Below are 57,268 nucleotides of genomic sequence, written 5' to 3' on the forward strand. Positions count from 1 at the left end.
GGTTTCCCCCGACTGGTCGGTAACTACACCGCGGTGTCCTGAATCAGACATATTTTCTCGCCGAATCGGCCATTTCGGTGCTATTTGTCGTAACTGTGTGGACATGCAACGACTCCAGTGGGCGGGGTTCCGAAGGTACGGGGCCCGGTGCCGCTCAGGCACCCCTCGTGTTCGGATCGCAACGCGTCGGTGTCCGTTCCGGGGCGAACGGGGTGCCGGCGAGCGATCGTCGGCCGCCGTGTCGGACGGCCCGCGTCACGGGCGGTTGATCATGATTCGTGATGTTTGGCGTAGCGTGTCGTTTTCCGCTTCTCTGGACCTCAAATCTTGGACATCAGCGAACGATTCTGCTTTCAATGTGCTTGAACGTCTCGACTGTTCGGCTGTATCTAGCGGAACCGTCCAGTCGTGCGGAGAATCGAGGGCAGGAACGTGACCACCCCGAGCCCGGTGGCGTGCCACCGCGCGCCCAAAGGCCATGTTGGGAGCCGCTCGCCATGCCACCCCGAGAGTCGACGGGCCAGGACTCCATCACAGTGGAACACCTGTCACCCGAACTCACCCGCGGTCTCTATCGCGACATGCGCACCGCGAGAGACCTGGACACCGAGGCCATCGCCCTGCAACGCCAGGGCGTCTTCCCCGCCTATGTCTCCGTCCGAGGACAGGAGGCCGCACAGGTCGGCGGGGCCACCGCGCTCGATCCCACCCGCGACTTCGTCTTCCCCACCTACCGAGAGATGGCCGCCGCCCTCGCCTACGGAGTCGAGATGGTCGGCTACATGGCCACCCACCGAGCCCTGTGGCACGGCGGCCTATACGACGTCATGGACTCCCGATTCGGCGCCGTCAACGCGGTCGTGGGCGGACCGGTGCCGCACGCCGTCGGCTGGGCGGTCGGCGAAAGACTCCGAGGTGGCGAGGGCGTTGCCATGGCTTACTTCGGCGACGGCGCCAGCTCCGAAGGCGACGTCCACGAGGCCATGAACTTCGCGGGGGTCTTCACGGCGCCCGTCATCTTCTTCTGCCAGAACAACCAGTGGGCGCTGTCGGTGCCCAACCACCGCCAGGTCGCCGGTGGTTCCATCGCGGCGCGCGCCCAGGGCTACGGCATCGAGGGCGTCCTGGTGGACGGCAACGACGTCGGCGCGGTCTACACCGCGACCGCCAAGGCCGTCCAGCGGGCCAGGGAGGGCGGCGGCCCCACCGTCATCGAGGCCCTCACCTACCGGGTCGAACCGCACTCCACCTCCGACGACCCCGGCCGCTACCGGGACGAGGGGGAGGCCGCCCGCTGGCGCGAACGCGATCCCCTCACACTGCTGCGCGCCGCGTTGGTCGAGGCCGGTCACGCCGACGAGGCCGACCTGGACCGGATCGACGCCGAGTCCGCCGAACGGGCCGAGGAGATCCGCGACGGTGTCGCCGAGGCCCCCGAGCCCCACGGCTCCGAACTGTTCACCCACGTGTTCCGGGAGACCACGGAGGAACTCACCCGGCAGCACCGAACCTGGCAGGAAGAGGTCGAGCTGTGACCGAGCTGATCGAGCGCGCCGCCGCCCCGGATCCGCGGGGCGAGGCGGTCGAACTGTCCATGCAGCAGGCCATCAACCGGGCCCTGCGCGTCCTGCTCGCCGAGGACCCGAAGGTGCTCGTCTTCGGTGAGGACGTCGGCGCCCTGGGCGGTGTCTTCCGCGTCACCGACGGGCTTCAGAAGGAGTTCGGGGAGCAGCGTGTCTTCGACACCCCCTTGGCCGAGTCCGCCATCATGGGCATGGCGGTCGGCCTGGCCATGAACGGACTGCGGCCCGTCCCCGAGCTCCAGTTCGACGGTTTCGCCTACCCCGCCATCGACCAGATCGTGAACCAGGTGGCGCGCATGAACTACCGCACCCGCGGCGCCACGCCCATGCCGATCACCCTGCGGCTGCCCTCCTTCGGTGGCATCCAGGCCCCCGAACACCACGGGGAGAGCCTGGAGGCGCTCTTCGCGCACACCCCCGGCCTGAAGGTCGTGGCCCCCTCCGACCCGGGCGAGGCCTACAGCCTGCTGTTGCAGTCGGTGCGCTCCGACGACCCGGTCGTGTACATGGAACCCAAGGCCCGCTACTGGGACCGCCGACCGGTCCGGCTCAGCGAGCCCACCGACCCCATCGGAACCAGTCGGATCGTCCGCCCGGGCCGACACGCCACCCTCGTCGCCTGGGGCGCCATGGTGCACAAGTGCGTGCGGGTGGCCGAACTGGCGGCCGAGGACGGTGTGGAGTTGGAGGTCCTGGACCTTCGCTGGCTCAAGCCCATCGACGCCGCCGGGCTCGTGGCCTCGGTCTCGCGCACCAAGCGCGCCGTGGTCGTCCACGAGGCACCGCTCACCGCGGGGCTCGGAGCGGAGGTCGCCACCCTGATCACCGACGGCTGCTTCCGCGAACTGGCCGCCCCGGTCCAGCGGGTCACCGGCTTCGACGTCCCCTACCCGGCCGGCCCCCTGGAGTCCCAGTACCTGCCGACGATCGACCGCGTCCTGCTCGCGGTCCAGCGAACCCTGGAGTACTAGCCCACATGGCACAAGAGAACATCACCTTCACCCTTCCCGACCTCGGGGAGGGACTGGTCGAGGCGACCGTACTGGAGTGGCAGGTGGCGGTCGGCGACGTGATCGGCCGCAACGACCCGCTGGTCGAGGTGGAGACCACCAAGTCCGCCGTGGTGATCCCCTCGCCCAAGGCCGGACGCGTGGTGGAGCTGCACGCGGAGGAGGAAGGGATCGTTCCCGTCGGCGACCCACTGGTGACCTTCGCGGTGGAGGTGGAGGAGGCACCGCGGGCCGGCATCGTCGGCAAGGTGCCCACCGAGGAGGCGGCACCGCGACGAAGGGTCCGCCTCAAGCCCCCGACGGACTGACCGACCCATCGGTCCCAAGCCCCATCCTCATCGGAGACCCGTTCGGATGTCGACACGAGTGAGAGCCCTTGTCTCGACCATTCACTCAGAGGAACATCTGAATGGGTCTCCGTTCTCTTTGGTGAAATACCCGAACCGGGAAAGGTGCGGAACGATTCATGACAGCGAATCTCGTCGGAGACGTGACAATAAGCTATGCGGATTTGTCGCCGCAGGCACCGAGTGACTCCGTTCCGGTGCTTCTGTTGCACGGTTTCGGAAGCTCCTTCGACATGAATTGGCGGGCCACCGGTTGGCTCCGAACACTGGAGACCGAGGGGCGCCGGGTGATCGGCCCGGACCTGCGCGGCCACGGGGGCAGTGACAAACCCACCGAAAGCGGGCTTTATCTGCCCGAACACTTCGTCGCCGACCTTCTGCGGCTCCTCGACGAGCTCGGCCTGCCGAGCGTCGACGTGGTCGGCTACTCCATGGGGTCCAGGCTTGCCTGGGCGCTCGCGCTCACCGCCCCCGAGCGCGTACGCCGCCTGGTGTTGGGCGGGTTCGGCCCGGTCGACGCGCTGGCCGGCCTGGGCGAGGGCGAACCCGGAACGGGGGACGCCCCCTTCGATCACGTCTTCCGCGCGGTCGGCGGGCTACCCGGCAACGACCCCGAAGCGCTCGCCGCCTGTGCGCGGGGTCAGGCCGCCGATCCCTTCACCGTCGAACCCCGCCCCGAGGGCGTGCCGATCCTGCTGGTGGCCGGGGTCAAGGACACGGTGGCCGAGGGTGTCACCGACCTGGCCGCCTCCTGCGAGGGCGTCTTCGTGGAGATCCCCGGGCGCGACCACGCCAACGCGGTCTCCTCCCGGGTGTTCAAGCAGGCCGCGGTGGACTTCCTCGCCGGCTGAGCGGTCGGGCCCGATATATTGGGTCAGGCCGGTCTAGACCGGCCGGCTTCCACGTGGGTGTGTGACCAAAGGTGAGGGGTGCGGTACAACCGGTCGTAATCTCGTGTTCTGCCAGGGAAGAGGGGGGTCGAAAACCGAGAAAGGCCGAACGGGCGGCCCCTCCCGGAGCGCCCTCGGCAACTTTCGAGTAAGGCCCCGTGTCACTTGGCTCTCGCCTTCATAACAACTCCGACCCTGGGTTAGGTGTACTTTCCGCAACGGGATATCGTCCGGCTGCAGAACTCAGGCCGGTCCCGCGCGGAATGCGGCACCGCTGAGAGGGCGAAGGGGAGAGTTACCCAAGTGAAGCGTAGTAACGCAGCCAAGTTCGCCGCGGTCGCCGCGGCGGGCATGCTGGCACTCACCGCGTGCGACAGCGCGGTCGAAGACGGCGACAACGGCGGTGCCGAAGGCGGAGACGAGACCTCCGAAGTACGCGTGGGCCTGGCCTACGACGTCGGTGGTCGCGGCGACCGTTCCTTCAATGACTCCGCGTTCCGAGGCCTGGAGCAGGCGGCCGAGGAGCTGGGTGTGGAGACCCAGGACTTCGAGCCGTCCGACGGCGAGCCGGACTCCGCCAAGGAGGAGCGTCTGGCCACCATGGCCGATGAGGGCTATGACGTCGTCATCGCGGTCGGGTTCGCCTATGACGCCGCCATCCAGGCGGTCGCGCCCGAGTACCCGGAGGTCCACTTCGCGATCGTGGACTCCGAGATCGATGGGATCGACAACGTCACCAGCCTGGTCTTCGCCGAGGAGCAGGCCTCCTTCCTGGCCGGCGCCGCCGCGGCGTTGACCACCGAGGAGGACCACGTCGGTTTCGTCGGCGGTGTCGAGACCCCGCTGATCCACAAGTTCGAGGCGGGCTTCAGCGCGGGCGTCGAGCACGTGAACGAGGACGTCAACGTCGAGATCGACTACCTGAGCCAGCCGCCGGACATGAGCGGCTTCAGCGACCCGGCCCGTGGCCGTGAGGTCGCCCAGGCCCAGTACGACCGTGGCGCGGACGTCATCTACCACGCCGCCGGCGCCTCCGGCAACGGTGTCCTGGAGTCGGCCGTGGACAACGACTTCACCTTCATCGGTGTCGACAGCGACCAGTACGAGAACGCCGACGACGAGCAGAAGCCGCACGTGCTGACCTCCGCCATCAAGCAGGTCGACCTCTCGGTGTTCGAGCTCATCAAGGCCGCCACCGAGGACAGCGTCGAGGGCGGTATCCAGCGCTTCGACCTCAGTGAGGGCGGTGTGGACTACACCACCACCAACGAAGAGGCGATCGCTCCGCTGCAGGAGGAGCTCGACGAGCTCAAGGAGCAGATCATCGCCGGTGACATCGAGGTTCCCACCGAGCCCTGATGGGCACGGAACCCACCACTGAGCGGGCACCGGGCCCGCGCCGTGATCCACACCGGTCACGAGGAACGGAGCCGGAGGGGGCGCAGACCCCCTTCGGCTCCGCCCGGTAGCCGCACCGCGACGAAGGTGTCCGGACGTGGCCGTACCCCGGCCCGCCCGCGCCCCGCCGCAAGTTCCCCAAGAGGAGTCTGATGAGCAGCACGCCATCGGGCGGCGGGTCGAATGGACCCGCCGCCGTTGAGCTGCGCGGGATCACCAAGCGTTTTCCCGGCGTCGTGGCCAACCACGACATCGACATCACCGTGGCTCCCGGTACCGTGCACGCCATCGTCGGCGAGAACGGGGCGGGTAAGTCCACGTTGATGAAGACCCTGTACGGCATGCACAAGCCGGACGAGGGCACCATCCACGTCAAGGGTCGAGAGGTGCGGTTCCACTCGCCCTCCGACGCGATCAAGAACGGCATCGGCATGGTGCACCAGCACTTCATGCTCGCCGACAACCTGACCGTCCTGGAGAACGTGGTCCTGGGCGCCGAACGCCGTCATGGCATCGGCAACAAGGCCCGTGAACAGATCCGTGCCCTGTCCGGCCAGTACGGTCTCGGGGTCGAACCCGACCGCCTGATGGAGGACCTGGGCGTCGGCGACCGCCAGCGCGTGGAGATCCTCAAGGTCCTCTACCGAGGCGCCGAGACCATCATCCTGGACGAGCCCACCGCGGTCCTGGTCCCGCAGGAGGTCGACGAACTCTTCGACAACCTGCGCGAACTCAAGCGCGAGGGCCTGACCGTCATCTTCATCTCGCACAAGCTCGACGAGGTCCTGTCGGTCGCCGACGAGATCACCGTCATCCGACGCGGCACCACCGTCGCCACCGCGGACCCGCGCACCACCACCGCGCGGGAACTGGCCACACTGATGGTCGGTGGCGAACTGCCCGTCCCCGAGTTGCGCGAGTCCACCGTCACCGATCACGTGGTCCTGTCCCTGGACGGGATCACCGTGACCTCCGCCGACGGCCGCAAGGTCGTGGACGACGTCTCCGTGGACATCCACAAGGGTGAGATCGTCGGCATCGCGGGCGTCGAGGGCAACGGCCAGTCGGAGCTCATCGAGGCCATCATGGGCATGCGTCGGGTCTCCTCCGGCCACATCCGCCTGGAGGAGGACGACGTCACCTCGTGGTCCACGCTGCGCATCCGTGAGGCGGGCGTCGGCTACATCCCCGAGGACCGACACCGCCACGGTGTGCTGTTGGAGTCCCCGCTGTGGGAGAACCGCGTCCTCGGTCACCAGACCCGCGAACCCAGCGTCCGCGGACCCTGGATCAACAGGGCCGGTGCCAGGCAGGACTCCGAGCGCATCGTCGCCGAGTACGACGTGCGCACCCCCGGCATCGACGTCATCGCGGACGCGCTCTCCGGCGGTAACCAGCAGAAGTTCATCATCGGTCGGGAGATGAGCGGGGAACCGCGCTTCCTGGTCGCCGCGCACCCCACCCGGGGCGTGGACGTGGGCGCCCAGTCCGCGATCTGGGAGCAGCTGCGCGAGGCCCGGGCCGACGGCCTGGCCGTGCTGCTGATCTCGGCGGACCTGGACGAGCTGATCGGCATGTCCGACACGCTGCACGTCATCCTGCGGGGCCGTCTGGTGGCCGAGGCCGACCCGACCGACGTCACCCCCGAACAGCTCGGCTCCGCCATGACCGGCGCCGGCCTGCCGGGCGACCGGGAAAGCGATTCCGGTGCGGGCGACCGTACCGGCGAAGAAGAGAACGAGGGCGGCGCATGAGTAAGCTTCCCCGCCCCGACATGACCATGTCCGGGCCCGTGGCCGCCGCGATCGCGGTCGTCCTGGGCGCCGGGGTCACCGCGGGGCTCGACCTGGCGCTGCTGTGGTGGGTGGCGATCATCATCGGCGTGGTGGTGGCCTTCGGCTTCGTGGCCTGGTCCGCCCCACTGGTTTCCAACGCGCGAGACGCCGGATCCGGCGGCGCAGAGGAGGAGGGGACCGCCCTCCACAAGACCCTGGTGGTGCCCACGGCGCTGCTCTTGGCCGTGGTGTCGGGCCTGCTGTCCGCCTGGCTGCTGGACCTGCAACTCCAGGAGTGGGCCGCGGCCCTGATCGGTGCCGCCATCGGCGCGGCGCTGGCGTTCCTGCTGTTCCACCGCCTGTCCACCATGTTGGCGCTGTCCTTCGCCGCGGTGTTCGCCGCGGGGATCCTCGCCATCGCGGTGACCGCGGCGGTGCTGTACTTCAGCGGCATCACGCCGCTGGCCACCTTCGAGCGGATGCTGGAGTACGGCACCAGGCCCAACAGCATGGTGCAGATCATCAACGACGGTGTCACCTACTACCTGGCCGCCGTGGCCGTGGCGATCGGCTTCAAGATGAAGCTGTTCAACATCGGCGTCGACGGTCAGTACCGACTGGCGGCGCTGCTGGCGGCCGCGGTCGGCGGTTACCTGGTCCTGCCGCCGGTGATCAGCCAGTTCGTCGTCATCGTCACCGCGGTCGCGGTCGGTGGCGTGTGGGCGGGCATCGCCGGTTACCTCAAGGTCGCCCGTGGCGTGTCCGAGGTGATCTCCACGATCATGCTCAACTCGATCGCCACCGGCATCACCGCCTACCTCTTGACCGAGGGGCGTCTCGCGGTCGAGATCAGCACCAACAACATCGGTACCCCGCCCATCCCCGAGTCCGGTTGGGTCCCCGGTATCCCGGCGACCTTCCTCGGTTCGGAGCGGGAGATCTTCGGTCTGATCTTCCTCGCCGTCGCGGTCGGCATCGGTTACTGGATCATGCTCAACCGCACCCGGTTCGGCTTCGAGCTGCGGGCCACCGGCCAGTCCAAGACGGCGGCCGAGGCCAGTGGTGTCGACGTCAAGAAGATGGTCTTCCTGTCCATGCTCTTCTCCGGCATGGTCGCGGGACTGGTGGGCCTGCCGCAGCTGCTCGGCAGCTCCCACTACTACGCCCTGGACTTCCCGACCGGGATCGGCTTCATCGGCATCGCCATCGCGCTGCTGGGCCGCAACCACCCGGTGGGCATCGTCTTCGCCTCCCTGTTCTGGGCCTTCCTGAACCAGGCGGCGGGCATCCTGCCCTTCGACGGCATCCCCCAGGAGATCGCGGTCATCGCGCAGGCCACTATCGTCCTCACGGTCGTCGTGGTCTACGAGGTGGTCCACCGCTGGGGCCGTCGCTACGAGCAACAGCAGATCGGCAGGCAGCTCGGTCAGACGATCGAGACCACACCGGAGCCCGCGGCCGTGTCCCACGGCCCGGAGAACGGTTCCGACGAGGGTGACGACAGCGTCCCCGGCCGCTCCAAGGAAGACGGCACCGACGACAAGAGCGGTGGGGAGGCACAGTGAGCCAGGAACTCAACGTGATGGAGTCGGTGACCAAGCGCCGGCCCAAGGGGTGGGCGCGCTGGCGCGTCCTCACCCTGCTGATGGCGGTCTTCGTGTCCCTGGCGGGCCTGCGGGTCATCACCGGCCAGGACATGCTGACCGACGCGGGCACCGTCCGCACCACGCTGACCTTCGCGGTCCCGATCGGTCTGGCCGCCCTCGGTGGTCTGTGGGCCGAACGCGCGGGCATCATCAACATCGGTCTCGAAGGCATGATGATCTTCGGGACCTGGTTCGGGGCCTACTTCGCGTGGAGCTTCGACAACCCGTGGATCGGCCTGCTCGCGGGGACCATGGGCGGCATGCTCGGTGGTCTGATGCACGCGGTGGCCACGGTGACCTTCGCCGTGGACCACATCGTGTCCGGTGTGGCCATCAACATCCTGGCCCTGGGCGCCATGCGCTACATGTCGATCCTGATCTACTCCGACATCCCCGGCGCGGGCGCGGCCCAGTCCCCGGTGGCGCCGTCGTTCCCCACCCTGAACGTTCCGTGGCTGCCCGAGGCCCTCGCCCCCGTCGCCCAGAGTGGGATCTTCCTGGTCAGCGACCTGGCGTCGCTGGTCATCGGGCTCACCACCCGCATGTCCGCGCTCACCCTCATCGCCATCCTGCTGATCCCGATCACCTACCTGGTGCTGTGGAAGACCACCTTCGGTCTGCGGTTGCGGTCGGTGGGCGAGAACCCCGACGCCGCGGAGTCCCTCGGCGTGCCGGTGTACACCCTCAAGTACATCGCCGTGGTCGTCTCCGGTGGCCTGGCCGGTATGGGCGGGGTGTTCCTGGCGATCGTCGCCTCGCAGATCTACCAGGAGGGGCAGACCGGCGGCCGCGGCTACATCGGTCTGGCCGCGATGATCTTCGGTAACTGGCGTCCGGGTGGTCTGGCCATGGGCGCGGGCCTGTTCGGCTACACCGACGCCCTCCAGGTGCGCGGCGGCGGCGCGGCCATCCACGCCCTGTTGCTGCTCCTGGCCGTGGTGCTGCTGGTGGTGGCCGTCTGGCAGGTGCGCAAGGACCGCAAGGGCATCGCCATCGCCGGTTTCCTCACCGCGGTCGTGCTGCTGCTGTGGTACTTCAGCACCGACTCGCTGCCGCGCGAGCTGGCCACCTACAGCCCGCACATCGCCACCCTGTTGGTGTTGTCCCTGGCCTCGCAACGGCTGCGGGCACCCGCCGGGGTGGGCAAGCAATGGAGGGCGAGCCGATCATGAGCGGATCCGAGACGAGCGTGGACTGGGCGGCGCTGAGAGAGATCGCCCGGGAGGCCATGACGCGCGCCTACGCGCCCTACTCGAAGTACCCGGTGGGCGCGGCCGCGCTGGTCGACGACGGCCGGGTCGTGAGCGGCTGCAACGTGGAGAACGCCTCCTACGGCGTGGGCCTGTGCGCCGAATGCGGGCTCGTCAGCGCCCTGCACGCCGGCGGGGGAGGCCGGCTGGTCGCCTTCGCGTGCGTGGACGGACAGGGCGAGGCCCTGATGCCGTGCGGGCGCTGCCGCCAGTTGCTGTACGAACACGGCGGTCCCGAGATGCTCCTGGACACCCCCGAGGGGATCCTCCCCATGGAGCGGGTGCTGCCCCAGGCGTTCGGACCGCACAACCTCACCTGATCAGTCGATCGCAAGGCGTCTCCCCGGCCCCGCCCCGCGTGGCCGGGGAGACGTCATTGGAAGGGACATGACATGGACGTCATCGAGATCATCCGGGCCAAGCGCGACGGGGTGGAGCTCACCCCCGAACAGATCGACTGGGTGATCGCGGCCTACACCCGTGGCGAGATCGCCGAGGAACAGATGTCGGCGCTTGCCATGGCGATCTTCCTCAAGGGGATGAACCGCGCCGAGGTGGCGCGCTGGACCGAGGCCATGTTGGGCTCGGGGGAACGCCTGGACTTCTCCGACCTGGCCCGACCCACCACCGACAAGCACTCCACCGGTGGGGTGGGCGACAAGATCACCCTGCCGCTGACCCCGACCGTGGCGGCCTGTGGGGCGGCCGTGCCTCAGCTCTCCGGACGTGGGCTCGGCCACACCGGCGGCACCCTCGACAAGCTGGAGTCGATCTCGGGGTGGAAGGCGTCGCTGTCCACCGAGGAGATGCGGCGGGTCATCGTCGACACCGGCGGGGTGATCTGCGCGGCCGGTGCCGGACTGGCGCCCGCCGACCGCAAGCTCTACGCCCTGCGCGACGTCACCGGCACCGTCGAGTCCATCCCGCTCATCTCCGCCTCCATCATGAGCAAGAAGCTGGCGGAGGGCACCGGCTCGCTGGTGCTCGACGTCAAGGTGGGATCGGGCGCGTTCATGAAGGACCTGACCGCCGCCACCGAGCTGGCCCGCACCATGGTGGACATCGGTAACGACCACGGGGTGCGTACCGTGGCGCTGCTGACCGACATGGAGAGCCCGCTGGGCCGCCAGGTCGGTAACGCCCTGGAGGTGGCCGAGGCGGTGGAGGTGCTCTCCGGTGGCGGACCGGCCGACGTGGTGGAGCTGACCGTGGCCCTGGCCCGGGAGATGCTCGCCGCCGCGGGGCTCACCCCTGGCGAGAACGGGATCAAGGACCCGGCCGAGGCCCTGCGCGACGGCAGCGCCCTGGAGTCCTGGAAGGACCTGATCCGGGCCCAGGGCGGCGACCCGGACGCGCCCTTGCCCGAGGCCGCGGAGAGCCGCGTGATGCTCGCCCCGGCCACGGGCACGGTCACCCGCCTGGACGCCTACCAGGTCGGCCTGGCCGCCTGGCGACTGGGCGCGGGGCGGGCGCGCAAGGAGGACGCGGTGTCCTTCGGCGCCGGAGTGACCCTGCACGCCAAGCCGGGCGAGGAAGTCGTCGCGGGCGAACCGCTGTTCACCCTGCACACCGACGAGGCCGAGCGCTTCGAGTGGGCCGCCCAGGCGCTGGAGGGCGCCTGCGACATCGGTGGCGCCGACGAGTGGACCCCGAGGCCGCTGGTCATCGACCGCGCGGCCTGAGTCCGGAGCCCGGCCGGGGCCCATGGCGGGCCCCGGCGGATCGGGTGGTCAATCCATGATCGGCGGCATCATCTGCTGCTCGGCCGCCTCGGGGACCATGTAGAAGGCCACCGCCGCGATGATCACGAACAGCAGTCCCACGATCACGGTGGCGGTCGCGCCCCACTTGGCCCACGGGCGGGTTCCCGGGTTGACCAGCGCCAGCGACAGGCCCGCGAAGAGCACCGCGAGCAGTGCCACCGCGCCGCCCATCATCAGCTGGAGCTCGATGTGGCCGATCTGCTCGGGCGCTATGGGTTGGCCGCTCACCAGGATCATGCTGGTGAGCATCTCCAGGAGCTGCCCGGACATGATGGTCACGCCGAGCAGGACCAGGCCGATGATGCCGAAGGTCTCCGCCGAGAAGGCGCCCCCGGGACGCGGATCGGACGTCGCCGCGACGCCGTGCTCCGCGTCGTCGACGTTCGGGTCCCCTTCCTGCTCGGGGTCGTGTCCCTCGACCGTCTCGTAGGGCGTTTCCTCGTCCGTCGCGGTCGTGGCCCCGGCCGGTTCGAAGTTCGGCCGGGCGGACTCGTCCGTCTCGGTCGTGGTGTTCTCGGATGCTGTGTTGTCTTCCGGTGCGGTACTCACGCGGCCAACGTACCCGTGGGTGCGTATAAGCAGTGCCTAAGAATCGCCTGGTGGGCGTAGGGATCCGGGCCGGAGGGGCCTCCGGCCCGGGGATGGAGGGGTCAGGGGGAGAGCAGGACGTAGGAGGTCACGGTCAGCAGGACCAGCAGCAGACCGACGATGACCGTGGCCGCGGCCAGGTGGCGTGCCCACGGGCGGGTGGTGGGCGCGGCGCGCAGCAATGCCACGGCGGCGCTCACCACGGCCAGGGCGGAGAACAGGCCGGCGCCGGTCAGCTGCCCCTGGACCGCCGCGCTCAGGGTGCCCTGCGCACCGGTCAGGGTGTGCTGGTTGAAGATCGCCACCAGCTCGGTGGACAAGAGGGTGGTGGCCAGTAGCAGGAGCCCGGCCACGCTGAAGGTCTCGGGTCCGAACAGGCCGGCCGGTCGGGGTTCGGGGACACCGGCGACGAAGGCTTCGCCCGCGCCGTCCTCGGCGGCTTCGGAGGTGGGGGTGGTGTCCTTGGTGTCTTCTGAGGAGGTGCTCACCCGCGTCAAAATACCGGCCCCATGTCCCGGAAGACGCCCTCCGTAACGGGATGATCGCGTCCGGTTCCGGCCATTTCATCGGATAGGGGTTCTGAACCGGGCGAATCAGAAACAAGCACAGATGCTTGTTTTTTCCTGTGTCCGGTGTCACCCTCGTTTCCATGACCGCTACAGCAGCCCCCTCCCTGCGGGTCGGCAACGCCTCCGGGTTCTACGGAGACCGCCTCGGCGCGGTGCGCGAGATGCTCACCGAAGGCACGGTGGACGTCCTCACCGGTGACTACCTGGCCGAACTCACCATGGCCATCCTCGGCCGCGACCAACTGACCGACCCCGCCCGGGGCTACGCCAGGACCTTCCTCGAACAGATGAAGGAGTGCCTGGGGCTGATCATGGAGCGCCGGGTCCGGGTCGTCACCAACGCCGGAGGACTCAACCCCCGAGGTTTGGCCGACAAGCTCACCGAACTCGCCGACGGACTGGGCTTCGAGCCCCGGATCGCCTGCGTCACCGGCGATGACGTCCTGCATCGTGCCGAGGAATTCGAGTTCGGGCACCCGCTCACCGCCAACGCCTACCTCGGCGCGTTCGGCATCGCCCGCTGCCTGGACCTGGGCGCCGACATCGTCGTCACCGGGCGGGTCACCGACGCGTCCCTCGTGGTGGGCCCGGCCGTCTCGCACTTCGGTTGGACCCGTGAGGACCTCGACGCCCTGGCCGGCGCGACCGTGGCCGGACACGTCATCGAGTGCGGCACCCAGGCCACCGGCGGCAACTACGCGCTGATCGACGAGCTCGCCGGCCGCGACCTGGACCACCCCGGCTTCCCCATCGCCGAGATCGCCGCCGACGGCGGCAGCGTCATCACCAAGCACGAGGGTTCGGGTGGCGCGGTCACGGTGGGCACCGTCACCGCCCAACTGGTCTACGAGATCGACGGCGCCCGCTACGCCGGGCCCGACGTCACCACTCGACTCGACACCGTCCGCCTCACCCAGGAAGGACCCGACCGGGTGCGGATCGACGGGGTGGTGGGGGAGGACCCGCCGCCCGACGTCAAGGTCGGCCTGACCCGGCTCACGGGCTTTTGCAACGAGGTCGAGTTCCTCATCACCGGACTGGACGCCCGGGCCAAGGCCGCGCGGGCCGAGCGGCAGATGCGCGCCGCCCTCGAACACCGTCCGCCCGCGGAGCTGCGCTTCGAGTTCACCCCCGCCGTCGACCCCCACGGCCGCACCCAGGACGACGCGACCGCACGCCTGAAGGTCGTGGTCCGTGACGGTGATCCGGCCGTCATCGGACGCCGTTTCGGCGCCGCCGCCGTCGAACTCGCCCTCGGCAGCTACGCCGGGTTCCACATCACCGCGCCACCGCGTGACGCGCGCCCCGACGGGGTCACCGCCACGCACGCCCTCGTCCCCGCCACGGAGATCGAGCACACCGTGATCACCCCCGACGGTGATCGGGAATCGGTCGCGCCGCCCGAACGCACCCGCGGGCTCGCCCCCGTACCGGAACCGGACCCGCCCGCGCCGCCGCCCGAGGGCCCCACCCGCACCGTCCCCCTCGGCCTGGTGTTGGGCGCCCGCAGCGGCGACAAGGGCGCCCACGCCAACCTGGGCGTGTGGGCCACCACCGAGGAGGGCTGGCGCTGGCTCGCCCACACCCTCACCGTGGACGTCCTGCGCGAGCTGCTGCCCGAGATCGCGGAGCTGACCGTCACCCGCCACCCGTTGCCGAACCTGCGCGCCGTCGACTTCTGGATCGAGGGGATCCTCGCCCCCGGCACCGCCCGCCGCGAGGGCCTGGACCCCCAGGCCAAGGGGCTCGGCGAATGGCTGCGCGCGCGCCGCCTCCCCGTTCCGGTGGCCCTGCTGGAACACCTCCCGACCTCGAAGACCGAGGAGAACCCGTGAGCGTCCTGACCTCCAGACTCGACATCCGTGGCCCGGCCTACGCTGAGGCGCGGGAGGAGATGCTCGGCAGGCTCGCCGAGATCGACGCCGAACACGCCAAGGCCCTGGCCGGCGGTGGTGAGAGCTACGTCGAACGCCATCGTTCCCGAGGTGGTCTGCTCGCCCGCGAACGCGTCGAACTCCTCCTCGACGAGGGCAGCCCCTTCCTTGAGCTGTCCACCCTCGCCGCCTGGGGCAGCGACTTCCAGGTGGGAGCGAGCGTCGTCACCGGCGTCGGCGTGGTCTCCGGGGTCGAGTGCGTGATCGTCGCCAACGACCCCACCGTGCGGGGCGGCGCCACCAACCCCTGGTCCCTCAAGAAGTCCGTGCGCGCCGGGGAGATCGCCGAACGCAACCGGATGCCGATGATCAGCCTGGTGGAGTCGGGCGGTGCCGACCTGCCCACCCAGAAGGAGATCTTCATCCCCGGCGGCGGCACCTTCCGCCACCTCACACGCCTGTCGAGGGCCGGTATCCCCACCATCGCCCTGGTGTTCGGCAACTCCACCGCCGGCGGCGCCTACGTCCCCGGGATGAGCGACCACGTGGTCATGGTGCGCGACCGGGCCAAGGTGTTCCTGGGCGGGCCGCCGCTGGTCAAGGCCGCCACCGGTGAGGAGAGCGACGACGAGTCCCTGGGCGGGGCACGCATGCACGCCGAGGTGTCCGGGCTCGCCGACCACCTGGCCGAGGACGAACACGACGCCATCCGGATCGGGCGGCGCATCGTCGCCCGGCTCGACCACACCAAGGCCGGCCCCGCCCCGAGTGCCACCGCACCCGAACCCCTCCACCCGGCCGAGGAACTCCTGGGCGTCATGCCGCCCGACCTCAAGGTCCCCGTCGACCCCCGCGAGGTCATCGCCCGCGTCGTCGACGGCTCCGAGTTCGACGAGTTCAAGCCCTCCTACGGCGCCGGGCTGGTCACCGGTTGGGCACGCCTGCACGGCTACCCCGTGGGCGTCCTGGCCAACGAGAACGGCGTGCTGTTCAGCGAGGAGTCACAGAAGGCCGCCCAGTTCATCCAGCTGGCCAACCGCTCCGACACCCCGCTGATCTTCCTGCACAACACCACCGGCTACATGGTCGGCGCCGAGTACGAGCAGGGCGGCATCATCAAGCACGGATCGATGATGATCAACGCCGTCTCCAACAGCACCGTCCCGCACTTCTCGGTGCTCATCGGCGCCTCCTTCGGGGCCGGGCACTACGGGATGTGCGGTCGCGCCTACGACCCGCGCTTCCTCTTCGCCTGGCCCAGCGCCCGCTCGGCGGTGATGGGCCCCGGACAGCTCGCCGAGGTCATCTCCATCGTCTCTCGGGCCTCGGCCGCCAAGAAGGGGCTGCCCTACGACGAGGAACAGGACCGCGCCATGCGGGAGATGGTCGAGAACCAGATCGAGGCCGAGTCCCTGCCGATGTTCCTGTCCGGCCGGGTCTACGACGACGGGGTCATCGACCCCCGCGACACCCGCACGGTCCTGGGACTGTGCCTGTCCTTCGCGCACAACGCGCCCGTCGCCGGCACCGACGCCTTCGGCGTCTTCCGCATGTAGAGGAGGCCAGGACATGACAAGGATCGACCCCACCACCGCCGGAGCCGTCCGCCCCGTCACCGCCCTGCTGGTGGCCAATCGAGGCGAGATCGCCCGCAGGATCATCCGCACCTGCCGCACCCTGGGCCTGACCTGCGTGGCCGTGTACGCGCCGGGCGAGGAGGACGCGGCCCACGTGCGCGAGGCCGACGCGGCCGTCGCGCTGCCCGTCCCCGAGGGTGGCGGCCCCGTGGACGCCTACCTGGACCCCGACGCCCTGGTCGAGGCGGCCCGCACCGCCGGAGCCGACGCGATCCACCCCGGCTACGGATTCCTGTCCGAGAACGCCGGCTTCGCCCGCGCCGTCGTCGAGGCCGGACTCACCTGGGTGGGCCCCTCGGCGCAGGCCGTCGAACAGATGGGTTCCAAGACCCTCGCCAAGAAGGTCGCCCGCGACGCCGGTGTCCCGGTCGCCGACGCCCTCGACCCCACAGAGGTACGCGCCGAACACCTGCCCGTGCTGGTCAAGGCGGTCTCTGGGGGCGGTGGCCGCGGCATGCGGGTGGTCCGCGACCTGGCGGCCCTGTCCACCGAGGTCGAGGCGGCCCGCACCGAGGCGGCCTCCGCCTTCGGCGACCCCGCCGTGTTCTGCGAGCCCTACGTCGAACGCGGCCGCCACGTGGAGGTCCAGGTACTCGCCGACCTGCACGGCACCGTCTGGGCGGTCGGCGAACGCGACTGCTCGGTACAGCGCCGGCACCAGAAGGTCCTGGAGGAGACCCCCGCCCCCGGTCTGCCCGAGGACATCCGGGAACGCCTGCACCGGGCCGCCGAGGACCTGGCCACGGCCATCGGCTACACCGGGGCCGGAACCGCCGAGTTCCTCGTCCCCGTCACCGACGACGGACTGGGCGAACCCGTCTTCTTGGAGATGAACACACGCCTACAGGTGGAACACCCCGTCACCGAGTGCGTCACCGGGCTCGACCTGGTCGAGTGGCAGTTGCGCGTGGCCGAGGGGGAACCGCTCCCGAAGGAGGGACCACCCGCCCCGCGCGGGCACGCCATCGAGGCCCGCCTGTACGCGGAGGATCCCCGCGAGGACTGGCGACCGCGCACCGGCGTCCTGCACGCGTTCGACGTCCCGGCCACGGACACCTCCTTCACTCCGTTCACCGAACCCGGGGTGCGGCTGGACCACGGGGTGGAGACCGGTGACGAGGTCGGCGTCGACTTCGATCCGATGCTCGCCAAGGTCATCGCCGTGGGCCGCGACCGCCGCGACGCCCTGCGTCGTCTGTCCGCCGCCCTGGCCGGAGCCCGCCTGCACGGCGTCGGCACCAACCGGGACCTGCTGGTGCGTTCCCTGCGCCACCCCCTCATGGCCGGTGCCCAAACCCGACCGGAGGGGTTGCACACCGGGTTCCTCACCGGCGACCGGCTCACCGAACTGGCGTCACCGTTGGCCACCCCCGCCACTGAGGACCTGGCCGCCCTGGCGGCCTCACTCGCCTCGGTCGAGGCCGCCCGCTCCACGGCCACCGTGCCCGCCGGGGTCCCCTCCGCCTGGCGCAACGTGCCCTCGGCGCCGCACACCCGAAGGCACACCACCTCCGACGGTCGGGAGGTCACTACGCGGTTCCGGTCGGTGCGCGGCGCCCACCTGCCCGAACAGGAAGGGGTACGGGTGCTGTCGGCCGGGGCGGAAACGGTCGTGTTGGAGGTGCGCGGGGTGCGCCGCGCCTTCGAGATCCACCGGGTCCCCGGGCAACGGCCGGACACGACCGGCTCCGTGTACGTGGAGTCCTCGCTCGGGTCGGTCGCCCTCGTCCCCGTCGATCCGCTGCCCTCACCCGAATCCAGGGTCGACCCCGGCGCACTCCCGGCCCCCATGCCGGGCACGGTCACCGCCGTGGACGTCGAGGTCGGCGAACACGTGGCCCAAGGGCGGATCCTGCTGCGGATGGAGGCCATGAAGATGGAACACCGCGTCACCGCCCCCGCCGCCGGGACCGTCCGTGAACTGCCCGTATCGGCGGGGGAGCGGGTCGGCGCCGGCGCGCCCCTCGCGGTCCTCGACTACGACACGAACGCCGAACCGACCACAGACCCCGCCCCCACCGGCGAGGAAGGAAAGAACCCGTGACCGGTGCCATGACCTTCGACGAACCCGCCGAACGCGTCGAACTGAGGGCCGCCGTCGCGGCCCTGGCCTCCCGATACGGCCCCGAGTACACCAGGGCCAAGGCCGCTGAGGGTGCCTACATGAGCGAACTGTGGCAGGAGGCCGGCGAACTCGGCTACCTGGGCGTCAACCTCCCCCAGGAGTACGGCGGCGGCGGTGGCGGCATCGGAGACCTGGCCGCCGTCATGGAGGAGTTCGGCGCCGCCGGCTGCCCCACCCTGATGATGGTCGTCTCCCCGGCCATCTGCGGCACCGTTCTGTCCCGCTTCGGCACGCCCGAGCAGCGACGAGACCGGCTGCCCGGGTTGGCGAGTGGCGAGACCATCATGGCCTTCGCCATCACCGAACCCGACGCCGGATCCAACTCCCACCGCATCACCACCACCGCCCGGCGCGACGGTGACGAATGGGTGCTCAACGGCCGCAAGACCTTCATCTCCGGGGTCGACGTCGCCGACGCCGTGCTCGTGGTCGGCCGCGTCGAGGACTCCGACACCGGGAGACTGTCCGCCGCGCTGTTCATCGTCCCCACCGCGACCCCCGGCTTCGAGGCCCGGCGGATCGAGATGGACATCGTAAGCCCCGACCACCAGTTCCAACTGTTCATGGACGACGTGCGCCTACCCGCCGACGCCCTGGTCGGCGATCCCGAGGCCGGACTCCGACAACTGTTCGCCGGACTCAACCCCGAACGCATCATGGCTGCCGCCTTCTCCACCGGCTTCGCCCGACACGCGCTCGCCAAGGCGGTCTCCTACGCCAGGGAACGCGTGGTGTGGCGGGATCGGCCCATCGGCGCCCACCAGGGGTTGGCGCACCCGCTCGCGCAGATCAAGATCGAGATGGAGCAGGCGCGACTGATGACCCACTACGCCGCGCTCCGCTACGATGCCGGCGACGACGCGGGCGCCGGGGAGGCGGCCAACATGGCCAAGTACGCCGCCGCCGAGGTGTGCGTGCGTTCGGTGGACCAGGCCGTGCAGACCCTGGGCGGCAACGGGCTGGCGAGCGAGTACGGGCTGGGGGCGATGATCGCCGCCTCCCGGTTGTCCCGGATCGCCCCGGTGAGCCGCGAGATGATCCTCAACTACGTGGCCCAGCAGTCCCTGGGGTTGCCCAAGTCGTACTGACGTTCAAGGGAAGAGGCGCGAGTGGAGACGGCACCGGACCGTGGACCCAGACAGGAACGCAGCCGGCTCACCCGGGCCAGGTTGATGGACGCGGCCGTCGCCTGCCTGGCCGAACGCGGGGTACCCGGCGCGACGGTGAGCGCGGTCGCCGAACGCGCCGGGGTCTCCCGTGGCGCCGCCCAGCACCACTTCCCGACGAGGGAGGAACTACTGCTGGCGGCGCTGCGGCACATGGTCGACAGTCGTGGCGCCGACCTGCGTCGTCGGGCGGCGTCCGTCCAGGCGGGGCCGGGACGCACCGAGGCCGTGGTGCAGATGGTGGTGGACGCCTTCAGCGGCCCCGACTTCGACGCCGCCCTTCAGTTGTGGGCGGCCGCGGCCGGAGAGCCGGCCCTGAGCGCCCAACTCATCCCCCTGGAGGAACAGGTGGGGCGGGAGTTGCACCACGCGGTGGTGGACCTGCTCGACGCCGACGAGTCGCTCCCCGGGACCCGGGAGGCGGTCCAGGCCACCCTGGACCTGGCCCGCGGACTGGGATTGGCCAACCTCCTCACCGATGACCGGGCACGACGCCGCCGTGTCGTCGGTCAGTGGGCCCGCATGCTCGAACACGCCCTGCGCGGCGAGGACGTGCCAGAAGCGGATACCAGGCGGTAACCTCCTATCCGCTCCGGCATCGCCGGGATTATGATCGTGAAGCGGGCCGGGCCTCACCTCGGCCCGGCCATGACGGGTTCGATGGACAAGGCGGTGCGTCGGTGAGTGCGGATACGGGCAGGGACCTCCCCGGCCTGGCCAGGCGGGCGGTGGACGCGTTCGCGGAGAGCGCCGCGCGGCGTCGGGACCGTGACGCCCTGATGGACACGGCCTTCGCCCGGCTCTTCGACCTGTACCGGGCCACCGACCGGTCCGAACGCCGGTCCCAAGGCGGACAGAACCTCATCGCCACCCTCTCCGAACTCCTGGTCAGCGGCAGCAACCCCGACAGGATGGGCCTGTACGTGGTGCGGACCCAGACCGCGGCCGACAACGGCAGGCACGAGGGTTACCGCGCGGCGTGCTGGCGCCGTTCCATGCTGCAGATCCTCGGCGACGAGTTCGTTCCGTGGGAACGCTGTATGCGCCCGGGCGACCTGGAGGCGGTTCCGCGCATCGACGACGCCCTGGAGGCGGTGGCGGCCGAGGCCGCGCCGACCAGCGTCGAGGAGATCCCCACCTGGGTGCCACAGACGCACTGGTGGTGGTGGGAACCGGCCCGTCGGCGCGGCGAGGAGGTCGCCGGGCTGTCCCGGTCCGACACCGGTTCGCTGGACGCCGTCACCGAGTGAAGACCGTGCGAAGGAGCCACGCGTGTCCCCCGAACCCGCCCGACGGCCGCTGCTGAACGCGACCGGACCGGCGGTGATCTCCGCCGTCGTCCTGGTGCCGTTGCGTGCGCTGATGGGGGACACCTGGATCCAGGCGCTCGCCTACGGGGCGCTCTTCGGCGCGTTGTTCTTCGTGATCACCTACGCCTGCCTGCGCTGGGCACGTTGAGGTGGCTCAGCGGACCCCCTTGATCTTCCACACGACGGCCGCGCCGAGCAGGGAGACCAGGCCGCACACGGTGTACAGCACCGGGTATCCGCCCAGGTGCACCACGATCGGGCCGGCCAGCGCCGGGGCGATCACCTGTGGTCCGGAGCTGGCGATGTTGACGATCCCCAAGTCCTTGGCGCGCCCCTCGGCGCTCGGCAGCACCTCGGTGACCAGGGCGTTGTCCACGGACAGGAACACGCCGAAGCCCACGCCCAACACCACCGCGCACACCAGCAGGGTCGGCCAGGTGGGGGAGAGGGCCACCATGAACGCCGGTACGCCCATGACCACGCCCGCCAGGGCGACCATGACGCGACGTCGGCCGATCCGGTCGGAGATCAGGCCCGCCACCACGGTGGTGGCCACCACCGCCGCCGTGTACACCAGGATCAGCGTCAACAGGCCGTCGGTGGCCGCCGACCCGGGGAAGAGCTCCTCATAGCCCACGGCGTCGCGCAGGAAGTACAGCAGGTACAGGATGAACATGGCGTTGCCGGTGCCGATGAGGAAGCGGGTCAGGAACGCCCACCCGAAGTCCGGATGCCGACGGGGCGATACCCACAGCCCGCGCAGCATGCCGCGCCAGGGCGGGCGCGCCGCGCGCGGCAGCGGCGGATCGGGTGAGAGCAGCGCGAACGGAAGCGCGAGCACCAGCGTGAGCACCCCGATGAGCGTGTAACCGGGGGCGATCTCGGTGACCACGATGGTCACCAGCACGACGGCGGCGACCACGCCGGCGGACTGGGGGATGCCGATCCACCCGGAGACCGCGCCGCGCTGGCTCCGGGGCACGTGGTCGGGGACCGCGGCGAGCAGGGTCGCGTTCAGGCAGGACAGGGCCGTCTGTACCAACGACCAACCCAGCAGGACGCCCAGGACGGTCTCCTGGGTGCCCAGCACCACCAGTCCCGCGCCGCCGAGCGCCGCTCCGGTCAGCACCCAGGGGCGTCGGCGGCCCAGGCGACCGGTGGTGCGGTCCGACAGGGCGCCGGCCAGGGGAGTGGCGATGAGGGCCATGGTCGCGCCCACCCCGGTCACCCACGCCAGGACGGTCTCCTTGTCGGCGGGGACGATCCGGCCGATCTGTTCGGGCAACAGCACCTGGAGGGGGCCGAAGAACGCCATCCACATGCCGAGGTTGGCCAGGCTGATCCCGGCCACCCACAGCGCTCGGACGGGGCGGGTGGGCTCGGCCAACGCGGCCGGGACGGGTTGTTCGGGGGAGGAGGGGGTTCCGGGCGCGGGGGGTGTACGCACGTGTGACCTGCCTAACATGAAGATGATTCATGTTAGACGTCCGGGTGGTCCGAGGGAAGGGGAGAGGCGAGGCGGGCGCCCCACGGCCCCAGGTCGCAACCCGGTGGACATGGGGCGCCCGTGCGTTCGTACCGGGGAGTACGACGCGGGTCGGTCCTTATTCGCCCTGGCGGCGGTGTTCGGCGCCCAGCGCGATCGGGGCGCCCAACCACTCGTCGCGCAGACCGAACGCGTCCACCAGTTGGACCGCGTAGGGCCGCAGACCCTGGCACAGGTCGTTGACGGCCGCCGTGACGGCCTTGGAACGAGCGGTGGAGAGCCGCTCGTGCTCCAGGAACCAGCCGTTGTTCTCCTCGATCACCGAGAGCACGTACAGGTCGCACACCCGGTTGAGGAGCTTGGTGGTGGACTTGTCACCACAGCGGTCGATGGCCGCCACGAACGCCTCCAGGACCACCCGGTCCATGTGCGCACGCGCGGCCTCTAGGACGTGGTCCTGGGCCTGGTTGAACACGTCGAAGGCGTCACTGCCGTCCTTGCGGGACCGGCGCAGACGCGCCGCCAGGCTTTCGAGGACGTGCTTCTCCCGGTCCTCGAACAGCTCCAGGTGCCAGCCCCGGTTGTACAGCCCCGCCTCGTCGCTGCGGCCCGGGGCGGCGGCGATGAGCCGTTCGATCAATGGGATGGCGGCGGTGCGCTCGATGACGTTCTCGAACACCTTGCCGGCCATGAACTTGGCCAGTCCCATCTGGTCCAGGTCGCCGAAGTTGTCCTTGAAGTTGGTCAGCATCGCCTTGGCCAGCTGCTGCAACAGGACCGTGTTGTCGCCCTCGAACGTGGTGAAGATGTCCGAGTCCGCCTTGAGCTGCGGGATCCGGTTCTCCGCCATGTAGCCCGAGCCACCGCACGCCTCGCGGGCGGTCTGGATGGTCGCGGTGGCGTGCCAGGTCGAGATCGCCTTCAGACCGGCCGCGCGCGACTCCAGTTCGCGCTGGGCGTGCTCGTCGCGTTCGGTGTCGCGGGAGAGCTCGTGCAGTCGGGTGACCAGCTCCTCCTGGGCGAAGTGCAGGGCGTAGGTGCGGGCCAGCGCCGGCAGCAGCTTGCGCTGTTGGGCCAGGTAGTCGAGGACCCTCACCTCCTGCTCGGGGCGGTTCTCGGTGGCGGGGCGGGTGAACTGGCGGCGGGTGTCGGAGTAGCGGATCGCGATGGCCAGTGCCGCCTTCGTGGCGGTGCCGGCGCCCCCGGCCACACTGATCCGACCACGGATGAGGGTGCCCAACATGGTGAAGAACCGACGGTTGGGGCTCTCGATCGGGCTGGAGTAGGTCCCGTCCGCGGCGACGTCGCCGTACCGGTTGAGCAGGTCGGTGCGCGGCACCCGCACCTGGTCGAACCACAGCCGGCCGTTGTCGACCCCGTTGAGGCCCGCCTTGGGGCCGCAGTCCTCGACGGTGATCCCGGGCAGCGGGTCGCCCTTCTCGTCGCGGATCGGCACCATCAGGGCGTGCACACCGTGCTCGACGAGACCGTCCGGGCCGGGCGTGCGCAGCTGGGCGAAGACCACGGCCGCGCGCCCGTCTCGGGCGGCGTTGCCGATGTAGTCCTTGCGCGCCGACTCGTCGGGCGTGTGGACTACGAACTCCTCGGTGGCCGGATCGTAGGTGGCGGTGGTGCGCAACCGCTGAACGTCCGAACCGTGACCGGTCTCGGTCATCGCGAAGCAACCGGGCAGCTCCACGCTCATGACGCTCGGCAGGTAGCGCTGATGGTGGTCGTCGGTGCCCAGGGCGCTGATGGCCCCACCGAACAGACCGAACTGCACACCCATCTTCACCATGAGGGACATGTCGGCGACGAGCATCTCGAACGCGACCACGGAGGCGCCGACGTCGTCGGCCCCGCCGACCGACTTCGGGAAACCGTAGGCGGGCATGCCGGTCGCGGCCAACGCGTGGAGTTGTTCGAGGGTGCGGGCGCGGTGATCCTCCATGGACAGGTCGTGCACCGGGGCGTACACGTCGCCTCGGATGACGTCGCGGGCCCTCTCGCGCACGTTGGCCCAGCGTCCGTCCAACAGACCGCGTAGTTCGGCCTCGTTCGGCTTCAACGGTGCCTGTTCGCTCATGTGCTCCCCCTGTGGTCGTTCTTCGACGCGCGCCCGTGTCCCCACGTGACTACCACCAGCGCGTACACCGGCGGACCGAACACGCCCGGGCGCAGGTGTGATGAGTCCAAAGGTAGTAGGTCATCGAGTGCTCCCGATGTCCTGTTTCGGGGTCACCGGGGACGGAGATCATCCGGCCACCATGAGGTGAGGGGTTTCAGACCGCGATGTCGCGCAACGGTGTCGCGGGGGCCGTGCTGGGGGCGACGGCCGTGTCCGTTCGCCGCAACAGGTCGTCCAAGGACAGGTCCAGGGTCGCGGCGACGGCCGCGACGGTGAAGAAGGCCGGTGTGGGGATGCGTCCGCCCTCGATCTTGCGCAGGGTCTCCACGGAGATCCCGGAACGGCGGGCGACGTCCACCATGGTGCGCTCGGCCCGGGCGGCCCGCAACATGGCGCCCAGGGCACGGCCTCGCTCGATCTGCTCTTCGGTCAGTGGTTCACGAACCATGGGGACGAGTCTAACCCGGAGCCCTTCGGAGACCCGGAGGCGTATGGCATAGTTATACCGGTATATAAATTGGCTCGAAAGGTGCTCGAACCCATGGTCGAACTGAAGACCTCCGAAGAGATCGTCCTCATGCGCGAAGCGGGCCGCGTGGTCGCCCACGCGTTGGAGGCCGCACGAGAGACGGCCGCGCCCGGCCGCACCACCGCCGACCTGGACCGCGTCGCCGCGAAGGTCATCGCCGACGCCGGCGCGGACGCGCTCTTCCTCGGCTACCACCCCGCCTGGGCGCCGATGCCCTTCCCCGGGGTGGCCTGCGTGAGCGTCAACGACGAGATCGTCCATGGCGTCCCCTCCCCCCGACGGCTGGACGACGGCGACCTGGTGACCGTGGACTGCGGCGCCCGCCTGCGCGGCTGGTCCGCCGACGCCGCGATCAGCTTCGTGGTGGGCGAGGCCGACCCCGCCGACCTGGCGTTGATCGAGGCCACGGAGGCCGCCCTGGCCCGGGGCATCGCCGCGGCCCGACCCGACGCCCGTCTGGGCGACGTCGGACACGCCATCGCGAGGGACGCGCGCGCCGCCGGCTACGGGCTCACCGCCGACCACGGCGGACACGGCATCGGCCGCACCATGCACGAGGCCCCCGACGTGTCCAACGACGGTCGCCCCGGACGGGGGCTGAAGTTGCGTCCGGGGCTGACCATCGCCATCGAGCCGATGCTGGTGCGCGGCGGTTCGGACGGCTACGCCCACGCCGACGACGGGTGGACGGTGCTCAGCGACGACGGCACCCGCGCCGCCCACTGCGAGCACACCGTCGCCGTCACCGACGACGGACCCATGGTGCTCACCCTGCCCTGAACAGGCGGTCTACCCCGGTCTCACTCCAGGCCGGGGACCGCCAGTTCCAGGCGGGCGTGTTCGGTGTCCAAGGTCGCCATGACCCCCAGCGGAAGGGTGAGCTGGGCGGCGCAGTGACCGAACTCCAGCCCCCACAGCACCGGAACCCCCAGGTGGGAGAGTCGGTCGCGCATCAGGTCGGCGATCACCTCCGGGCTCGGTGGGCAGTCCGTCCAGGTGCCGATCGCCACCCCCCGCACCCCGTCCAACCAGCCGGTGCGCAGCAGGTGGGTGAGCATCCGGTCCACCCGGGCGGCGTCCTCGTTGACGTCCTCCAGGACCAGGATGCCGCCGTTGGTCGCCAGACGGCTGTGCGGCGTGGCCAACCCGTCGTTGAGCAGGCTCAGGTTCCCGCCGAACAGCACACCCTCGGCCCGACCCGGCACCAGCGCGCGCGCCCCCGGCGAGGTGAGCACCATCCGCTTCTCGGGGGTGAACAGGGTGGCGCGCAACTCCGCCTGAGCCACCTCGTCACCCACGAAGTAGAGGCTTCCCACCACCGGGCCGTGCACCGTCGTCACGCCCAGTTCGACGGCGAACGCCTCGTGCAGCGCCGTGATGTCGCTGAACCCGATCAGCGCCTTGGGTTCGGCCCGGCGCATCGCCTCGAAGTCCAACAGGTCCAACATCCGGTGCGCGCCGTCGCCGCCACGGGCGCAGAAGACCGCCCGAACGTCCGGGTCGCACCAGGCGTCCTGTAGGTCGGCGGCCCGGTCCCGATCGAGGCCCGCCAGGTAGGGCAGACTCGGATGCCGGTCGCGCACGTGCGGGGCCGATTCGACCTCCAGCCCCCACCCGGTGAGGATCTCCACCGACGCGTCCAACCGGTCGTCCGGTACCGGGCTGCACGGGGCCACCAACCGAACCCGATCGCCCTCACGCAGCCTCGGCGGCCGACGCAGTGTCGTCGGCCCGACCGCCGACGCCCCTCCACCCGTGAATTCCTCGCGCACCTCGGCCACAGACTCACCCACGTCGCTTCCCCCACTCCTCTGTCGTCGTCCCCTCCACCGGTCAGGAACGCAGGAAACCGTCCAGCACCCGCACCCCGAACCGCAGACCCTCCAACGGCACCCGCTCGTCCACCCCGTGCAGCAGCCCCGGGTAGTCCACCCCCTCGGGCAGACGCATCGGGGAGAAGCCGTAACAATCGATGCCCAGCCGCGAGAACACCTTCGCGTCCGTACCGCCGGCCAGGCACACCGGGACCACCCGCGCCTCGGGATCGTGGGCGGTCAGCGCGTTCCGAAACGCGTCGAAGGCCGACGAGTCCACCGGCGCGGCCACCGGAGGCGAATCGTGCGCGAACTCCCAGCTCACACCGTCCCCGGTCAGCTCGTCCATGGTGGCGGCGAACGCGTCCTCGCCACCGGGCAGCACCCGGCCGTCCACGCCCGCGGTCGCCTCTCCAGGTACCACGTTCACCTTGTACCCGGCCGAGAGCATCGTGGGGGTGGCGCTGTTGCGCACCGTCGGTCCCACCAGTGACGCGGCTGTGCCCAGACGGGCCACCAGGGCGTCCACCGCCTCGTTGGTGTCGGTGTCGCCCGGGATCCGCTCCGTGCCCAGGGCGTCGGCGATCGAGTCGATCGCCGAGCGCACCACCGGGGTCAGGTGCAGTGGCCAATCGTGCCGGTCGATCCGTGCCACGGCGGCGGCCAGCGCGCCCACGGCGTTGTCCCGCGGCGGTCTGGAACCGTGCCCGGCCGTGCCGTGCGAGCGCAAGGTCAGCCACGCGCTGCCACGCTCGGCCGAACCGATCGGATACAGCCGTACCGGAGCCCCGGCGGCGTCGCGGGTGTGCACCGTGTGGCCACCGCCCTCACCGATCGCCACCGCGCAGCCCTCGAACAGGTCGGCGTGCCCGCGCACCAGGTAGTCCGCCCCGTATGCGGCGCTGTCCTCCTCGTCGGCCACGAACGCCAACACGATGTCGCGGCGCGGTCGCAGCCCCAGCTTCGACCAGTACCGCACCACCGCGGTGACCATACCGATGGTGTTCTTCATGTCCACGGCGCCGCGACCCCACAGAGAAGGCGCGCCGGTGACCGGGCAGTCGGTGATCTCACCGGAGAACGGCGGCACCGACCAGTCGTGGGCGTCGGCGGGCACCACGTCCAGGTGGCCGTGCACCAGCAGGGCGTCGGCGTCCGGGTCGGTGCCGGGGACGCGCACCACCACGTTCGCGCGGCGGTCGGCGGACTCCAGGATCACGGGGGACAGGCCGGCGGCGCCGAGGGCCTCGGCCACGAACTCGGCGGCGGCGCGCTCGTCGCCCTCGCCCTTGCCGTGGTTCGTGGAGTCGCGTCTGATCAGCTCGCGGGTCAGGTGGATGGCGTCCTCGCCTGCCGCGACCAGCGCCTCTTCTCTGGCGCTGTCGGGCAGGGAAGTGTTGGTGTGGCCCACGGGCTCGGCCTTTCTTCGGGGTTTTCGGTGGTGGGAGGTGGTGAACCGTGCTCGGGGCAAGGGTCGGCCGTTACCGGGTCCCGGGCACAGTTCTACCGGTTGTCACGTGAGATTGTCCGGTGAACCGCCCGGAAGTGGGACTTCCGAACGGCCAGGATGGTTCAGCCGTAATCCTTCTCCATGTGGTTGGAGATCATCGTGGTGACGGTCTTGAACGCGCGGATCATCTCGTAGGCGTCGGGGGAGGTGTAACGGACCCTGAGCGCGCCGGTGCGGGTCACCCCCGGCACGATCGCCGCGGCCTGGGCGAGCTGGGCGGAGTCCACCTCGATCTCCATCGCCTTGGACGAGGGGTCGACCGGGTCGATCCGGCCGGCCAGCGTCATCGACCGTTCGGCGGCCTCGCGGATGTCGGCGGCGGTGCGCGCGGGCGGGCGGCAGCGCGCGGCGTACCGACTGACGTGGTCCTTCACCGCGACCGTGCGGGCGAAGGGCGCGTAGGACTCGGCGTCCTCGCAGGCCCGGTCGTCCCCGGTGACCAGGATGACGGGGGTTCCGTACTCGGCGACCACTGCGGCGTTGAGCCGGCCCTCGCTCGCGGGCTCGCCGTCCAGCCATACCCCGGTGATGGCGTTGGGAAGGTAGGTGTGGGCCAGCACCCCGTCGTCCCCGGCCCCACAGTGGTAGCCCAGGAAAACGATCCCGTCCACGTCACCGGTCTGCACACCCTCGATCATGGAGAGTTCCTTGTGCCTGCCGGTGATCATGGAGGCGCGCTCGTCCAGCTCCTCCAACAGGAGGTTGCGCATGGTGGAGTGAGCCTCGTTGACGAGGACCTCGGTGGCGCCGCCGTCGAAGAGTCCGGCGATGGCGGCGTTGACGTCGCTGGTGAACATCCCACGACAACGCTGCCACTGTTCGGTTCCGGGTTCACAGTCCGCGGGCCAGGTGACGCCCGTGGCGCCCTCCATGTCAGCGGAGATCAGGATCTTCATTCGGCAGAGCCTAGAGCCCGATCACCTCGCGGGGCCATAGGGGCGGGGCCGGGTTCGGTCAGTCGCCGCGGACCTGTTCCGGAATGGCCCACTGGAAGTGGAGGAAGACGTCGGGCACGCTGACGGGCGGCTCGGTGGGGAACGGGGGAAGGAAGAGGTCGGGCGGGCCCGTGGGCACCGTGTGGGCGCAGGGTTCGGGGACGAGTGGCCGCGCGCCGGCCCGGCCGACCTCCCGGATGCGTTCCACCTCGCGGCGCAGCACCGGACGGGGCACCACCACCTCCCAGCCACCGGGATCCTTCAGGGACCTGACCACGCGGACCGCCTCCAAGGCGGTGACCCGGCGGGCGTCGCGGTCGTCGAAGTGGCCCACCGTCACCGGCTCGTCGTCCGGGATCCGCACGTCCACCGCGACCATGCCCTGTGGCTCGTGATGGGGTTCCAGCGCGTGCAACCACTGGTGGGTCACCGCGTAGGAGGGAAGCATGGGGAAGCAGAAGACCCCGCGGACGTTCCCCTGTCCGGGGGAGGTGCGCACACCGGACCGTTGGACGAGGGCGATGTTGGCTCGGGGGGTCAGGTGGACGAAGAACGCCATGGGGTGGATCCCTGTCGGTCGGAGGTGTCAGCTGCCGATCTCACGAGCCTTGTACAGGGTTCTCAGTAGTACACGCGGGGCCGGAGACCCTTCGGCGCATGACTCGTACCCGAAGGTACGGGTGCTCTCGACCAGCGCGCTCAGATGCATGATTCAGAATTCTAAGCCCATGCACAGAGGAAGCGCTCCGACACCCCCTGTGAGCACACGCGCCCCAGGTCGTCGCGGAGACGGGTCGGGCCCCGGCGGCGCGGCCGGGGCCCGTGGGCTCGATGGGTCGCCTAGGGAAGGGTGAGGATCTCGGCGCCGGAGTCGGTGATGACCAGGGTGTGCTCGAACTGGGCCGTCCAGGAGCGGTCCGCGGTCACCGCGGTCCAGCCGTCCTCCCACAGGTCGTACTCGACCCCGCCCAGGGTGATCATCGGCTCGATGGTGAACACCATGCCCGGCTCCATGACCGTGGTGGCGCGCGGGTCGTCGTAGTGGGGGATGATCAACCCGGAGTGGAACTCCGGCCCCACGCCGTGGCCGGTGAAGTCGCGGACCACGCCGTAGCCGAACCGCTTGGCGTAGGACTCGATCACCCGGCCGATCACGTTGATCTGGCGCCCCGGACGGCACGCCTTGATGGCGCGCATGGTCGCCTCGTGGGTGCGCTCCACCAGCAGCCGGTTCTCCTCGGCGACGTTCCCCGAAAGGAAGGTGGCGTTGGTGTCGCCGTGCACACCGTCCTTGTAGGCGGTGATGTCGATGTTGACGATGTCGCCGTCGGAGAGCACCGTGTCGTCGGGGATGCCGTGGCAAATGACCTCGTTGAGGGAGGAGCACAGCGACTTCGGGTAGCCCTTGTAGCCCAGGGTGCTCGGGTAGGCGCCGTGGTCCAGCAGGAACTCGTGGCCGATCCGGTCCAGTTCGTCGGTGGTCACGCCCGGCTCGACGCGCTTGCCGATCTCCTCCAGGGCCTGCGCGGCGATCCGGCTCGCCACGCGCACGCGCTCGATCGTCTCGGTGTCGTGGACGTCGCCCAGGACGCCCTCCACCGGACGCTTCTTGCCGACGTACTCCGGGCGGACGATGTGCGAGGGGACCGAACGTTGCGGCGAGATGCGCCCAGGAACCAGCGGAGTAGTCATGGACACTGATTGTATTCGCGGGTGGAACCGGCGGGGCGCGACGACCGGTGTGAGGAGCACCCCAGGTGCGGGTAGATGCCCCACGAGAACGGCTAGAGAAAGGTGGGTCGGCTGTGGCGGACGTTCAGGACGACGGTTGGTGGTTCTGTCTGCGGCACGACGAGGTCGAACATGGGAAGGGCTGCCCCAACAGCCAGCGACTGGGGCCCTACCCGGACCAGGCGACGGCGTCACGGGCGTTGAGCATCGCCGCCGCACGCAACGAGGCCTGGGATGAACAAGAGGAGAACGAGGGTGACCGTTGAGCACGGCCCTGCGCGCTTCGCACCGAACCCCGTTCTGACAGGATCGGCCCCATGAGCGAAGAGAAGGCGCCGCAGGGCGTGGACATCACCGGGAAGACCATCGCCGTGCTCGGTGGCACCGGCGACCAGGGCCGAGGGTTGGCCCGCCGGTTCGCCCTGGCCGGACACACCGTCTACATCGGTTCTCGCAGCGCCGAGCGCGCCGCCAAGACCGCGAACGACCTGGTCGAGGGCGAGTCCGATCAGGTGCGGGTGCACGGGCTGGACAACGGCGAGGCCGCCGCCCAGGGCGACATCGTGATCGTCGCGGTGCCCTGGGACGGTCACCGGGAGTTGCTGGTCGCGTTGGCGGACAAGCTCGCCGGGAAGATCGTGGTGGACTGCGTCAACCCGCTCGGCTTCGACAAGAAGGGGCCGTTCGCGCTGGACGTGCCCGAGGGCAGCGCCGCCCAGCAGGCCGCCGAGGTGCTGCCGGGCAGCCGGGTCACCGCCGCCTTCCACCACGTGTCGGCGAAGCTGCTGCTGGACCCGGAGGTGGCCGAGATCGACCTGGACGTGCTGGTGCTGGGCGAGGACCGCGAGGCCACGGACGTGGTGCGGGCCCTGGCCGACAGCATCCCCGGGGCGCGTGGCGTGTTCGGTGGCCGGTTGCGCAACGCCCACCAGGTGGAGGCGCTGACCGCCAACCTCATCGCGGTCAACCGCCGCTACAAGACCCACGCCGGTATTCGTATCACCGGCCTGTAGTCGAATACGTGCGGCGCCGCTCATGGGGATTCGGGCGGCGCCGTCGCAGTTCGTGTTTCACAGCGCCTCTTGGTCCTCGGGAAACAGGGTCCTTGGGAAACAGGGCACTTGGGAAAGCGGCGGTGAAGTGTGTGGGGTACCGCCGGTTCAGCCACCTGGGATCGACGCCGGTGAGGGTGAGTGGGCGAAGGACCTCGTTCGCAGCGGCCAATAGGTCTGGGGTGGGGGACTCTCGGGGTTGTTGGGCGTTGTTCGGGTGGGTTGGTGGGGCGCCTCGGGTCGGGGCTCTTCCGGTGGCCTGGCGGGGAAGGAGGGAGAACCCACCCCCACCCCGCCCGACAACCCCAAGAGCAGAGACCTCAGGCGCCCCACCTGGAAGAATCACTCCTCGTCCTCCTCAAGCGGTGTGGCTATCGCGATGCTCCAGGCCCGGATTCCAACGGAAGCTCCGTGACGGTGAGTTCGAGGTCACGGATCATCGCCACGCTCAGCTGTCGGATCTGGAACTCGGTCACCTTCGCGCCGTGCAGCGAGGCCAGCCCGGAGAACCCCGACAAATCGCTCCCGCGCAGATCGGTGCCTGACATCTTGGTGCTCTTGATCTCCGCGCCGAAGGCGCAGTCGTCGAACACCGCGCCCCGAAGGTCACTCCGGACGATCCCCGTCTCCTTGAAGGAACAGTCGACGAACGCCACGTCACCGGTGGCCTTGACGTGTTCCCAACTCGCGTAGTCGAACTGGCATCCCTCGAACAGCACGTCGGTCATCGAAACGTACGACAGCGACACCCCCATCAGGCGCGATGCGGTGAACCGGCAACGGTGGAGGTCGACGCCGGTCAGACGGTGCGAGGTCAGGTCCACGGAGGAGAAGTGGGCGTTGGCGATCCGCTCCTCCTCCGGCTCGGAGGGATAGGGCCAGGCCCGCACCGTAGGCTCGTCGTCGCTGGGCAGGAGCACCTTCGCTCCCCGGATCTCGACGGTCTCCACGAACTTCCCTTCTTCGAGTCGTCACATGAGGAATGATCTTGCTCGCAGCGCCATGTTGGGCGCCCAAATGGGCGCTGCGAGCAAGATCATCGGGGGGGGGAGGGCTCAGGAGGCCCACTCCTTGACCTTCTCGATCAGCTTCGCGGGGTCCTCGCCGACCGGGGTGACGTTGAGGCGGGTGACCCCGGCGGCGCGGAAGGCCTCCACGCGCTCGCGCACGTACGACTCGGGGCCGACCAGGTTGGTCAGCTCCACGAACTCGTCGGGCACCGCCGCCGCGGCCTCGTCCTTCTTCCCGGCCAGGTACAGGTCCTGGATCTTCTCGGCGGCCTCCTCGTAGCCGTAGCGCTGGGCCACCGTGTTGTAGAAGTTCTTGCCCTTGGCGCCCATGCCGCCCACGTACAGGGCGATCATCGGGCGGGTGAACTCCAAGAGCTTCTTGACGTCCTCGCCCTCGCCGATGGCGAGCAGGCCGCCGGCGGAGATGTCGAGTTCGCCGAGGGAGGCGTCGCGCTTGGCCCTGCCCTGCTCCAGGGCCTTGCCCCACACCTTGTCGGCCTTCTCCGGGATGAACAGGTGCGGCAGCCACCCGTCGGCGATCTCGGCGGTCATCTCGACGTTCTTCATACCGAGGGAGGCCACGTAGATCGGGATGCGCGGGCGCACCGGGTGGTTGATGATCTTGAGCGGCTTGCCCAGGCCGGTGCCCTGCTCAGGCGGCAGCGGAAGGGTGAACACACCGCCGTCGTGGGTGAGACGCTCCTCGCGCGCCCAGATCTTGCGGCAGATCTCGATGGTCTCGCGGGTGCGGGCCAGCGGCTTGGTGTAGGGAATGCCGTGGAAACCCTCGATGACCTGTGGTCCGCTGGCGCCCAGGCCGATGATGGCACGGCCGTCGGAGAGGTAGTCGATCCCCGCTCCGGTCATCGCGATGAGGGCGGGGGTCCGGGTGTACATGGGCAGGATGGCCGAACCGATCTCCACGCGTTCGGTCCGGGCGGCCAGGTAACCCATGAGGGTGGGGCTGTCGTAGCCGTAGGCCTCGGCGACCCACACGGTGTCCAGGCCGGCCTTCTCCAGTTCGACGACCTGGTCGACGGCGGCCTTGGGCTCGCCCGCGTACTGGAGCGGCATCGAGATGCGCATCTGCTGTCCTCCCGGTGGGGCCGGGGCCCGGCCCGTGGCGATGGTGGCGATCCTGGTATCGCGTCACTGTACTGCCGAACGGCATTCGGGCCGTGACGCGCCTCACGGCTCCCGGGGGTGCGGGCACCACTGACGCCCAAGACTTCTTGGCCAACAACTCTTGGCCAAGAAGTCTTGGGCGTCTATCGTGGGGTCATGTCCGACTCTCACGACCCCGCCGACCACCGACCCGCCCCGCACGACCCCTTCGAGAACGCCGCGCACCTCGACGCGCGCTCCCTGCGTGGGCTGGCCCACCCCCTGCGCATGCGCGTCTACCAGCTGATCCAGAAGGCGCCCGCCACCGGTAAGGCCATCGCAGAACGGCTCGGCATCTCCTCGGCCTCGGCCAGCTACCACCTGCGCCAACTGGAGACCTACGGGTTCATCGCCGAGGATCCCGACCTCGGCACGAGCCGTGAACGCTGGTGGCGCGCCGCCCACAAGGGCTTCCGCCTGCCCGAACACCTGGACACCGAGGCGCCCGAACTCACCACCACGCTGCGCCACGCCATCGCCGCCCGCTGGTCCGAACGCCTGGCCGCCGCCGTGAATCTGTGGTCCGCCCAACCGGAGGGATGGCGCGAGGCCCAACTCATGGCCGACCGCACCGTCGACCTCACCCTGGACCAGATGGAACGCTTCCGCGTCGAGGTGGTCGAACTTCTGAACCGTTACTCCGACGAGGGCGGACCAGGGGAGCGCACCGTCAACGTCCAGTTCGGCGCCTTCCCCTCACCGGACCCCGACGACGACCGGGCCCCCGAGACCGACTCGCCCCCCGGCTCCGCGGAGGAAACACCATGAGACCCGTGACCGGCCTGGTCGCCGCCCAGGCCTGCGCCTACATCGGCACCCGCCTGGCCATGATCGCCATCCCCTGGTTCGTCCTGGAGACCACCGGCAGCCCCGCCCACATGGGTCTGGTCACCCTGTTCGAGATGGGCGCCTACACCCTGGCCCGGCTGTTCGTCGGCCCCGTCCTGGACCGGGTGGGCCAGCGCGCCGTCAGCATCCGGGTGGACCTGCTAGCGGCCCTCACCCTGGTCACCGTCCCCGTGCTGTTCACCGCGGGCCTGCTCCCCTTCCCGGTCCTGCTCGCCCTGGTCACCGTGATCGGCCTGGCCACGGGCCCCTCCGAGGCCGCGAAGGTGTCGTTGGCGCCGTTCGTGGCCCGCGCCGCCGGCGTACGGGTGGAACGGGTCACCGGACTCACCGGCACCGTCGACCGGCTCTCCACGACGGTCGGACCCATCGCCGCCGGCGCCGTGATCGCCGCTCTCGGCGCGCTCACCGCCCTGTACCTGAACGCCGCACTCATGTTGGCGGCGGCCGGGATCATGGCCGTGATGCTGCGCCGCGACACCGAGACCGCCGGGCACGCGGAGGGACCCGACCCGGAGGCCGACCACGGCTACCTGACCCGGTTGCACGTCGGGTGGCGCGCCATCTGGGACGATCTGCCGCTGCGCACGCTGACGACGATGATCCTGGTGACCAACGTCGTGGACGTCGCGGTGATGAGCCTGGTGCTGCCGATCTGGGCCCACGAAGGGGGTTGGGGGCCCGAGGGGGTCGGGTTGGTGGCGGGAGCGCTCGGCGGCGCCTCGGTGCTCGGCTCCCTGGTCGCCGCCTGGATCGGCCACAGCCTGCCCCGGCGCGCGACCTTCTTCGTGGCCCTGGCCGTCGCCGGCCCGCCCCGCGTCCTCGTGTTGGCCCTTGACGTACCGCTCTGGGGCGTCCTGGTGGTCTGGGGTGTGTCCGGGCTGTTCGGCGGGGTCATCAACCCGATCCTGTCGGCGCTGATCTTCGAACGCCTGCCCGCGAACATGGTGGGCCGGGGCGTGTCGATGGTCGGCGCCCTGACCCGGGTCGGCGCGCCGATCGCCGCACCCGGTATCGGGGTGGCGATCGGCGCACTCGGGGTGGCCCCGGTCCTGATGGCGGGGGCGGCGGTCTACCTGGCGGCCGTCCTGCTGCCCGTCTTCGGCCGCTCCGCCCAAGGACTGACGCGGCCTCCGGAGGAACCGGAGACCGCACCCGAACGCGCCTCACTCTGATCGGGTGGGGCACGTTCCTACTCGGGCTCGTCGCCGGTGACCAGGGGGAGCGACTCGTCGGCCGTCCAAGCCGTCATCGAACCGTCGTAGACCGCCACGTCCTCGCGACCGGCCAGGGCCAGCGCGTGAGCCACACCGGTGGCCGCGATCCCGCCGCCGCAGTAGGTGACGGGCGTGACGCCGGGGTCGAGCAGCCCCTTGGCCGCGAACAGGGTCCGCAGCTCGTCCGCCGACTTGAGCGTTCCGGTGGCGGGGTCGGTGACCTCGCTGACCGGAAGGTTGATGCTGCCGGGGATGTGCCCGGCGCGGGCGTAGCTCTTCTTCTCGCCGCTGTAGGTCTTCGGGTCCAGGACGTTGACCAGGATCGTGTTCGGGTCGCCCATGGCCGCCCGGACCTCCTCGGTGGAACGCAGCAGTTCGGGGCGTCGGCGCGCCTCGAAGGTCCGTGCGGTGGGGGCCGGCGACGCGACGTCGGTGACCGGATGACCGGCCGCCTTCCAGGCGTTCAGCCCGCCGTCCAGGACCTCCACGTCGTCGAAGCCCTCCAACCGCAGGTGCCACCACAGGCGTGTGGCCCAGAAACCGTTGGACTGGTCGTAGACCACCACCCGCGCGCCCGGGCCGATCCCCAGGGCGCCCGCGCTCGCAGCGAACCGTTCCGAGGACGGGACGGTCCACGGCGCCGGGGCGTCGGGGTCGGCGAAGTCGGTCAGCAGGTCCGCGAAGTGGGCGCCTGGGATGTGCTCGGCGCCGAAGGTGGCCCGTCCCGACTCCACGGTGTAGGGGCCCTGCTCGGGCATGCTCAGGTGCGTGGTGGCGTCCAGGAGGACGAGGTCCTCGTCGTTCAGGTGCTCCGCCAACCAGGCCACGCCCACGGTCGGCGCGGTGTTCGGTGCCATGTCCGCAAATCCCCCTTGGTTCTGACAGCTTCGCAGAGCATCAACCTCACGCGGCTCACACTTGTTCCGTCCCCGCGCGTGAGGACCCCCGCACACGAGAACGCCGGCCGGGAGAGACCCGGCCGGCGTTCGTGGAGCGTGGTGTCGGCCCTCCGGCGGAAGGTCAGCTCTTGTAGGTGTGTTCCTCGGCCGGGAAGGCGCCGTTGACGACCTCGTCGGCGTAGGAGGTCGCGGCCTCGCGCAGCGTCTCGCCCAGGTTCGCGTAGGTCTTGACGAACTTGGCCACCCGAGGGCTCAGCCCGGCCATGTCCTGCCAGACCAGTACCTGCGCGTCGGTGCCGGCGCCCGCGCCGATGCCGACGGTGGGGATGGACAGCTGCTCGGTGACCTGAGCGGCCAGGTCCGAGGGGACCGCTTCCAGGACGAGGGCGAACGCGCCGGCGCGCTCCATTTCCTTGGCGTCCTTGAGCAGGGCCGCGGCGGCCTCGCCCCTGCCCTGCACCCGGTAGCCGCCCAGGGTGTTGACCGACTGCGGGGTCAGGCCCACGTGCGCCATCACCGGGACGCCGGCGGACACCAGCATCTCCACCTGCGGGGCGACGGAGTGGCCGCCCTCCAGCTTCACGGCCTGGGCGTTGCCCTCCTTCATGAAGCGCGACGCGGTCTCCAGCGCCTGCTGGGGGGAGCCCTGGTAGGAGCCGAAGGGGAGGTCGGCCACGATCAGGGAACGCTTGGTGGAACGGGCCACCGCCGCGGTCAGTGGGACGAGCTCGTCCACCGTCACCGGCACGGTGGACTCGTAGCCGTAGACGACGTTGGCGGCGGAGTCGCCGACGAGGAGGACGGGGATGCCGGCCTCGTCGAAGATCCGGGAGGTGAGGGCGTCGTAGGCGGTCAGCATCGGCCAGCGCTCGCCGCGCTCCTTGGCGCGGGCCAGGTCGCGGATGGTGACGCGTCGGTTGGTGACCCCGCCGTACAGGGCGTTCCCGGCGGAGGGGGTCTGGGCCGTGTTGCTCATGATGTTCTTCCTCCGTTGTCTCGAAGCACCGCTGTGGGTGTCCCCGGACGTGTGGACGAGAAGGGTTGTCGTGCGCGCGTGTGCGCGGGTGTTCCCCGGAGGGAACGGCGTGCTCGTGCGGGATGTTCCCCAACGCGGCGTTCCCTTGCCCCCGGCCGAACCGGTAGGGGGAGAACAGGCGTGCGAGGGTCGCACACGAGCATCATCCCACGCGGAGCATGCCGATTTCGACCCGGGGCGGGGGCCGAATTCACATCGTCGAACAGCCGGGGTATCGCCTGTGGTGTCGTGGAGGCAGGGCGATCGTCCGATCGTCGCACGGGATGTTCCGTGAACTTATGTGAGTGTGTTCCCGCCGATCGGCCCGTCTTCGAGAGGTGCGGCCAGGTGAGACGTGCCTCACCCCCGCCTACTAGCATGGCGAGGCGCCTGGTGGACGGGCGTCGTGATGGAGAGGTGTCCTCTTTGGATCAGCGGACGGCGTACCGGCGCAGATGGGGTGGGCTCGGGGTGCTCATCATCTGCCTGTTGGTGGTCGTGGCCGACAACACGATCCTCAACGTGGCCCTGCGGACCCTCTCCGACCCGGTGGACGGGGTGGGGGCGAGCCAGGCGCAGTTGGCGTGGGCGATCAACTCCTACACGCTGGTGTTCGCCGGGCTGCTGTTCACCTTCGGCGTCCTGGGGGACCGATGGGGGCGCAGGCGGTTGCTGGCGTGGGGGCTGGTCGTGTTCGGTGCGGCCTCGGCGCTGTCGGCGTACTCGCAGAGCCCCGAACAGCTGATCGCGGCGCGCGCCGTGATGGGTTTTGGCGCCTCCATGGTGATGCCGCAGACCCTGTCGGTGATCACCAACGTGTTCCCCTCCCAGGAGCGCGGCCGGGCGATCGGGATCTGGGCCGGGGCGGTGGGCCTGGCGATGGCGATCGGGCCGTCGGCGGGCGGTCTGCTGCTGGAGAACTTCTGGTGGGGCTCGATCTTCCTGGTGAACGTGCCGTTCGTCCTGGTCGGGCTGGCGCTGATGTTCGTGCTCATCCCCGAGTCCCGGGACGAGCACGCGGGTCGCCCGGACGTGGTGGGCGTGCTGCTGTCCATCCCCGGTCTGGTGCTGCTGATCTACGGGATCATCACCGCGGGGGAGCGGGCGTCGCTGACGGACTGGGACGTCTACGGGGCCCTGCTGCTGGGGGTGGCGGTGATCGTGCTGTTCCTGGTGCACGAGTCGCGGGTCCCCAACCCGTCGTTGGACGTGCGGTTCTTCCGCGACCCGAGGTTCAGCGTGTCCATCGCCACGATCATGGTGCTGTTCTTCAGCATGGCCGGGATCATCTTCTTCCTCAGCTTCTACTGGCAGAGCGTGCGCGAGTTCTCCCCGTTCATCGCGGGCCTGCTGGTATTGCCCGCGGCCATCGGGCAGATGGTGTTCGCGCCGCTCAGCCCCACCCTGGTCCGGTGGGTGGGTGCGCGCACCCTGGCCGCCATCGGTATCGCGACCGTGTGTTGCAGCTTCCTGTTCTACACACGGATCGAACAGGACACCCCGCTGCCGCTCATCATCGTGTTCTTCTTCCTTCAGGCGTCGGCGATGGCCGTGGTGCTCACCCCCGCCACGGACGCGATCATGTCGTCGGTGCCGCCGGGCAAGGCCGGTGCCGCCTCGGCGGTGCAGAACACCGTGCGGCAGGTCGCCACTGCCATGGGGGTGGCCGTCCTGGGTGCGGTCATCTCCTTCCACTACCGGTCGGCGATGGCGCCCACGTTGCGGCGGGTGGCGGATGAGACCGACTCCGATCCCGAACAGGTCCGGGGTGCCGGGGAATCGATCGAGGGCACGATGGCCTTCGCCCGGACACTGGGCGAACAAGGGGTGGCCTTGGTCACGCCGGCCAAGGAGGCCTTCTTGGAGGGGTTGCACCTGGCCGCGACGGTCTCGCTGGTCTTCGGGCTGGTGGGCCTGCTGGTGGTGCTGGTGTGGATGCCGCGTGGTGCTCCCGCCGTGCGCCGGGGCGACGACGCGAGTCCGGGACCGGAAGGGGAGGAGCATCCTCGGAGCGGCCGTGAGAGTGGTGGGTGAACCGGATCCGAGCAAGGTCACCGCACACGACCTACCATGGGCGACATGCGTCTGACCGCCTTCACCGACGTCTCCCTGCGCCTGGTCATGCGGCTCGCCGTCGCCCGGGAGGGTGAACTCCTGACCACACGTGACGTCGCGGGCATGTTGCACGTGCCCTACACGCACATGGCCAAGGCCGTGGCGCGCATGTCGGAGATGGGCCTGGTCGAGGCCCGACGCGGACGCGGTGGCGGGTTGCGGCTCACCGATGCCGGCCGGCGCTCCTCGGTGGGCGCGATCGTCCGTGAGCTGGAGGATCCGGGCGACCTGGCCGGTTGCGAGGATGATCCACCCTGCCCGCTGCGCGCCGCCTGCCGGCTGCGCGTGGCGTTGTGGCAGGCGCGTGAGGCCTTCTACGTCTCCTTGGACGGGGTGTCCGTGGAGTCCCTGGTGAGCTCGCCCACACGACAGACGCTCACTTTGCTGCGCGAGGATGGTTCAACGGTCTAAAAGCCGCTCTGACCTGGTCTTATTCTTAACCGGACCCCGGTGATGGGTGTCTGATTCACGCGTTTAATATGCATTTCAGATACCAATTATCGATGCTGGGACTCGGTCCCGGCTCAGGAGGAAGCGTGCTCTCCAACGAGTCCGCGGCCACGGTCCGCGCCACGATCCCCGCCGTCGCCGGAGCCCTCGACGACATCACCGCCCGGTTCTACGACACGATGCTCGGCGAACGCCCGGAGCTCCTCGACGGGCTGTTCAACCGCGGCAACCAGGCCAGCGGCGAACAGCGCAAGGCCCTGGCCGGGTCGATCGCCGCCTTCGCCACGATGCTGTTGGAGAATCCGGACGAGCGCCCCGACGCCCTCCTGTCCCGCATCGCGCACAAGCACGTCTCCCTCGGCATCACCGAGGACCAGTACGTGATCGTGCACAGGTACCTCTTCGGCGCCATCGCGCACGTTCTCGATGACGCGGCCACTCCCGAGGTCGTCGCCGCATGGGACGAGGTGTACTGGCTCATGGCAGGCGCCCTCATCGCCATGGAGGCGGGCCTATACCAACAGTCCGGCGGCCGCGACGTATGGCGCCCCTGGAAGGTGACCGAACGCCGCGAACAGACCGCCGACGCGGTCACCCTCACCCTGGAGCCCGGTGACGGCGCCCCCGCCCCCGACTTCCGGCCCGGCCAGTACGTGAGCGTGCGGGCCCGGATGCCCGACGGCGTCCACCAGGCGCGCCAGTACTCCGTCTCCGGTTGGGACGGCAGCCGCAGACTGATCACCGTCAAGCGCCTGCGCGCGGGGGAGTGGAACCCCGCCGGCGAGGTCTCCACCCTCCTGCACGGCACCGCCGCCCCCGGCGACACCCTCATGGTCTCCACCCCGGCCGGCGACGTCACCCTCTCCGACGGCGACCACCCCCTGGTCCTGGTGTCGGCCGGCATCGGCTGCACCCCGATGGCGGCCATGCTCCGTCACCTGGTCGAACACGCCGCCGACCGTCGGGTGGTCGTCCTGCACGCCGACCGCACTCCCGCCGACCACGCCCACCGCGAGGAGCTCAACGAGCTGATCGAGCGGCTGCCCGGCGCCACCGCCCACATCTGGTACGAACAGGACCACACCGACGCGGGCGAGAGCACGGACGTCACGGTACGTTCCGGCACCATGGACCTGGGCCCGATCGAGGTCCCCGAGGGGGCCGAGGCCTACCTGTGCGGCCCGCTGCCGTTCATGCGCGGGGTCCGCGCCGGGCTGTTGGACGGTGGAGTGTCCGCGCGCCGGGTGCACTACGAGGTGTTCGGTCCCGACCTCTGGCTCGGCCAGAACTGACCGGTGCGGTGGGCGCGTGTCCCCGGACACGCGCCTTCGCCACCTCTGCCGGTAGCCGAAACCCCCGGCCTCGGGCGAAACCGGGTGCAAGGGGACGGCCCGACCGGACATACTCGACACCATGCGGCTTCACGATCCCCCCACCGTGTTCGTCGGGCGCCACGCCCAGCTGTCCGCCCTGACCGAGGACGGGCGTCGTACCCGGCGGGAGGGCGCCCGCACCGCCCTGGTCTGCGGCGAGGCCGGAGTCGGCAAGACCCGCCTGCTGGAAGAACACCTGCGCGGCCTCCCGGAGACCCGCGTCGCCGTCGGAGGCTGTCTCGAAGTCGGCTCCGACGGCCTCCCCTTCGCCCCCTTCACCACCCTGCTGCGCGAACTCCTGCGCTCCGGTGGGCCCACCACCGACCCCGTCGTCGACCTCGGTCGGTTGCTCCCCGAACTCGGTGGGTCGGGCGGCGGAACCGACGAGGGCAGGGCCCGCCTGTTCGAGTCGGTCCTGACGTTCCTGGAGGAACGAGCCCGCCCCGACGGGCTCACCCTCGTCCTGGAGGACCTGCACTGGGCCGACGCCTCCACCCGTGACCTGTTGGTCTTCCTGTTGCGCAACCTCGGACCCACCCCCGTCCACCTGCTGGTGAGCGTGCGCACCGACGACCTGCACCGCGCCCACCCACTGCGCCGGCTGCTGCCCGAGCTACAGCGCTTGTCCGGGGTCCGCCGCCTGGACGTGGAACCTCTCTCCCGTGAGGAGGTCGACGCACAGGCCACCGCGCTGCGCGGAGCCGGCCTAGACCCCGCCGACCTGGACCTGCTCTGGGAACGCAGCGGCGGCAACCCCCTGTTCGTCGAGTCCCTGCTGAACGGCCACGACCCGGCCGGGGCGGCGCTTCCCGACGGTCCCCGCGACCTGCTCCTGGCCTCGATCGAGTCCCTCCCCGAACCCACCCGTCACGTTCTCGGCCTGGTCGCCACCGCCGGGAGTCGGGTCGCGCACACCCTGTTGGCCGCCGTGGCCCGTCGCGCCGGGATCACCGAAGAGGAGCTGGAGGACGCGCTGCGCCCGGCCATCGACGCCAAGGTCCTGCGCACCACCGAGGACGGCTACGTGTTCCGGCACGCCCTGCTCGCCGAGGCCGTCCACGCCGACCTGCTGCCCGGTGAACGAGTGCGCGCCCACCGTCGCTACGCCGAGGCGCTTCGGCGCGGCGTGCCCCGCGTGTCCGAACGCGAACGGGCGGTCCAGCTCGCCCACCACGCCCACGCCGCGCACGATCAGCCCCTGGCCCTGGAGACGGCGTGGAGCGCCGCCGACCAGGTCGCCGCCGTCGACGCCTACCCCGAACAGCTGGCCCTGCTCGAACGGGTCCTGGAACTGTGGGAGCAGGTTCCCGACGCCGGTGAGCGCACCGGGCTGCAACGCGTGGACGTCCTGGTCCGCGCCGCCCAGGTGTGCCTGGTCGCCGGATCGGTCCGTCGTGCCATCGACTACGCCGACGACGGTCTGACCGAACTCGGGGTCGGCGGTCTGTACGGGAAGAGTGTCGAGGAGGACCCGCCGGCCGAGGCCGAACGCATCGCGCTGCTGCGTCACGCCCGTGCCCTCGCCCTCAAGGAGATGGGTCTGGACGGGGCACTGGAGGAGCTGGCCGACGCCTCCACGCTGTTGCCCGATGATCACCCCGAGGGTGCCGCGATCCTCGCCACCTTCGCCGCCACCCTCATGGTGCGCGGCCATCACCAGCACGCCGAGTTCGGCGCCCGTCGCGCCCTTCCCATCGCCCGCGAGCTGGGCGATCGGCGCAGCGAGGCCGACGCGCTCATCACCCTGGGTTCCCTGTTGGAGGACAAGGAGAGCGGCAGCGGGCTGAACGTACTGGGCAACGGCATCCGCATCGCCCGCGAAGCAGGTGGCATCCAGGCCGAGATCCGAGGACTCACCAACCTCGGCGGGGTCCTCAAGAACCATGGACGGCTGGAGGCGAGCGCCGAGGTGGCCCTGGAAGGGCTGCGCCGCTGCCGGGAGCTGGGTCTGACCCGTACCAAGGGCGGCGTCTTCACCTACGGGCTGGCCGTCACCCGTTTCAACCAGGGCCGGTTCGACGAAGCCGAAGACCTCCTGGACGGGATCGACGACACCTCGATCACCCGGGCCCGCGCCCTGGTCCTGCGCATGCACCTGGACCTGTACCGCTGGCGACCGGACGCCGTGCGCGCCGCCACCGGCCACTTCCGCCGGCTGTTGCCCGAACCCGACAGCTCCCCGTTGGAACACCTGCCGGTGCACATGGTCCTGCAACAGATCGCCCTGTACGAGGGGCGTCTGGAGGACGCCGGGCGGATCTCCCTGACCATGCTCACCAAGGCCCTCGGCGAGCGCGGAGTCCTCTCCAACACCCAGGGCCTGTACCGCTCCATCCTGCCCTGGCACGCCGCCGTCGCCGCCCTGCTCAGAGACGAACCCGAAGAGGAACCCAAGCGGCTGGCCATGCGGATCGAGGAGGCCCTGGACACCCTCCCGCCCGACGTGATCCACTCCGACGCCCCGGCCGCCGACCTGGCCGCGCGCGCCTGGCGCAGCCACGACGCCGTCGCTTCCCTTCGCCTGTTCGAACGGGCCCTGAGCGAACTCGCCCCCACCGGGCTGGTCGTTTCCACCGCCGAGTACCACCTGGGCGCCGTCCGCGCCGCCCTGCGAGCCGAGGACCGGGCCGCAGCGATCCGGCACCTGGAGGCCCTGCACACCCTCGCGGTCGAACACGGAATGGTCCTGTTCGAGCGTGAAGCGCTGCGTCTGCGCGCCCGCCACGCCCTGCCCGGACCGGGTGAACGTCCCGCGACCGGGGCGGCACCCGAACCCGCTGCCCTCACCGGGGGTCCCACCCCGGCCCGGGCGGCCACCCCGATGGGGCTGACCCGGCGGGAACTGGAGGTCCTGGTCGAGGTGGCCAAGGGTTCCAGTAACCGGGAGATCGGCCGGGCGCTGTTCATCTCCGCCAAGACCGTGAGCGTGCACGTCACCAACCTGATGACCAAGTTGGAGGTGTCCAACCGCACGGCCGCCGCCGCCAAGGGCCGGGAACTGGGCCTGCTGTGAGTGCGGGCCGGGGCAGGAGAGGTCAGGCGGTGTGGCCGGTACGGGTTCGGAGGGCGCGGACGTGCTGCTCGTGGACGCGGTAGTAGGTGCGCACGAGGTCGTCTCGGGCAGTCGCGGTGGAGGGTTCCAACGCGTGCGCATGGCCGTGGGAGAGACGGAGGGTCGGCAACAGTGCCCAGGGCGTGTCCGAGGTCGAGTACATGGTCCGGGAAGAGGCCGGGAGCGGAGTCGGGCGCTGGAGGTCGACGGGGCGGCGGGGGCGGGGGATGAACGGGCCGAACTGGTCCGGGGCCTGTGCGGTGGCTGCCGGACGGGCGGAGGTGTGCTCGGGCAGGGTGTAGCGGCGGACCCGGCGGGATCGGCGCCGGTATTCGGCGGCCAGGGTGCGCAGGTAGCCGGAGGGGTCGGCGTGCAGCCCGCCGCAGGGACGGAGCAGGCGCACCAGGGTGCACAGGGCGGCGGTAACGTACGTCATGACAGCGCTCCTTAGTGGCGTTGTCCGGGCCCGGGGTGTTACAGCACCGCCGGGCCGCTTCGGTTGTCAGGACCCCGCGTGTCCGTGCGGGGCGGGCCCCGGTGTGGCGGGGGCGGGGCGCTGGTGTTTCTTGGGTCAGTGGGGTGTTCCGGTCAGGGGTCAGGGCCTGCGGGGTAGGGGCGGGGCGAACCCGGCGAACTCCTCGACCACCTCGTGCACCAGTCGGCGGATCTGAGTCCGGGGGATGTAACGCCAGGTGCGGCCGTCCCGGGACTGGTAGCCCCAGTGGCTGTGGTCCTTCAACCCGAGGGCGACGTTGCCCAGGTAGGCGGGGCCGACCAGGGCGCGTTCGAGGTCAGGGCCGTGGGTCCAGGGGAAGCGTCGCCACTCCACGGTGAAGGTCAGCCCCCGCATCTCCCGGAAGGCGTGCAGGGCCTCGGCCCGAGGGTCGGTGTTCTGGCTCTGAGTGTTTCGGGTGGTCCGCGTCTGCCGCTGTCCAAAAACGTCCATGACCCCAGCCTCAGCCCGACGACTTTTGTCGCCTAGGTCATGGCAATGTTTCTCGTTAGACACTCCTCGCTCGTGTTGCCAGTGTGTGATCCTGTGTCATGTGAATGACTTTCAAAGAGAGCTTCGTCGTTTGCGCAAACAGAACGGTCTCACGCAGGCGCAGGTCGCCGGCCATGTCGGCTACGTGCCTTCGGCAGCTTCTAACTGGGAAAATGGTCGAACGACACCAGATGAGGAAACTGCGAAGAAACTGGACGAACTCCTGGGGGCGCGGGGTGGTCTACTTCGGGTCCTTCGGGACGTGACACAGACTTCGGGTGCACCTCCATGGTTACGTGATGATGATCAGCTATCTCGACAGGCTGTGACGATCGAGGTCGTCACACCCGTGTTGGTTCCCGCGATTCTGGAGTCGCCGCTGTACGCGCGTTATGCCTTGGCGGAGGGCAGGCCATCCGACCCGATGGGTGTCATCGATGAACTGGTGAAAATCCGTTGCTCGCAGCTGTCCCGTCTGGATCCCGGGCTGAGAGTGTTCGCGACCTTCCCTGAGGCGGGACTTGCGGGAGTGCCGGCTACTGCGAGGAAAGAACAGGCGGCTCACCTGCTGGACCTCGTTTCGACCGACCGGGTAAGGGTCAACATGGTTCCGGCCGGCAGCATCCTTGCCGGTGTGACGTCGCCCTTCCAGATCTACAAGCTGAGGGACGGCTCTCGGGTGGCGACTTCGGAGCATACGAACGGGAGTATCGTGGTGAACGAAGCCCGTGGTATTCAGCGGTTGCAAGACCTCGCACGCACCGCTCTGGGTAGTGCCCTCCCCGTAGACGACACCCTTCGCAGATTGAAGGAGATCAGTGATGAGTGACTGGCTAAGGTCGACGTACTCCCAGAACGGGGGGCAGTGTGTTGAGGTCGCTGTCGCTCCCGGTCACGAGGTTGTTGTGGAGAACAAGAGCGCTGAGGGCGAGGTCTTCGTGGTCCGTGATTCCAAGAACCCCGATGCCGCTCCGTTGGTCTTCACCCGCGCTGAGTGGGATGCCTTCGTGGAGGGTGTCAAGGACGGGGAGTTCGACGCCGAGCGCCTGCTCTCCGCCCTGATCGGCTGACCCAGCCCCCCCGGAGTACCCGGCCCGGGGCAGGGAACTGGGCCTGGTCTGAGGGACACCGAAGCGACCTCGCGCCGGGCATACTGACCACTATGTCCCCCTCAGCGCACTCCGTCCTCGTGGGCCGCGAGCCCCATCTCGATCGCCTCCGCACCGATGCCCGCCGGGCGCTGGAGGGGGAGTCTCGGGCCACCCTGCTGTGCGGGGACGCCGGGATCGGCAAGTCCCGGCTGCTGGCCGAGTACCTGGACCGCACACCCATGGGGCGGACCGCGCTCGGGGCATGCCTGGAGTTGGGCACCGAGGGCATCGCCTACGCCCCCTTCACCGCCCTGCTACGTCACCTACTGCGCGCCGAGGACGGCGTCCCAGAGACCGGATCACAGCTCACGCGTTTGCTCCCCGGTCTGGGTGAGGACATCGGACCGGATGCCGGGGACAACGGCCGGGCCCGTCTGTTCGAGGCGGTGCTGACCTTCCTGGAGGAACGGGCCCGCCCCGAGGGACTCGCCCTGGTGGTGGAGGACCTGCACTGGTCGGACGCCTCCACCCGCGACCTGTTGGTCTTCCTGCTGCGCAACCTGCACACGGCCCCGGTGCACCTGGTGGTGTCGGTGCGTACCGACGACCTGCACCGCACCCACCCGCTTCGGCCCCTCCTGCCGGAACTGGAACGGCTCCCCCGGGTCACCCGGATGGACCTGGCCCCCCTCACCCGCCCGGAGGTGGGCCGGCAGGCCGCCGCGCTGGCGGGGACCGCCCTCACCGAGACCGACCTGGACCTGCTGCACGACCGCAGCGGCGGCAACCCGCTGTTCGTCGAGTCCTTCGTCGGCACGGCCGGCGACGGCGGGGTTCCCGAGGGGCCGCGCGACCTCCTGATGCGCCGGGTGGAACCCCTGCCGGAGACCGCCCGCAGGGTCCTGGGACTGGCGTCGGTCGCCGGGGACCGGGTCGACCACGCGCTGCTCGCCGAGGTGGCCGAACGTTCCGGGGTCGAGGAGGACGAGTTGGACGAGGCGCTGCGCCACGCGGTGGACGCCCAGGTCCTACGGGCCACCGAGACCGGTTACGTGTTCCGGCACGCCCTGCTCGCCGAGGCGGTCAAGGCCGACCTGTTGCCCGGCCAGCGGGTACGCGCCCACCGTCGCTACGCGGAGGTGCTCGACACCGATGTCCCAGGGTTGCCCCGTGCGGAGACGGTCGCCCAACTCGCGCATCACGCCTACGCCGCCCACGATCACCCGCGCGCCCTGGCCGCGGCGTGGGAGGCGGCGCAAGGGGCCTTGGCCGCCACGGCGCACCCCGAACACCTCGAACTCCTCGAACGAGTGCTGGAGCTGTGGGAACTGGTGCCCGACGCCGCCGCTCGGCTCGACCTGGACCGCGGCGCCCTGCTGTTGCGGGTGTGCCTGGCCGCCCAGGTCGCCGGTGACCTGCGACGTTCGGTCGACCACGCCACGGACGGGTTGGCCGAGCTCGATCCCACCATCGAACCCGAAACGGAGGCCCGTCTGCTCGTGGCCCGCGCCCGCGCCTACAAGGACCTGGGTCGCCTCGCCGCTTTGGACGACATGCGGGCCGCCGCCGGGCTGCTGCCCAAGGGGCACTTCGAACAGGCGTCGATCGGTGCCGCGACCGCCTCGGTCCTGATGCTCCAGGGGAACGGAGCCGAGGCGGAGAAGGCCGCCCGGGGCGCCATCGACCTGGCCCGTCGTGTGGGGGACCGGGCGAGTGAGGCCGACGCCCTGGTCACTCTGGGTTCTCTGCTGGACGTCACCGGCTCGGACGAGGCCCTCGAACTGTTGCGCGAGGGCATTCGTATCGGCAGGGAACTGGGTGAGGTCCAGGTGGAACTTCGGGGGCTCAACAACATGGCGAGCAACCTGGCGCTGCGCTTGGAGTACGAAGAGGCGCTGGAAATGGGATGGCGAGCCCTGGACCGGTGTGCCGAACTGGGGATCCTGCGCAGTCAAGGCGGTGGTTACGCCAACGGGATCGCCATCTACCTGGCCGCCCTGGGGCGCCTGGAGGAGGCCTGGAGGCTATTGGAGACCCACACCGTGGGCGAGGACCTCACCGCCACGCGTCGACAGGGGGTCGCGAGCCAGCTCCACCTGATCCAGGGGGATTGGGCCGCCGCGGGCAGGGCCCTGGACGAGTTCGCACGCCTCCACCCACGGGACCGTGGTTCGGCGACCGAGTACATGGTCCACTACTACTCGCGGTTGTGGCTGCTCATGTACGGTCCGGGCGGTCGACTGGCCGAAGCCGCCCGTCTGGCCTTCGAGGGGGAGAGGGATATCGGGTTGATCGGGCAGATCCGGTTCAGCTTTTCGGGTCTGCATGCCTGGGCGGAGCTGGTGTTCCGGCTACGGCGCCGTGGTGAGCCCGGGGACGCCGGGCTCACCGAGGAACTCGCCGTGTTGCTTCGTAGGACACTGGAACGCGAGGACTGGCCGAACTCACCGGCGGGCGTGCTCAACCGGCAGATAGCGCTCGGGTGGCTCGCGGAGGATCCCACCGAGGCGCTGGTGCACTGGGAACGAGCGTTGCCCCTCGCCGAGAGGGCGAGCGTGGTCATCCGGATCGACGCCTGGACCGGGACCTTCTGGGCGCTGCTCGCCCTGGGCGATCGGGAACGGGCCTCAGGGATGCTGGACAGTGTCAGGCAACTGCGCGGTCGGCTGGGGCCGGCGGTGGGCTACGGCGACGTGGCCGGGATGAGCGCGGCCCTGGCCGAGGCCGTCCCCACCTCCGCCACGCCGCCGGCCGGATTGACCCCCCGCGAGGCCGAGGTCCTGACCCAGGTCGCCAAGGGGTTGTCCAACCGAGAGGTGGGCGAGGCGCTGTTCATCTCCGCCAAGACGGTGAGCGTGCACGTCACCAACCTGATGGCCAAGTTGGAGGTGAACAACCGCACCGCCGCCGTCGCCAGGGCCCGCGAACTGGGTCTGACCTGACTCGGTGGGCCCTGGTAGCAGAGGCGAGGCCCGTCCCCCGTGGACGGGCCTCGGTGTTCGCCATGCCGGCTCAGAGGGTGGGCAGGTACCGCTGGAGCTCGTACGGTGTGACCTGGCGGCGGTAGGAGTTCCACTCCGAGGTCTTGTTGCGCAGGAAGAAGTCGAACACGTGCTCGCCCAGCGTCTCGGCGACCAGCTCGCTGTTCTCCATCAGACGCAGCGCCTCGTCCAGGCTCTGCGGCAGCGGACGGATGCCCACCGCCCGACGCTCGGCGTCGGTCAACGCCCACACGTCGTCCTCGGCGCCCGGGGGCAGCTCGTACCCCTCCTCGATGCCCTTGAGTCCGGCGGCCAGGATCACCGCGTAGGCCAGGTAGGGGTTGGTGGAGCTGTCCAGGGAACGGATCTCGATCCGGCTGGAGTTGGACTTGCCCGGCTTGTACATCGGCACCCGCACCAGTGCCGACCGGTTGTTGTGCCCCCAGCAGATGTAGGCGGGAGCCTCGCCGCCCATGCCGGCCGACGCGGCCGGGTCGTCCCACAGCCGCTTGTAGGAGTTCACCCACTGGTTGGTGACGGCGGTGATCTCGTCGGCGTGCCGCAGCAGCCCCGCTATGAACCCGCGCCCCACCTTCGACAGCTGGTACTCCGCGCCCGGCTCGTAGAAGGCGTTGCGGTCGCCCTCGAACAGCGACAGGTGGGTGTGCATGCCCGACCCCGGGTACTGGGTGAAGGGCTTGGGCATGAACGTGGCGTACACGCCCTGCTCCATCGCTACCTCCTTCATCACGAGCCGGAAGGTCATGATGTTGTCGGCGGTGGTCAGCGCGTCCGCGTAGCGCAGGTCGATCTCCTGCTGGCCGGGCCCGCCCTCGTGGTGGCTGTACTCCACGGAGATGCCCATGGCCTCCAGCATGTTGATGGCGTTACGGCGAAAGTCGTGCGCGCTGTTGTGCGGGGTGTGGTCGAAATAGCCGCCCGAGTCGTTCGGCTCGGGGAACTCCCCGTGCTCGGGGAACTTCTTCAGCAGGTAGAACTCGATCTCGGGGTGCGTGTAGAACGTGAACCCGAGGTCGGAGGCCTTGCTGAGCTGACGCTTGAGCACGTGCCGAGGGTCGGCGGGGGAGGGTGAGCCGTCGGGCATGAGGATGTCGCAGTACATGCGCGCGGTGCCGTGCGGTTCGTTGCGCCAGGGCAGGACCTGGAAGGTGGTGGGGTCGGGTTGGGCGAGCATGTCGGCCTCGTAGACCCGGGCGAACCCCTCGATGGCAGAACCGTCGAACCCGATGCCCTCGGAGAAGGCCGCCTCCAGTTCGGCGGGCGCCACCGCCACGGACTTGAGGTACCCGAGCACGTCGGTGAACCACAGCCTCACGAACCGGATGTCGCGCTCCTCCAACGTGCGGAGCACGAATTCCTGCTGTCGATTCACGATCAACCTTCCTCGAAGCCGGTCGGTCCCCGTCCCGGTCCGTCGATCGCGGAGCCGAGCCGGACACGATGTCCCGGCACCCAGTGTGCCGTGCGGATATTTCGGGGGTATTTCCGCTCGCTCGCGGCGGTACCCGGACGGTCGTCCGCACACGCATTATGACCGCTCACGGCGGGGGTTCGGGCCACCCTCGGCCGCGAACATGCGGTCCGTCACCCGGCCGGGTGACGGACCCGTCCGCGGTCACCTCGCGCCGGAGCGTCGGCGGAACCGGGTGTAGTCGGCGCCGTCGTCGAAGACGGTGCTCTCCACCCGTTCGAAGACCGCGGGGTCGAAGGCGGCGCCCTCGAAGAAGGACTTGCCCGCCCCGGCCACGACCGGATAGCGCTTGATCACCATCTCGTCGATCTCCGGTAGCAGGAGTCCGGCGATGGAGGGGCCGCCGACCGTGCAGATGCCCAGGTCGCCGTCCTCCTTCTTGAGTTCGCGCACGTGCCGGCGCGGGTCGGTGGCCACCACGGTCACGTTCGGGTCGACGTCGGTGGGCAGGGTGCGCGAGTAGACGTACTCGCGCATGTGCCCGTAAGGGCTGGTCAGTCCCTGGTCCAAGGCGATCTGGTAGGAACCCCGGCCCTGGAGCATGGTGTCGAAGTGCTTGTTGGGCACGTCCAGTCCGAGATGGTTCCGTGCCACGGTGGGGAGCAGTTCCGGGTACTCGTTCACGTGGAACTCGCCGTTGTCCCCCAGTTCCCCGCTGCCGTCGTCGTCGCCACCGGGGAAGAAGTCGAAGGAACCATCGGGCGCGCAGACGTAGCCGTCCAGCGAGACCGCGACGAAGTAGGTGAGCTTTCGCATGTGTCTCCTCGTAGGGGTACTCCCGTGGCCTCTTGACCACTATGGTTGAAGTACTTCAAGTAAAGTACTTCGCATGTAGTGGTTTGCCAAGAGGTTTTTCCGAAAACCTCGGAACAAGGGAGAAAGCCGTGGTCAGGAACCCGGAGCGGCGCGCCGCGCTACTGGACGCCGCCATCGAGACACTCGCCGAAGAGGGCGCGCGCGGGCTCACCTTCCGCGCCGTCGACACCCGGGCGGGCGTCCCCACCGGAACCGCCTCCAACTACTTCACCGACCGCGGCGACCTGCTCGCCCAGACCGGCGCGCGCACCTACGAGCGCTTCATGCCCGAACAGGACGAGTGGGACAACGTGTTGGTCGGTGCCCGCGACCGGGCCAAACTCGCCGAGGTCATGCGCGCCACGGTCAGGCGCCTGGCCGCCGACCCCCACGTCTACCTGGCCACCCTGGAACTCCAACTGGAGGCCACCCGCCGCCCGGAACTGCGCGCGGACATGACCGCTCGCGTGCGCGCCGACCTGGAGGCCAACTTCGCCTTCCACGAGGAGGCGGCGATGCCGGGCGGTCGCGACACCGTCCTCGTGCTCTACCTGGCCCTGAACCGGTTGGTCACCGAGTACCTGACCCTGCCCGGGGTGCTCGCCCCCGAGGGCGACCTGGACCGGCTGGTCACCCTGGTGGTCGACGGCCTCGTCCTCGACGGCGGGAACTAGGCCAGGCCCAACCCCCGGGCACGGGCGCCGGCGGTGGCGCGGTTGGGCACGTCCAGCTTGGTGAGGATGTTGGACACGTGGACGCTGGCGGTCTTGGGCGAGATGAACAGCCGCTCGGCGATCCGGGCGTTGGTGGCGCCCTCGGCGAGCAACCGCAGCACCTCGCTCTCGCGTGCGGTCAGCCCCGCCGGCGCCACCGGTGGGGCCGCCCGCTCGGTCACCCCGGCGCCGAGTCTGCGCGCCAGCCCCTCCGCGGCGCGGGACAGCGGCACGGCCCCGCACTCGACCGCGGTCTCGTACACCTGCCGGACCCGGCGCACCGCCAGGTCGCGGTCGCCCGCGGCCACCACTTCGGCCTCACGCAGCCGGGCCCGGGCCAGGTGCAGCGGCATCGGGACCGCCTCCCACGCCACCACGGCGCTCTTCCACAGGTCGGTGGTGTCCTCCCCCTCGACCTGCGCCGTCAGCGCGGCGACGGACGCCGCGTAGGCGGGCATGACCGAACCCGTGATCGACGTGCGTGCGGCGAGGTCGGCCACCTGGGACGACACTTCCGGAGCCGCTCCCCGCCGGGCCGCCTCGGCCATCACCGCCAGCAGCGGCCACGTGTAGCCGGCGCTCTCCTCCAGGACCACTCGCTCCATGAGGGTGCGGGACAGGGCCAGGGCTTCCGCGACCTCCTCCTCGGCCAGCGCGGTCTCCAGGGCGGCCAGGGACCGTAGCTGCAGAAGGTTCATCCGATGCAGGCCGAGCAGACTCCGATCGCCCAGGGGCCCGGCGGCCCGCCGGGCCGCGTCCAGGTCTCCCTGGACGACCGCGATCCGGGCCAGCACCGTCTGGATGTAGTGCAGTTTGGATCGGGTGGGGGAGGTGGCGGCGGCACGTTCGGCCAGCTCGCGCGCCCGAGCCAGGTCCCCCATCTCGAACCGGATCTCGGTCTGGTTCTGGTGGTTGAACGCACTGTGGGCCGATGCCCACCCCATCCGTTCGTGACGCTCCAGGGAGTCCTCCAACACCCGGAGTCCCTCCTCGTGGTGGCCCAGCTCTCGCAGGTAGTGACCGAGGTTGGCGGTGCCACGCGCTTCGAGCACCGGGTTGGCCATCTGCTCGCTCTCCCGGACCATCTCCTCCATGAAGGGCCGACCTCGTTCCACGTCGCCCGCTTCCAGGAGCAGGTCGCTCAGGAGGATGCGCGCCTCCACCCCACCGCAGCGATCGGCCGTGTCGTCGCGGTCGGCCACCTCGATGGCGCGTTCGGCGAGTACGCGTGGGAGACTTCCCGCTCGGGCCAACTCCTCCAGAAGACGTCGTTGCGGGGTGTCCGCACGGTCCTTGCGCAGCAGCACCATCTCTCGGGCCAGGGCGGCCAGCAGCTGCGCGTACCCCGGCATGTGCGGCGGGTGTGTTTCGAGCGCCCGCACCAGATCGAACAGGCCGTGGTCGCTCATGTCCGAAGAGCGCGCCTGGCCGCGCTTGCGCAACAACACGGCTCGTACCGTGCGCGTCTCGTCGTCGGTGGGCTCCTCGGGCAGTTCGATCAGAGCCTCCTGCACCAGCTCCAACGCACGCTTGTGTCGACCGGCGTCCAGCGCCGCCCCGGCCGCACGACTCACCACCTGGGCACGGGTGTGGCCCTGGGCACGTTCGGCGGCATCGGGTACCTGGTCCCACAGGTCCAATACCCGTTCCAGCATGGCCAGTTCCTCGTTGAAGGCGAGCGTCTCACCGGCGCGGATCGCCGCCCACCAGGCGGCCTGTAGAGCCCTGGGCAGGTCGTGCGCGGCCTGGTAGTGGTGGGCCTCCTCGGCGGCGCGTCGGTCGGCGGGGACGGTGTGGGGATACTCGTCGATGAGCTGGGCGAAGCGCAGGTGCAGCCGGGCGTGCGGTCCGGGCAGGATCTCCCCGTGTACGGCGTCGCGCAGCAGCGCGTGCCGGAAGCGGTATCCGGTCTGCCCGGCCCGCAGCACGTTGGCGTCCACCAAGGTGCGCAGGGCGGCCTCCAACTCACGTTCGGGCAACCCGACCGCGTGGTACAGCACTTCGTGTTCGACGGTGCCGCTCACCGCTCCCACCGCCGCCGCGCGCAGCACGGCCCACGCGGTGTCGTCGAACCGGTTCAGCGGCTCCAACAAAAGGTCGCGGAAGTGGTCGGGCAGGTCGGGGTCCTCGTCGGTCGGACAGGTATCGGCGGTGGCCAGTGCCTCCACGAAGAGGGGCACCCCCTCGCTGCGCCGGTACAGCGAGTCCAGTTCCGCGGGGGTGAGGTCCTCGCCCCGGATCGCCCGGGTCTGGGCGGCCACCTCCTCGCGGGAGAGCGGCTCCAACTGGATCCGACCCACCCCGGGCAGACGTTCCAGCTCGGGCAGCAGCCGGCGCAGCGGGTGCGCGCGGTGCAGGTCGTCGCTGCGGAAGGTGGCGACGATCTGGATCCCGGGCCGATCCAGGTTGCGGATCAGGAAGACCAGCAGGTCACGCGTGGCGCCGTCGGCCCAGTGCAGGTCCTCCAGCACCACGGTGGCGCCCTCGTCCCCGGCCAACAGGGTGAACAGGCGCAGTAGTTGTTCGAAGAGGATGCCCCGGTTCTCCCGACGCTCCTCGGGGACGGGGCCCAGCTCCGGCAGGAGCCGGGCGAACTCTCCCAGCCCACTGGGGGCGGCCTCCTCGAACGGTGCCCGGCCGCACTCGCGCAGTATCTGGCGGAGCACCGCGGTGAAGGGGGCGTAGGAGAGTCCGTCGATGCCCAGTTGCAGGCAGGCACCGGTGAACACCGTTCCCGCCGGCCGGGTGGCGGTGAACTCGTTCACCAGGCGGGTCTTGCCCACCCCGGCGTCCCCGCCGACCAGGAGCATCTCCGGTGTTCCGGAGCGCACCCGGTCGGCCTGGTCGGTGAGAAGCCGGAGCTGGTCACGGCGACCGACGAAGACGGGACTGGTATCGGAAAGCAGGGGCATACCGCTCATTATGCTTTGTGCCCGGGACATTTCTCCGCCCGTTATTCGCCGCGGGCCCGACGCTCCTCGCGGCGTCGGGCGCGTGTCTCGGCCCGCAGCCGGCGGAGCTCTCGCATCCGCTCGGCCTGCTGGAGGCGCTCGTCCCGCATGGCGTGGGCGTTGGCGGTGCGCAGGTCGTCGTAGGTCATGTCCGTCCCCTGTGTGTCGTGCGGTGCCGGACGTGTTCGGCACATCTACGACGATGTCGCTAAGACACCCGCCGCCACATGGGGAGAACTCCCGCTTTCCCTCGTGGGGACACGGCCCCGGCGCCCGCTCGGCTAAGACGTGCGGGACGCCCCCTGAGCCCTTCCGGCGGTGGTCTCAGGCCAGGCCCAGATCGCGGGCGCGGGCGCCGGCGGTGGCCCGGTTGGGCACGTTCAACTTGGTGAGGATGTTGGACACGTGCACGCTGGCGGTCTTGGGCGAGATGAACAGCGACTCGGCGATCCGGGCGTTGGTGGCGCCCTCGGCGAGCAGTCGCAGCACCTCCGTCTCCCGGGCCGTCAACCCCGCCGAACCGGGCACCGGCGTGGTGGGGGAGAGGCCGAGGCGTCGGGCCAAGTCGTCGGCGGCCCGTTCCAACGCGACCGCCCCGCACGCGCGGGCACTCTCCCGTACCCGCCGGACGGGATCGGTGGCCGCGGCGCGATCACCGGCCACGGCGAGGGACTCGGACCGCCGCAACCGGGCCCACCCCTGGTGCAGCGGCATCGGGACGGCCTCCCAGGCCGACACCGCCCGCCCCCATTCCTCGACGGCCGCCGCGGGTCCTCGCGCGGCCTCGACCAGTCGGGCCCGACAATCGGCCCGCGACGCCGTCTGGACCGGGCCGTGCACCGGCATCCGCTCAACCGCGCGCGTGGTCCGTTCGACCGCTTCGGGCTCGCGTCCGCGACGGGCCGTCTCGGCCACGAGGGACAGCAGCGCCCATCCGAACCCGGGGGAGTCGGGGAACTCCAGCCGGCGCAGCGCCTCGTCGGCCTCGGTGCGGGCGGCCGAC

General features: G+C 70.1%; 52 protein-coding genes (1 of these 52 cut by a window edge). 30 read left to right on the plus strand and 22 right to left on the minus strand.

Features of this window, described 5'->3' with window-relative positions; all coding sequences use genetic code 11:
• Positions 1-497 precede the first annotated feature (497 nt).
• From ABZ717_RS16615 to ABZ717_RS16660, 10 genes are all read left to right on the plus strand, one after another.
• Complete coding sequence (locus ABZ717_RS16615) at positions 498-1,535, plus strand: thiamine pyrophosphate-dependent enzyme (protein WP_358510842.1); 1,038 nt, start codon at positions 498-500, stop codon at positions 1,533-1,535.
• Positions 1,532-2,554, plus strand: a complete 1,023-nt coding sequence (locus ABZ717_RS16620; RefSeq protein ID WP_358510845.1) for an alpha-ketoacid dehydrogenase subunit beta — start codon at positions 1,532-1,534, stop codon at positions 2,552-2,554. The genes ABZ717_RS16615 and ABZ717_RS16620 overlap by 4 nt, the downstream gene beginning before the upstream one ends.
• Before the next feature lie 5 nt (positions 2,555-2,559).
• Positions 2,560-2,901 (plus strand): biotin/lipoyl-containing protein, encoded by a 342-nt coding sequence (locus ABZ717_RS16625; protein ID WP_358510848.1) that lies wholly within the window; start codon positions 2,560-2,562, stop codon positions 2,899-2,901.
• Positions 2,902-3,059: 158 nt separating this feature from the next.
• Entirely contained in the window at positions 3,060-3,791 is a 732-nt protein-coding gene (locus ABZ717_RS16630; protein WP_358510851.1) for an alpha/beta fold hydrolase, read from the plus strand.
• Between the two features lie 342 nt (positions 3,792-4,133).
• The gene (locus ABZ717_RS16635) at positions 4,134-5,189 is read left to right on the plus strand and encodes a BMP family ABC transporter substrate-binding protein (protein ID WP_358510853.1); all 1,056 of its coding nucleotides are present in this window, start codon (positions 4,134-4,136) and stop codon (positions 5,187-5,189) included.
• 191 nt (positions 5,190-5,380) lie between these two features.
• On the plus strand, positions 5,381-6,982 hold the full coding sequence (locus ABZ717_RS16640; protein ID WP_358510856.1) for an ABC transporter ATP-binding protein: 1,602 nt from the start codon (positions 5,381-5,383) through the stop codon (positions 6,980-6,982).
• The gene (locus ABZ717_RS16645) at positions 6,979-8,568 is read left to right on the plus strand and encodes an ABC transporter permease (RefSeq protein ID WP_358510859.1); all 1,590 of its coding nucleotides are present in this window, start codon (positions 6,979-6,981) and stop codon (positions 8,566-8,568) included. Before ABZ717_RS16640 ends, ABZ717_RS16645 begins: the two co-directional genes overlap by 4 nt.
• Positions 8,565-9,821, plus strand: coding sequence for an ABC transporter permease (locus ABZ717_RS16650; protein ID WP_358510861.1), 1,257 nt, complete (start codon positions 8,565-8,567; stop codon positions 9,819-9,821). The genes ABZ717_RS16645 and ABZ717_RS16650 overlap by 4 nt, the downstream gene beginning before the upstream one ends.
• Entirely contained in the window at positions 9,800-10,219 is a 420-nt protein-coding gene (locus ABZ717_RS16655; protein WP_358510864.1) for a cytidine deaminase, read from the plus strand. The genes ABZ717_RS16650 and ABZ717_RS16655 overlap by 22 nt, the downstream gene beginning before the upstream one ends.
• A gap of 72 nt (positions 10,220-10,291) precedes the next feature.
• The gene (locus ABZ717_RS16660) at positions 10,292-11,581 is read left to right on the plus strand and encodes a thymidine phosphorylase (RefSeq protein WP_358510867.1); all 1,290 of its coding nucleotides are present in this window, start codon (positions 10,292-10,294) and stop codon (positions 11,579-11,581) included.
• Positions 11,582-11,629: 48 nt separating this feature from the next.
• On the opposite strand, the gene ABZ717_RS16665 is transcribed toward ABZ717_RS16660, so the two are convergent.
• Both ABZ717_RS16665 and ABZ717_RS16670 read right to left on the minus strand, forming a co-directional pair.
• Complete coding sequence (locus tag ABZ717_RS16665; protein ID WP_358510870.1) at positions 11,630-12,211, minus strand: hypothetical protein; 582 nt, start codon at positions 12,209-12,211, stop codon at positions 11,630-11,632.
• Between the two features lie 101 nt (positions 12,212-12,312).
• Positions 12,313-12,738 (minus strand): hypothetical protein, encoded by a 426-nt coding sequence (locus ABZ717_RS16670; protein WP_358510873.1) that lies wholly within the window; start codon positions 12,736-12,738, stop codon positions 12,313-12,315.
• A 161-nt stretch (positions 12,739-12,899) separates the two neighbouring features.
• Between ABZ717_RS16670 and ABZ717_RS16675 the strand changes: the two genes are divergently transcribed.
• The 7 genes from ABZ717_RS16675 to ABZ717_RS16705 all read left to right on the plus strand — a co-directional run bounded on the left by ABZ717_RS16675 (position 12,900) and on the right by ABZ717_RS16705 (position 21,079).
• Entirely contained in the window at positions 12,900-14,654 is a 1,755-nt protein-coding gene (locus ABZ717_RS16675) for an acyclic terpene utilization AtuA family protein (protein ID WP_358510876.1), read from the plus strand.
• Positions 14,651-16,249 (plus strand): carboxyl transferase domain-containing protein, encoded by a 1,599-nt coding sequence (locus tag ABZ717_RS16680; RefSeq protein ID WP_358510879.1) that lies wholly within the window; start codon positions 14,651-14,653, stop codon positions 16,247-16,249. The genes ABZ717_RS16675 and ABZ717_RS16680 overlap by 4 nt, the downstream gene beginning before the upstream one ends.
• Before the next feature lie 13 nt (positions 16,250-16,262).
• The gene (locus tag ABZ717_RS16685; RefSeq protein ID WP_358510882.1) at positions 16,263-18,374 is read left to right on the plus strand and encodes a biotin carboxylase N-terminal domain-containing protein; all 2,112 of its coding nucleotides are present in this window, start codon (positions 16,263-16,265) and stop codon (positions 18,372-18,374) included.
• Complete coding sequence (locus ABZ717_RS16690; RefSeq protein WP_358510885.1) at positions 18,371-19,543, plus strand: acyl-CoA dehydrogenase family protein; 1,173 nt, start codon at positions 18,371-18,373, stop codon at positions 19,541-19,543. The genes ABZ717_RS16685 and ABZ717_RS16690 overlap by 4 nt, the downstream gene beginning before the upstream one ends.
• Positions 19,544-19,564: 21 nt before the next feature.
• Positions 19,565-20,200, plus strand: a complete 636-nt coding sequence (locus ABZ717_RS16695; RefSeq protein WP_358510888.1) for a TetR/AcrR family transcriptional regulator — start codon at positions 19,565-19,567, stop codon at positions 20,198-20,200.
• A 101-nt stretch (positions 20,201-20,301) separates the two neighbouring features.
• The gene (locus tag ABZ717_RS16700) at positions 20,302-20,871 is read left to right on the plus strand and encodes a hypothetical protein (protein ID WP_358510891.1); all 570 of its coding nucleotides are present in this window, start codon (positions 20,302-20,304) and stop codon (positions 20,869-20,871) included.
• A 22-nt stretch (positions 20,872-20,893) separates the two neighbouring features.
• Entirely contained in the window at positions 20,894-21,079 is a 186-nt protein-coding gene (locus ABZ717_RS16705; RefSeq protein ID WP_358510894.1) for a hypothetical protein, read from the plus strand.
• Between the two features lie 6 nt (positions 21,080-21,085).
• Here the strand turns inward: ABZ717_RS16705 and ABZ717_RS16710 are convergent, their stop codons facing one another.
• From ABZ717_RS16710 to ABZ717_RS16720, 3 genes are all read right to left on the minus strand, one after another.
• A complete protein-coding gene (locus ABZ717_RS16710; protein WP_358510897.1) occupies positions 21,086-22,378 on the minus strand; it encodes an MFS transporter in 1,293 nt (430 codons plus the stop codon).
• 157 nt (positions 22,379-22,535) lie between these two features.
• Complete coding sequence (locus ABZ717_RS16715) at positions 22,536-24,503, minus strand: acyl-CoA dehydrogenase (RefSeq protein ID WP_358510900.1); 1,968 nt, start codon at positions 24,501-24,503, stop codon at positions 22,536-22,538.
• Positions 24,504-24,699: 196 nt separating this feature from the next.
• Positions 24,700-24,993: a helix-turn-helix transcriptional regulator gene (locus ABZ717_RS16720; RefSeq protein WP_358510903.1), complete on the minus strand. Its 294-nt coding sequence runs from the start codon at positions 24,991-24,993 to the stop codon at positions 24,700-24,702.
• A gap of 93 nt (positions 24,994-25,086) precedes the next feature.
• On the opposite strand from ABZ717_RS16720, the gene map (ABZ717_RS16725) reads away from it, so the two are divergent.
• On the plus strand, positions 25,087-25,854 hold the full coding sequence (gene map, locus ABZ717_RS16725; protein WP_358510906.1) for a type I methionyl aminopeptidase: 768 nt from the start codon (positions 25,087-25,089) through the stop codon (positions 25,852-25,854).
• 20 nt (positions 25,855-25,874) lie between these two features.
• Here map (ABZ717_RS16725) and ABZ717_RS16730 read toward each other — a convergent pair whose 3' ends face one another.
• The 6 genes from ABZ717_RS16730 to map (ABZ717_RS16755) form a co-directional block, all read right to left on the minus strand.
• Positions 25,875-26,846, minus strand: coding sequence for an LD-carboxypeptidase (locus tag ABZ717_RS16730; RefSeq protein ID WP_358511020.1), 972 nt, complete (start codon positions 26,844-26,846; stop codon positions 25,875-25,877).
• Positions 26,847-26,907: 61 nt separating this feature from the next.
• Positions 26,908-28,299: a M20/M25/M40 family metallo-hydrolase gene (locus tag ABZ717_RS16735; RefSeq protein WP_358510909.1), complete on the minus strand. Its 1,392-nt coding sequence runs from the start codon at positions 28,297-28,299 to the stop codon at positions 26,908-26,910.
• Between the two features lie 161 nt (positions 28,300-28,460).
• A complete protein-coding gene (locus ABZ717_RS16740) occupies positions 28,461-29,294 on the minus strand; it encodes a M55 family metallopeptidase (RefSeq protein ID WP_358510911.1) in 834 nt (277 codons plus the stop codon).
• A 58-nt stretch (positions 29,295-29,352) separates the two neighbouring features.
• Complete coding sequence (locus tag ABZ717_RS16745) at positions 29,353-29,892, minus strand: hypothetical protein (RefSeq protein ID WP_358510914.1); 540 nt, start codon at positions 29,890-29,892, stop codon at positions 29,353-29,355.
• Positions 29,893-29,919: 27 nt separating this feature from the next.
• Positions 29,920-30,042, minus strand: a complete 123-nt coding sequence (locus ABZ717_RS16750; protein WP_358510917.1) for a hypothetical protein — start codon at positions 30,040-30,042, stop codon at positions 29,920-29,922.
• A gap of 131 nt (positions 30,043-30,173) precedes the next feature.
• A complete protein-coding gene (gene map / locus ABZ717_RS16755) occupies positions 30,174-31,025 on the minus strand; it encodes a type I methionyl aminopeptidase (RefSeq protein ID WP_358510920.1) in 852 nt (283 codons plus the stop codon).
• Between the two features lie 113 nt (positions 31,026-31,138).
• On the opposite strand from map (ABZ717_RS16755), the gene ABZ717_RS16760 reads away from it, so the two are divergent.
• On the plus strand, positions 31,139-31,330 hold the full coding sequence (locus ABZ717_RS16760; protein ID WP_358510923.1) for a hypothetical protein: 192 nt from the start codon (positions 31,139-31,141) through the stop codon (positions 31,328-31,330).
• Positions 31,331-31,381: 51 nt separating this feature from the next.
• On the plus strand, positions 31,382-32,077 hold the full coding sequence (gene npdG / locus ABZ717_RS16765) for an NADPH-dependent F420 reductase (protein WP_358510926.1): 696 nt from the start codon (positions 31,382-31,384) through the stop codon (positions 32,075-32,077).
• Positions 32,078-32,487: 410 nt separating this feature from the next.
• Here npdG and ABZ717_RS16770 read toward each other — a convergent pair whose 3' ends face one another.
• Both ABZ717_RS16770 and ABZ717_RS16775 read right to left on the minus strand, forming a co-directional pair.
• The gene (locus ABZ717_RS16770) at positions 32,488-33,066 is read right to left on the minus strand and encodes a pentapeptide repeat-containing protein (RefSeq protein ID WP_358510929.1); all 579 of its coding nucleotides are present in this window, start codon (positions 33,064-33,066) and stop codon (positions 32,488-32,490) included.
• Positions 33,067-33,171: 105 nt separating this feature from the next.
• Entirely contained in the window at positions 33,172-34,212 is a 1,041-nt protein-coding gene (locus ABZ717_RS16775; protein WP_358510932.1) for an LLM class F420-dependent oxidoreductase, read from the minus strand.
• A gap of 195 nt (positions 34,213-34,407) precedes the next feature.
• Between ABZ717_RS16775 and ABZ717_RS16780 the strand changes: the two genes are divergently transcribed.
• Positions 34,408-35,058, plus strand: coding sequence for a winged helix-turn-helix domain-containing protein (locus ABZ717_RS16780; RefSeq protein WP_358510935.1), 651 nt, complete (start codon positions 34,408-34,410; stop codon positions 35,056-35,058).
• On the plus strand, positions 35,055-36,311 hold the full coding sequence (locus ABZ717_RS16785) for an MFS transporter (RefSeq protein ID WP_358510938.1): 1,257 nt from the start codon (positions 35,055-35,057) through the stop codon (positions 36,309-36,311). Before ABZ717_RS16780 ends, ABZ717_RS16785 begins: the two co-directional genes overlap by 4 nt.
• A gap of 17 nt (positions 36,312-36,328) precedes the next feature.
• Here the strand turns inward: ABZ717_RS16785 and ABZ717_RS16790 are convergent, their stop codons facing one another.
• Positions 36,329-37,210 carry a sulfurtransferase gene (locus ABZ717_RS16790; RefSeq protein WP_358510942.1) on the minus strand — a complete coding sequence of 294 codons (882 nt, stop codon included), beginning with the start codon at positions 37,208-37,210 and terminating at the stop codon, positions 36,329-36,331.
• A gap of 163 nt (positions 37,211-37,373) precedes the next feature.
• Entirely contained in the window at positions 37,374-38,228 is an 855-nt protein-coding gene (gene panB, locus ABZ717_RS16795) for a 3-methyl-2-oxobutanoate hydroxymethyltransferase (protein WP_358510945.1), read from the minus strand.
• 417 nt (positions 38,229-38,645) lie between these two features.
• Here panB and ABZ717_RS16800 point away from each other — a divergent pair, with 417 nt between their 5' ends.
• From ABZ717_RS16800 to ABZ717_RS16815, 4 genes are all read left to right on the plus strand, one after another.
• Entirely contained in the window at positions 38,646-40,301 is a 1,656-nt protein-coding gene (locus ABZ717_RS16800; protein WP_358510948.1) for an MFS transporter, read from the plus strand.
• A 45-nt stretch (positions 40,302-40,346) separates the two neighbouring features.
• The gene (locus tag ABZ717_RS16805; protein WP_358510951.1) at positions 40,347-40,793 is read left to right on the plus strand and encodes an Rrf2 family transcriptional regulator; all 447 of its coding nucleotides are present in this window, start codon (positions 40,347-40,349) and stop codon (positions 40,791-40,793) included.
• Between the two features lie 125 nt (positions 40,794-40,918).
• A complete protein-coding gene (locus ABZ717_RS16810) occupies positions 40,919-42,124 on the plus strand; it encodes a globin domain-containing protein (RefSeq protein ID WP_358510954.1) in 1,206 nt (401 codons plus the stop codon).
• Positions 42,125-42,245: 121 nt separating this feature from the next.
• Positions 42,246-45,218, plus strand: coding sequence for an AAA family ATPase (locus ABZ717_RS16815; protein WP_358510957.1), 2,973 nt, complete (start codon positions 42,246-42,248; stop codon positions 45,216-45,218).
• A gap of 22 nt (positions 45,219-45,240) precedes the next feature.
• Here ABZ717_RS16815 and ABZ717_RS16820 read toward each other — a convergent pair whose 3' ends face one another.
• Both ABZ717_RS16820 and ABZ717_RS16825 read right to left on the minus strand, forming a co-directional pair.
• Entirely contained in the window at positions 45,241-45,693 is a 453-nt protein-coding gene (locus ABZ717_RS16820) for a hypothetical protein (protein WP_358510960.1), read from the minus strand.
• 159 nt (positions 45,694-45,852) lie between these two features.
• Entirely contained in the window at positions 45,853-46,203 is a 351-nt protein-coding gene (locus ABZ717_RS16825; protein ID WP_358510963.1) for a hypothetical protein, read from the minus strand.
• Here ABZ717_RS16825 and ABZ717_RS16830 point away from each other — a divergent pair.
• The 3 genes from ABZ717_RS16830 to ABZ717_RS16840 all read left to right on the plus strand — a co-directional run bounded on the left by ABZ717_RS16830 (position 46,202) and on the right by ABZ717_RS16840 (position 50,275).
• Complete coding sequence (locus tag ABZ717_RS16830) at positions 46,202-47,071, plus strand: Scr1 family TA system antitoxin-like transcriptional regulator (protein WP_358510966.1); 870 nt, start codon at positions 46,202-46,204, stop codon at positions 47,069-47,071. The two genes, ABZ717_RS16825 and ABZ717_RS16830, sit on opposite strands and share 2 nt — an antisense overlap.
• Positions 47,064-47,312, plus strand: a complete 249-nt coding sequence (locus tag ABZ717_RS16835; RefSeq protein WP_358510968.1) for a DUF397 domain-containing protein — start codon at positions 47,064-47,066, stop codon at positions 47,310-47,312. The genes ABZ717_RS16830 and ABZ717_RS16835 overlap by 8 nt, the downstream gene beginning before the upstream one ends.
• Before the next feature lie 92 nt (positions 47,313-47,404).
• A complete protein-coding gene (locus ABZ717_RS16840) occupies positions 47,405-50,275 on the plus strand; it encodes an AAA family ATPase (RefSeq protein ID WP_358510971.1) in 2,871 nt (956 codons plus the stop codon).
• A gap of 70 nt (positions 50,276-50,345) precedes the next feature.
• On the opposite strand, the gene ABZ717_RS16845 is transcribed toward ABZ717_RS16840, so the two are convergent.
• Positions 50,346-51,707: a glutamine synthetase family protein gene (locus tag ABZ717_RS16845; RefSeq protein ID WP_358510974.1), complete on the minus strand. Its 1,362-nt coding sequence runs from the start codon at positions 51,705-51,707 to the stop codon at positions 50,346-50,348.
• Between the two features lie 243 nt (positions 51,708-51,950).
• Entirely contained in the window at positions 51,951-52,562 is a 612-nt protein-coding gene (locus ABZ717_RS16850; protein ID WP_358510977.1) for a dihydrofolate reductase family protein, read from the minus strand.
• 128 nt (positions 52,563-52,690) lie between these two features.
• Between ABZ717_RS16850 and ABZ717_RS16855 the strand changes: the two genes are divergently transcribed.
• Positions 52,691-53,275, plus strand: a complete 585-nt coding sequence (locus ABZ717_RS16855) for a TetR family transcriptional regulator (RefSeq protein ID WP_358510980.1) — start codon at positions 52,691-52,693, stop codon at positions 53,273-53,275.
• Here ABZ717_RS16855 and ABZ717_RS16860 read toward each other — a convergent pair.
• The 3 genes from ABZ717_RS16860 to ABZ717_RS16870 form a co-directional block, all read right to left on the minus strand.
• Positions 53,272-56,235, minus strand: coding sequence for an AAA family ATPase (locus ABZ717_RS16860; RefSeq protein ID WP_358510983.1), 2,964 nt, complete (start codon positions 56,233-56,235; stop codon positions 53,272-53,274). The two genes, ABZ717_RS16855 and ABZ717_RS16860, sit on opposite strands and share 4 nt — an antisense overlap.
• A gap of 32 nt (positions 56,236-56,267) precedes the next feature.
• On the minus strand, positions 56,268-56,414 hold the full coding sequence (locus ABZ717_RS16865; protein ID WP_358510985.1) for a hypothetical protein: 147 nt from the start codon (positions 56,412-56,414) through the stop codon (positions 56,268-56,270).
• Between the two features lie 175 nt (positions 56,415-56,589).
• On the minus strand, positions 56,590-57,268 hold the 3' end of the coding sequence (locus ABZ717_RS16870; RefSeq protein WP_358510988.1) for an AAA family ATPase. It continues 2,282 nt past the right edge of the window; the window shows 679 of its 2,961 coding nt (coding positions 2,283-2,961); the start codon falls outside the window, past its right edge; its stop codon occupies positions 56,590-56,592.

Origin of the sequence: Nocardiopsis sp. NPDC006832 (assembly GCF_040635885.1) — a bacterium.
Lineage (GTDB): Bacteria > Actinomycetota > Actinomycetes > Streptosporangiales > Streptosporangiaceae > Nocardiopsis.

What these genes read in the sequence shown, in the direction of transcription:
- ABZ717_RS16840 (WP_358510971.1), top strand. Translation starts at nt 47,405, where the DNA reads ATGTCCCCCTCAGCGCACTCCGTCCTCGTGGGCCGCGAGCCCCATCTC.
- ABZ717_RS16780 (WP_358510935.1), top strand. Translation starts at nt 34,408, where the DNA reads ATGTCCGACTCTCACGACCCCGCCGACCACCGACCCGCCCCGCACGAC.
- ABZ717_RS16675 (WP_358510876.1), top strand. Translation starts at nt 12,900, where the DNA reads ATGACCGCTACAGCAGCCCCCTCCCTGCGGGTCGGCAACGCCTCCGGG.
- ABZ717_RS16790 (WP_358510942.1), bottom strand. Translation starts at nt 37,210, where the DNA reads ATGGCACCGAACACCGCGCCGACCGTGGGCGTGGCCTGGTTGGCGGAG.
- ABZ717_RS16715 (WP_358510900.1), bottom strand. Translation starts at nt 24,503, where the DNA reads ATGAGCGAACAGGCACCGTTGAAGCCGAACGAGGCCGAACTACGCGGT.
- ABZ717_RS16835 (WP_358510968.1), top strand. Translation starts at nt 47,064, where the DNA reads ATGAGTGACTGGCTAAGGTCGACGTACTCCCAGAACGGGGGGCAGTGT.
- ABZ717_RS16660 (WP_358510867.1), top strand. Translation starts at nt 10,292, where the DNA reads ATGGACGTCATCGAGATCATCCGGGCCAAGCGCGACGGGGTGGAGCTC.
- ABZ717_RS16655 (WP_358510864.1), top strand. Translation starts at nt 9,800, where the DNA reads ATGGAGGGCGAGCCGATCATGAGCGGATCCGAGACGAGCGTGGACTGG.
- ABZ717_RS16645 (WP_358510859.1), top strand. Translation starts at nt 6,979, where the DNA reads ATGAGTAAGCTTCCCCGCCCCGACATGACCATGTCCGGGCCCGTGGCC.
- ABZ717_RS16805 (WP_358510951.1), top strand. Translation starts at nt 40,347, where the DNA reads ATGCGTCTGACCGCCTTCACCGACGTCTCCCTGCGCCTGGTCATGCGG.
- ABZ717_RS16860 (WP_358510983.1), bottom strand. Translation starts at nt 56,235, where the DNA reads ATGAGCGGTATGCCCCTGCTTTCCGATACCAGTCCCGTCTTCGTCGGT.
- npdG (WP_358510926.1), top strand. Translation starts at nt 31,382, where the DNA reads ATGAGCGAAGAGAAGGCGCCGCAGGGCGTGGACATCACCGGGAAGACC.
- panB (WP_358510945.1), bottom strand. Translation starts at nt 38,228, where the DNA reads ATGAGCAACACGGCCCAGACCCCCTCCGCCGGGAACGCCCTGTACGGC.
- ABZ717_RS16850 (WP_358510977.1), bottom strand. Translation starts at nt 52,562, where the DNA reads ATGCGAAAGCTCACCTACTTCGTCGCGGTCTCGCTGGACGGCTACGTC.
- ABZ717_RS16615 (WP_358510842.1), top strand. Translation starts at nt 498, where the DNA reads ATGCCACCCCGAGAGTCGACGGGCCAGGACTCCATCACAGTGGAACAC.
- ABZ717_RS16865 (WP_358510985.1), bottom strand. Translation starts at nt 56,414, where the DNA reads ATGACCTACGACGACCTGCGCACCGCCAACGCCCACGCCATGCGGGAC.
- ABZ717_RS16825 (WP_358510963.1), bottom strand. Translation starts at nt 46,203, where the DNA reads ATGGACGTTTTTGGACAGCGGCAGACGCGGACCACCCGAAACACTCAG.
- map (WP_358510906.1), top strand. Translation starts at nt 25,087, where the DNA reads ATGGTCGAACTGAAGACCTCCGAAGAGATCGTCCTCATGCGCGAAGCG.
- ABZ717_RS16740 (WP_358510911.1), bottom strand. Translation starts at nt 29,294, where the DNA reads ATGAAGATCCTGATCTCCGCTGACATGGAGGGCGCCACGGGCGTCACC.
- ABZ717_RS16640 (WP_358510856.1), top strand. Translation starts at nt 5,381, where the DNA reads ATGAGCAGCACGCCATCGGGCGGCGGGTCGAATGGACCCGCCGCCGTT.
- ABZ717_RS16785 (WP_358510938.1), top strand. Translation starts at nt 35,055, where the DNA reads ATGAGACCCGTGACCGGCCTGGTCGCCGCCCAGGCCTGCGCCTACATC.
- map (WP_358510920.1), bottom strand. Translation starts at nt 31,025, where the DNA reads ATGACTACTCCGCTGGTTCCTGGGCGCATCTCGCCGCAACGTTCGGTC.
- ABZ717_RS16745 (WP_358510914.1), bottom strand. Translation starts at nt 29,892, where the DNA reads ATGGCGTTCTTCGTCCACCTGACCCCCCGAGCCAACATCGCCCTCGTC.
- ABZ717_RS16625 (WP_358510848.1), top strand. Translation starts at nt 2,560, where the DNA reads ATGGCACAAGAGAACATCACCTTCACCCTTCCCGACCTCGGGGAGGGA.
- ABZ717_RS16800 (WP_358510948.1), top strand. Translation starts at nt 38,646, where the DNA reads ATGGCGAGGCGCCTGGTGGACGGGCGTCGTGATGGAGAGGTGTCCTCT.
- ABZ717_RS16630 (WP_358510851.1), top strand. Translation starts at nt 3,060, where the DNA reads ATGACAGCGAATCTCGTCGGAGACGTGACAATAAGCTATGCGGATTTG.
- ABZ717_RS16750 (WP_358510917.1), bottom strand. Translation starts at nt 30,042, where the DNA reads ATGCATCTGAGCGCGCTGGTCGAGAGCACCCGTACCTTCGGGTACGAG.
- ABZ717_RS16775 (WP_358510932.1), bottom strand. Translation starts at nt 34,212, where the DNA reads ATGCGCATCTCGATGCCGCTCCAGTACGCGGGCGAGCCCAAGGCCGCC.
- ABZ717_RS16685 (WP_358510882.1), top strand. Translation starts at nt 16,263, where the DNA reads ATGACAAGGATCGACCCCACCACCGCCGGAGCCGTCCGCCCCGTCACC.
- ABZ717_RS16720 (WP_358510903.1), bottom strand. Translation starts at nt 24,993, where the DNA reads ATGGTTCGTGAACCACTGACCGAAGAGCAGATCGAGCGAGGCCGTGCC.
- ABZ717_RS16820 (WP_358510960.1), bottom strand. Translation starts at nt 45,693, where the DNA reads ATGACGTACGTTACCGCCGCCCTGTGCACCCTGGTGCGCCTGCTCCGT.
- ABZ717_RS16830 (WP_358510966.1), top strand. Translation starts at nt 46,202, where the DNA reads ATGACCCCAGCCTCAGCCCGACGACTTTTGTCGCCTAGGTCATGGCAA.
- ABZ717_RS16815 (WP_358510957.1), top strand. Translation starts at nt 42,246, where the DNA reads ATGCGGCTTCACGATCCCCCCACCGTGTTCGTCGGGCGCCACGCCCAG.